Annotated in this window: 71 protein-coding genes and 4 pseudogenes (1 of these 75 only partly in view); 52 read left to right on the top strand and 23 right to left on the bottom strand. The window is 53.5% G+C overall.

What is annotated here, in order from left to right; genetic code table 11:
• The coding region (locus tag ACLHV8_RS25290) for a RepB family plasmid replication initiator protein (protein ID WP_000350011.1) at positions 1-1101 on the top strand (1101 nt) is incomplete at its 5' end.
• A 1036-nt stretch (positions 1102-2137) separates the two neighbouring features.
• On the opposite strand, the gene ACLHV8_RS25295 is transcribed toward ACLHV8_RS25290, so the two are convergent.
• The gene (locus ACLHV8_RS25295; RefSeq protein WP_000883925.1) at positions 2138-2572 is read right to left on the bottom strand and encodes a hypothetical protein; all 435 of its coding nucleotides are present in this window, start codon (positions 2570-2572) and stop codon (positions 2138-2140) included.
• A 17-nt stretch (positions 2573-2589) separates the two neighbouring features.
• Positions 2590-3705 carry a phosphoadenosine phosphosulfate reductase family protein gene (locus ACLHV8_RS25300; RefSeq protein WP_000946102.1) on the bottom strand — a complete coding sequence of 372 codons (1116 nt, stop codon included), beginning with the start codon at positions 3703-3705 and terminating at the stop codon, positions 2590-2592.
• A 268-nt stretch (positions 3706-3973) separates the two neighbouring features.
• On the opposite strand from ACLHV8_RS25300, the gene ACLHV8_RS25305 reads away from it, so the two are divergent.
• The 18 genes from ACLHV8_RS25305 (at position 3974) to ACLHV8_RS25390 (ending at position 13582) form a co-directional block, all read left to right on the top strand.
• Positions 3974-4582, top strand: a complete 609-nt coding sequence (locus tag ACLHV8_RS25305) for a hypothetical protein (RefSeq protein WP_000849071.1) — start codon at positions 3974-3976, stop codon at positions 4580-4582.
• 4 nt (positions 4583-4586) lie between these two features.
• A complete protein-coding gene (locus ACLHV8_RS25310) occupies positions 4587-5108 on the top strand; it encodes a hypothetical protein (protein WP_000393785.1) in 522 nt (173 codons plus the stop codon).
• A 2-nt stretch (positions 5109-5110) separates the two neighbouring features.
• A complete protein-coding gene (locus tag ACLHV8_RS25315) occupies positions 5111-5632 on the top strand; it encodes a hypothetical protein (RefSeq protein ID WP_000805800.1) in 522 nt (173 codons plus the stop codon).
• A gap of 96 nt (positions 5633-5728) precedes the next feature.
• A complete protein-coding gene (locus ACLHV8_RS25320; protein WP_000057877.1) occupies positions 5729-6202 on the top strand; it encodes a hypothetical protein in 474 nt (157 codons plus the stop codon).
• 10 nt (positions 6203-6212) lie between these two features.
• Positions 6213-6506 (top strand): hypothetical protein, encoded by a 294-nt coding sequence (locus ACLHV8_RS25325; protein WP_001370730.1) that lies wholly within the window; start codon positions 6213-6215, stop codon positions 6504-6506.
• 4 nt (positions 6507-6510) lie between these two features.
• Positions 6511-7365 carry a hypothetical protein gene (locus tag ACLHV8_RS25330; RefSeq protein ID WP_000539392.1) on the top strand — a complete coding sequence of 285 codons (855 nt, stop codon included), beginning with the start codon at positions 6511-6513 and terminating at the stop codon, positions 7363-7365.
• Positions 7365-8324: a S49 family peptidase gene (locus ACLHV8_RS25335; RefSeq protein ID WP_000829616.1), complete on the top strand. Its 960-nt coding sequence runs from the start codon at positions 7365-7367 to the stop codon at positions 8322-8324. Before ACLHV8_RS25330 ends, ACLHV8_RS25335 begins: the two co-directional genes overlap by 1 nt.
• 15 nt (positions 8325-8339) lie before the next feature.
• Entirely contained in the window at positions 8340-9200 is an 861-nt protein-coding gene (locus ACLHV8_RS25340; RefSeq protein ID WP_000139698.1) for a DsbA family protein, read from the top strand.
• Between the two features lie 33 nt (positions 9201-9233).
• Positions 9234-9662 (top strand): hypothetical protein, encoded by a 429-nt coding sequence (locus ACLHV8_RS25345; protein WP_000591074.1) that lies wholly within the window; start codon positions 9234-9236, stop codon positions 9660-9662.
• 56 nt (positions 9663-9718) lie between these two features.
• Positions 9719-10078 (top strand): hypothetical protein, encoded by a 360-nt coding sequence (locus ACLHV8_RS25350; protein WP_000422768.1) that lies wholly within the window; start codon positions 9719-9721, stop codon positions 10076-10078.
• Complete coding sequence (locus tag ACLHV8_RS25355; RefSeq protein ID WP_000919345.1) at positions 10078-10524, top strand: Fe3+-siderophore ABC transporter permease; 447 nt, start codon at positions 10078-10080, stop codon at positions 10522-10524. The genes ACLHV8_RS25350 and ACLHV8_RS25355 overlap by 1 nt, the downstream gene beginning before the upstream one ends.
• A complete protein-coding gene (locus tag ACLHV8_RS25360; protein ID WP_000210756.1) occupies positions 10521-11039 on the top strand; it encodes a nitrite reductase in 519 nt (172 codons plus the stop codon). The genes ACLHV8_RS25355 and ACLHV8_RS25360 overlap by 4 nt, the downstream gene beginning before the upstream one ends.
• Positions 11039-11269 carry a hypothetical protein gene (locus ACLHV8_RS25365; RefSeq protein WP_000972663.1) on the top strand — a complete coding sequence of 77 codons (231 nt, stop codon included), beginning with the start codon at positions 11039-11041 and terminating at the stop codon, positions 11267-11269. The genes ACLHV8_RS25360 and ACLHV8_RS25365 overlap by 1 nt, the downstream gene beginning before the upstream one ends.
• Positions 11256-12113, top strand: coding sequence for a hypothetical protein (locus ACLHV8_RS25370; RefSeq protein WP_001167032.1), 858 nt, complete (start codon positions 11256-11258; stop codon positions 12111-12113). Before ACLHV8_RS25365 ends, ACLHV8_RS25370 begins: the two co-directional genes overlap by 14 nt.
• A gap of 25 nt (positions 12114-12138) precedes the next feature.
• Positions 12139-12327 carry a hypothetical protein gene (locus ACLHV8_RS25375; protein WP_001270411.1) on the top strand — a complete coding sequence of 63 codons (189 nt, stop codon included), beginning with the start codon at positions 12139-12141 and terminating at the stop codon, positions 12325-12327.
• 16 nt (positions 12328-12343) lie between these two features.
• Positions 12344-12871, top strand: coding sequence for a thermonuclease family protein (locus tag ACLHV8_RS25380; RefSeq protein ID WP_001236377.1), 528 nt, complete (start codon positions 12344-12346; stop codon positions 12869-12871).
• A 57-nt stretch (positions 12872-12928) separates the two neighbouring features.
• Entirely contained in the window at positions 12929-13201 is a 273-nt protein-coding gene (locus ACLHV8_RS25385) for an HU family DNA-binding protein (protein WP_001043047.1), read from the top strand.
• A gap of 87 nt (positions 13202-13288) precedes the next feature.
• The gene (locus ACLHV8_RS25390) at positions 13289-13582 is read left to right on the top strand and encodes a chromosome segregation protein ParM (protein ID WP_001239997.1); all 294 of its coding nucleotides are present in this window, start codon (positions 13289-13291) and stop codon (positions 13580-13582) included.
• 26 nt (positions 13583-13608) lie between these two features.
• Here the strand turns inward: ACLHV8_RS25390 and ACLHV8_RS25395 are convergent, their stop codons facing one another.
• Positions 13609-13911, bottom strand: a complete 303-nt coding sequence (locus ACLHV8_RS25395) for an XRE family transcriptional regulator (RefSeq protein ID WP_000124640.1) — start codon at positions 13909-13911, stop codon at positions 13609-13611.
• Positions 13912-13915: 4 nt separating this feature from the next.
• Positions 13916-14266 carry a type II toxin-antitoxin system RelE/ParE family toxin gene (locus tag ACLHV8_RS25400; RefSeq protein ID WP_000270043.1) on the bottom strand — a complete coding sequence of 117 codons (351 nt, stop codon included), beginning with the start codon at positions 14264-14266 and terminating at the stop codon, positions 13916-13918.
• Between the two features lie 162 nt (positions 14267-14428).
• Here ACLHV8_RS25400 and ACLHV8_RS25405 point away from each other — a divergent pair, with 162 nt between their 5' ends.
• The 4 genes from ACLHV8_RS25405 to ACLHV8_RS25420 all read left to right on the top strand — a co-directional run bounded on the left by ACLHV8_RS25405 (position 14429) and on the right by ACLHV8_RS25420 (position 16357).
• Positions 14429-14977: a transcriptional regulator gene (locus tag ACLHV8_RS25405; RefSeq protein ID WP_001061574.1), complete on the top strand. Its 549-nt coding sequence runs from the start codon at positions 14429-14431 to the stop codon at positions 14975-14977.
• Between the two features lie 340 nt (positions 14978-15317).
• Positions 15318-15512 (top strand): hypothetical protein, encoded by a 195-nt coding sequence (locus tag ACLHV8_RS25410; RefSeq protein ID WP_000343597.1) that lies wholly within the window; start codon positions 15318-15320, stop codon positions 15510-15512.
• A gap of 10 nt (positions 15513-15522) precedes the next feature.
• A complete protein-coding gene (locus tag ACLHV8_RS25415; protein WP_000516916.1) occupies positions 15523-15894 on the top strand; it encodes a hypothetical protein in 372 nt (123 codons plus the stop codon).
• Positions 15887-16357: a hypothetical protein gene (locus tag ACLHV8_RS25420; protein WP_001281821.1), complete on the top strand. Its 471-nt coding sequence runs from the start codon at positions 15887-15889 to the stop codon at positions 16355-16357. The genes ACLHV8_RS25415 and ACLHV8_RS25420 overlap by 8 nt, the downstream gene beginning before the upstream one ends.
• A gap of 14 nt (positions 16358-16371) precedes the next feature.
• On the opposite strand, the gene ACLHV8_RS25425 is transcribed toward ACLHV8_RS25420, so the two are convergent.
• Positions 16372-16707: a hypothetical protein gene (locus ACLHV8_RS25425; protein ID WP_000683476.1), complete on the bottom strand. Its 336-nt coding sequence runs from the start codon at positions 16705-16707 to the stop codon at positions 16372-16374.
• Positions 16708-16803: 96 nt separating this feature from the next.
• Here ACLHV8_RS25425 and ACLHV8_RS25430 point away from each other — a divergent pair, with 96 nt between their 5' ends.
• From ACLHV8_RS25430 to ACLHV8_RS25500, 15 genes and pseudogenes are all read left to right on the top strand, one after another.
• A complete protein-coding gene (locus tag ACLHV8_RS25430) occupies positions 16804-17292 on the top strand; it encodes a DUF1643 domain-containing protein (protein ID WP_001273096.1) in 489 nt (162 codons plus the stop codon).
• A 2-nt stretch (positions 17293-17294) separates the two neighbouring features.
• Positions 17295-17792 (top strand): hypothetical protein, encoded by a 498-nt coding sequence (locus ACLHV8_RS25435; RefSeq protein ID WP_000062185.1) that lies wholly within the window; start codon positions 17295-17297, stop codon positions 17790-17792.
• Positions 17793-18353: 561 nt separating this feature from the next.
• Positions 18354-19286, top strand: coding sequence for a hypothetical protein (locus ACLHV8_RS25440; protein ID WP_000434071.1), 933 nt, complete (start codon positions 18354-18356; stop codon positions 19284-19286).
• Positions 19287-19359: 73 nt separating this feature from the next.
• The gene (locus tag ACLHV8_RS25445; protein WP_001280522.1) at positions 19360-20823 is read left to right on the top strand and encodes an AAA family ATPase; all 1464 of its coding nucleotides are present in this window, start codon (positions 19360-19362) and stop codon (positions 20821-20823) included.
• Between the two features lie 155 nt (positions 20824-20978).
• On the top strand, positions 20979-21308 hold the full coding sequence (locus ACLHV8_RS25450; RefSeq protein WP_000277953.1) for a hypothetical protein: 330 nt from the start codon (positions 20979-20981) through the stop codon (positions 21306-21308).
• A 4-nt stretch (positions 21309-21312) separates the two neighbouring features.
• Positions 21313-21705 carry a hypothetical protein gene (locus ACLHV8_RS25455; RefSeq protein WP_000018404.1) on the top strand — a complete coding sequence of 131 codons (393 nt, stop codon included), beginning with the start codon at positions 21313-21315 and terminating at the stop codon, positions 21703-21705.
• A gap of 48 nt (positions 21706-21753) precedes the next feature.
• A complete protein-coding gene (locus ACLHV8_RS25460; RefSeq protein WP_000757530.1) occupies positions 21754-21948 on the top strand; it encodes a DUF2997 domain-containing protein in 195 nt (64 codons plus the stop codon).
• A gap of 44 nt (positions 21949-21992) precedes the next feature.
• A complete protein-coding gene (locus tag ACLHV8_RS25465) occupies positions 21993-23126 on the top strand; it encodes a hypothetical protein (protein WP_000225028.1) in 1134 nt (377 codons plus the stop codon).
• Between the two features lie 11 nt (positions 23127-23137).
• Complete coding sequence (locus tag ACLHV8_RS25470) at positions 23138-23485, top strand: hypothetical protein (protein ID WP_000039129.1); 348 nt, start codon at positions 23138-23140, stop codon at positions 23483-23485.
• Positions 23482-23910: a hypothetical protein gene (locus ACLHV8_RS25475; protein WP_000988987.1), complete on the top strand. Its 429-nt coding sequence runs from the start codon at positions 23482-23484 to the stop codon at positions 23908-23910. The genes ACLHV8_RS25470 and ACLHV8_RS25475 overlap by 4 nt, the downstream gene beginning before the upstream one ends.
• Positions 23903-24466 (top strand): hypothetical protein, encoded by a 564-nt coding sequence (locus tag ACLHV8_RS25480; protein WP_000004673.1) that lies wholly within the window; start codon positions 23903-23905, stop codon positions 24464-24466. Before ACLHV8_RS25475 ends, ACLHV8_RS25480 begins: the two co-directional genes overlap by 8 nt.
• Before the next feature lie 438 nt (positions 24467-24904).
• A complete protein-coding gene (locus tag ACLHV8_RS25485; protein WP_011742556.1) occupies positions 24905-25222 on the top strand; it encodes a type IV secretion system protein in 318 nt (105 codons plus the stop codon).
• 10 nt (positions 25223-25232) lie between these two features.
• Complete coding sequence (locus ACLHV8_RS25490; RefSeq protein WP_407197502.1) at positions 25233-25982, top strand: TrbG/VirB9 family P-type conjugative transfer protein; 750 nt, start codon at positions 25233-25235, stop codon at positions 25980-25982.
• Between the two features lie 36 nt (positions 25983-26018).
• Positions 26019-26333, top strand: a pseudogene (locus ACLHV8_RS25495) (IS6-like element IS26 family transposase); the annotation flags it as partial.
• Positions 26334-26396: 63 nt separating this feature from the next.
• Entirely contained in the window at positions 26397-27101 is a 705-nt protein-coding gene (locus ACLHV8_RS25500) for an IS6-like element IS26 family transposase (RefSeq protein WP_001067855.1), read from the top strand.
• Between the two features lie 52 nt (positions 27102-27153).
• Here the strand turns inward: ACLHV8_RS25500 and ACLHV8_RS25505 are convergent.
• Positions 27154-27408: pseudogene (locus tag ACLHV8_RS25505) on the bottom strand (four-carbon acid sugar kinase family protein); the annotation flags it as partial.
• An 11-nt stretch (positions 27409-27419) separates the two neighbouring features.
• Positions 27420-28322 carry an L-threonate dehydrogenase gene (gene ltnD / locus ACLHV8_RS25510; RefSeq protein WP_002903955.1) on the bottom strand — a complete coding sequence of 301 codons (903 nt, stop codon included), beginning with the start codon at positions 28320-28322 and terminating at the stop codon, positions 27420-27422.
• A gap of 261 nt (positions 28323-28583) precedes the next feature.
• On the opposite strand from ltnD, the gene ACLHV8_RS25515 reads away from it, so the two are divergent.
• The gene (locus ACLHV8_RS25515; RefSeq protein ID WP_002210513.1) at positions 28584-29345 is read left to right on the top strand and encodes a DeoR/GlpR family DNA-binding transcription regulator; all 762 of its coding nucleotides are present in this window, start codon (positions 28584-28586) and stop codon (positions 29343-29345) included.
• 20 nt (positions 29346-29365) lie between these two features.
• Here ACLHV8_RS25515 and ACLHV8_RS25520 read toward each other — a convergent pair whose 3' ends face one another.
• On the bottom strand, positions 29366-30226 hold the full coding sequence (locus ACLHV8_RS25520) for an extended-spectrum class A beta-lactamase SHV-12 (protein WP_002904004.1): 861 nt from the start codon (positions 30224-30226) through the stop codon (positions 29366-29368).
• Between the two features lie 136 nt (positions 30227-30362).
• Here ACLHV8_RS25520 and ACLHV8_RS25525 point away from each other — a divergent pair, with 136 nt between their 5' ends.
• The gene (locus ACLHV8_RS25525; protein ID WP_001067855.1) at positions 30363-31067 is read left to right on the top strand and encodes an IS6-like element IS26 family transposase; all 705 of its coding nucleotides are present in this window, start codon (positions 30363-30365) and stop codon (positions 31065-31067) included.
• A gap of 193 nt (positions 31068-31260) precedes the next feature.
• Here the strand turns inward: ACLHV8_RS25525 and ACLHV8_RS25530 are convergent, their stop codons facing one another.
• The 7 genes from ACLHV8_RS25530 to ACLHV8_RS25560 all read right to left on the bottom strand — a co-directional run bounded on the left by ACLHV8_RS25530 (position 31261) and on the right by ACLHV8_RS25560 (position 37156).
• Positions 31261-32301, bottom strand: a complete 1041-nt coding sequence (locus ACLHV8_RS25530; protein WP_000101568.1) for a DNA-binding protein — start codon at positions 32299-32301, stop codon at positions 31261-31263.
• Positions 32302-32462: 161 nt separating this feature from the next.
• Complete coding sequence (locus ACLHV8_RS25535) at positions 32463-33338, bottom strand: DNA replication terminus site-binding protein (protein WP_001097010.1); 876 nt, start codon at positions 33336-33338, stop codon at positions 32463-32465.
• Between the two features lie 326 nt (positions 33339-33664).
• Positions 33665-34156, bottom strand: coding sequence for a hypothetical protein (locus ACLHV8_RS25540; protein WP_000139717.1), 492 nt, complete (start codon positions 34154-34156; stop codon positions 33665-33667).
• Positions 34153-35022, bottom strand: a complete 870-nt coding sequence (locus tag ACLHV8_RS25545; RefSeq protein WP_000997323.1) for a 3'-5' exonuclease — start codon at positions 35020-35022, stop codon at positions 34153-34155. The genes ACLHV8_RS25540 and ACLHV8_RS25545 overlap by 4 nt, the downstream gene beginning before the upstream one ends.
• Positions 35023-35026: 4 nt before the next feature.
• Complete coding sequence (locus tag ACLHV8_RS25550; protein ID WP_000543934.1) at positions 35027-36037, bottom strand: tyrosine-type recombinase/integrase; 1011 nt, start codon at positions 36035-36037, stop codon at positions 35027-35029.
• Positions 36038-36039: 2 nt separating this feature from the next.
• A complete protein-coding gene (locus ACLHV8_RS25555; RefSeq protein WP_000949433.1) occupies positions 36040-36576 on the bottom strand; it encodes a hypothetical protein in 537 nt (178 codons plus the stop codon).
• Between the two features lie 298 nt (positions 36577-36874).
• Positions 36875-37156, bottom strand: coding sequence for a hypothetical protein (locus tag ACLHV8_RS25560; protein ID WP_000575657.1), 282 nt, complete (start codon positions 37154-37156; stop codon positions 36875-36877).
• Between the two features lie 201 nt (positions 37157-37357).
• Between ACLHV8_RS25560 and ACLHV8_RS25565 the strand changes: the two genes are divergently transcribed.
• A complete protein-coding gene (locus tag ACLHV8_RS25565; protein WP_015063586.1) occupies positions 37358-38020 on the top strand; it encodes a hypothetical protein in 663 nt (220 codons plus the stop codon).
• A 15-nt stretch (positions 38021-38035) separates the two neighbouring features.
• Here ACLHV8_RS25565 and ACLHV8_RS25570 read toward each other — a convergent pair whose 3' ends face one another.
• The 7 genes and pseudogenes from ACLHV8_RS25570 to ACLHV8_RS25600 form a co-directional block, all read right to left on the bottom strand.
• Positions 38036-38488: a hypothetical protein gene (locus ACLHV8_RS25570; protein WP_000791469.1), complete on the bottom strand. Its 453-nt coding sequence runs from the start codon at positions 38486-38488 to the stop codon at positions 38036-38038.
• Positions 38489-38654: 166 nt separating this feature from the next.
• A complete protein-coding gene (locus tag ACLHV8_RS25575) occupies positions 38655-38954 on the bottom strand; it encodes a hypothetical protein (RefSeq protein ID WP_011872911.1) in 300 nt (99 codons plus the stop codon).
• A 47-nt stretch (positions 38955-39001) separates the two neighbouring features.
• Positions 39002-39244: a hypothetical protein gene (locus ACLHV8_RS25580; protein ID WP_000750746.1), complete on the bottom strand. Its 243-nt coding sequence runs from the start codon at positions 39242-39244 to the stop codon at positions 39002-39004.
• 4 nt (positions 39245-39248) lie between these two features.
• Positions 39249-39521 (bottom strand): MafI family immunity protein, encoded by a 273-nt coding sequence (locus tag ACLHV8_RS25585; protein ID WP_000787563.1) that lies wholly within the window; start codon positions 39519-39521, stop codon positions 39249-39251.
• A pseudogene (locus ACLHV8_RS25590) lies at positions 39518-40348 on the bottom strand (RHS repeat-associated core domain-containing protein); the annotation flags it as partial. The pseudogene ACLHV8_RS25590 and the gene ACLHV8_RS25585, both read right to left, overlap by 4 nt.
• Positions 40349-40625: 277 nt before the next feature.
• Positions 40626-41630, bottom strand: coding sequence for an IS110-like element IS4321 family transposase (locus tag ACLHV8_RS25595; protein WP_000427620.1), 1005 nt, complete (start codon positions 41628-41630; stop codon positions 40626-40628).
• A gap of 99 nt (positions 41631-41729) precedes the next feature.
• A complete protein-coding gene (locus tag ACLHV8_RS25600) occupies positions 41730-42164 on the bottom strand; it encodes a mercury resistance transcriptional regulator MerR (RefSeq protein WP_000414383.1) in 435 nt (144 codons plus the stop codon).
• A 71-nt stretch (positions 42165-42235) separates the two neighbouring features.
• Between ACLHV8_RS25600 and ACLHV8_RS25605 the strand changes: the two genes are divergently transcribed.
• From ACLHV8_RS25605 to mphR(A), 11 genes and pseudogenes are all read left to right on the top strand, one after another.
• On the top strand, positions 42236-42586 hold the full coding sequence (locus ACLHV8_RS25605; protein ID WP_001294666.1) for a mercuric transport protein MerT: 351 nt from the start codon (positions 42236-42238) through the stop codon (positions 42584-42586).
• A 15-nt stretch (positions 42587-42601) separates the two neighbouring features.
• Positions 42602-42877 (top strand): mercury resistance system periplasmic binding protein MerP, encoded by a 276-nt coding sequence (gene merP / locus ACLHV8_RS25610; protein WP_000732290.1) that lies wholly within the window; start codon positions 42602-42604, stop codon positions 42875-42877.
• Positions 42878-42948: 71 nt separating this feature from the next.
• On the top strand, positions 42949-44634 hold the full coding sequence (gene merA / locus ACLHV8_RS25615) for a mercury(II) reductase (RefSeq protein ID WP_407197504.1): 1686 nt from the start codon (positions 42949-42951) through the stop codon (positions 44632-44634).
• A gap of 17 nt (positions 44635-44651) precedes the next feature.
• A complete protein-coding gene (gene merD, locus ACLHV8_RS25620) occupies positions 44652-45014 on the top strand; it encodes a mercury resistance co-regulator MerD (protein WP_001277456.1) in 363 nt (120 codons plus the stop codon).
• Positions 45011-45247, top strand: a complete 237-nt coding sequence (merE, locus tag ACLHV8_RS25625) for a broad-spectrum mercury transporter MerE (protein ID WP_000993386.1) — start codon at positions 45011-45013, stop codon at positions 45245-45247. Before merD ends, merE begins: the two co-directional genes overlap by 4 nt.
• 35 nt (positions 45248-45282) lie before the next feature.
• Positions 45283-45951: an EAL domain-containing protein gene (locus ACLHV8_RS25630; protein ID WP_001300294.1), complete on the top strand. Its 669-nt coding sequence runs from the start codon at positions 45283-45285 to the stop codon at positions 45949-45951.
• Positions 45952-46025: 74 nt separating this feature from the next.
• Positions 46026-47276: pseudogene (locus ACLHV8_RS25635) on the top strand (transposase); the annotation flags it as partial.
• Positions 47277-47339: 63 nt separating this feature from the next.
• Entirely contained in the window at positions 47340-48044 is a 705-nt protein-coding gene (locus ACLHV8_RS25640) for an IS6-like element IS26 family transposase (protein WP_001067855.1), read from the top strand.
• Positions 48045-48165: 121 nt separating this feature from the next.
• On the top strand, positions 48166-49071 hold the full coding sequence (locus ACLHV8_RS25645) for an Mph(A) family macrolide 2'-phosphotransferase (protein WP_000219391.1): 906 nt from the start codon (positions 48166-48168) through the stop codon (positions 49069-49071).
• Positions 49068-50306: a macrolide resistance MFS transporter Mrx(A) gene (gene mrx(A) / locus ACLHV8_RS25650; protein ID WP_000004159.1), complete on the top strand. Its 1239-nt coding sequence runs from the start codon at positions 49068-49070 to the stop codon at positions 50304-50306. The genes ACLHV8_RS25645 and mrx(A) overlap by 4 nt, the downstream gene beginning before the upstream one ends.
• Positions 50306-50890, top strand: a complete 585-nt coding sequence (mphR(A), locus tag ACLHV8_RS25655) for a macrolide-binding transcriptional repressor MphR(A) (protein ID WP_001137892.1) — start codon at positions 50306-50308, stop codon at positions 50888-50890. The genes mrx(A) and mphR(A) overlap by 1 nt, the downstream gene beginning before the upstream one ends.
• A gap of 492 nt (positions 50891-51382) precedes the next feature.
• Here the strand turns inward: mphR(A) and ACLHV8_RS25660 are convergent, their stop codons facing one another.
• Positions 51383-52074 carry the 3' portion of an IS6-like element IS6100 family transposase gene (locus ACLHV8_RS25660; RefSeq protein ID WP_001389365.1) on the bottom strand. Its footprint extends 73 nt past the window's final position, so the window shows 692 of its 765 coding nt (coding positions 74-765); its start codon lies beyond the right edge, outside the window — the gene reads right to left on this strand; its stop codon occupies positions 51383-51385.

A 52074-nucleotide genomic window follows, 5' to 3' on the forward strand; every position in this document is an offset into this window, starting at 1 on the left:
ATGGACCACCAGCTAGAAAGTATCGACGGAACAATCATGAGCAAGAGAACCAAAGACAAAGACCTGGAGAAACTCGACGTAATCAAAGACTCACCGCAAATGAGCCTGTTTGAGATCATTGAATCTCCGGCCAAGAAAGACGACTACTCCAACACCATCGAGATCTACGATGCGCTGCCGAAGTACATTTGGGACCAAAAGCGTGAGCATGAAGATTTATCCAACGCTGTAGTGACACGACAATGCACCATCAGAGGCCAGCATTTCACGGTGAAGGTGAAGCCAGCCATCATCGAGAAGGATGACGGAAGAACCGTGCTGATCTACGCGGGACAGCGAGAGGAAATCCTTGAGGATGCTCTACGCAAGCTCGCAGTGAACGGGAAAGGCCATATCATCGAGGGCAAGGCTGGAGTCATGTTCACTCTGTACGAACTCCAGAAAGAGCTCTCGAAGATGGGTCACGGGTACAACCTGAACGAAATCAAGGAAGCAATCCAGGTTTGTCGTGGCGCAACACTCGAATGTATCAGTGATGACGGTGAAGCCTTCATCAGCTCCAGCTTCTTCCCGATGGTGGGACTGACCACCAGAGGTGAGTTTCGCAAGAAAGGCGGGAACGCCAGGTGCTATGTGCAGTTCAACCCGCTGGTAAACGAATCGATCATGAATCTGTCGTTTCGTCAGTACAACTACAAAATCGGAATGCAAATCCGCTCCCCTCTTGCACGGTACATCTACAAGCGAATGAGCCACTACTGGACTCAAGCATCACCAGATTCGCCGTACACGCCATCGCTTATCAGCTTCCTGACCCAGAGCCCTCGTGAATTGAGCCCACGGATGCCGGAGAACGTCAGAGCCATGAAGCTCGCTCTGGAGGCCCTCATCAAACAAGAGGTCATAAGCGACTACGACGCGAACCAGATCAAGGATGGCCGCAGAGTCATCGACGTGCGGTACGTCATAAGGCCTCATGAGAACTTCGTGAAGCAGGTGATGGCGTCCAACAAGCGTAAGCAGCAGACAGAGCTACGGGCCATCAAGCACGGCATGATCGACCACGACATCATTGATGAACCCCAACGTAAGGGGAGATAGCCACCAGAATCTCCCACCCCCCAGGGAAAAGAAAGATAGGCGCGTCAGCGCCTTTTTTTATGCCAGAAGAAAGCGCACAAGGTACGCCCACCAGGCAGGACCGGAAACGGAATGCCTCCGCATATGGGGGAGCTGCACGGATAGAGCGAACGTGACCCCAGATGCAGCGTGGGCTGGGGCTCTATATATGGGATCGCTGCACGGTAGTCGCAAGCTGAGTCTCAGTATCGTGCAAGCGTAAGCCACGACGAAGGATAAGTGCCATGCTGCTCCAGTGGTTCCCGTAGAGTGGTTCCCGTAAGGTATTGATAGTTAAAGGGTGAGGATGTGGGGGACCTGCACGTTATGAGATTTGATATGTGGGTACGTTGCACGAAAGCAGGTCCTGAACCTCTCGATATATGGGAACTCTGCACGATTGACGAAGCAGAACAAAGATTGACAGATCAGGACAAACCTAAAAAAGCAGTCAAAATGACTCTAATAGTCCATAAAGTGATCACGCGCACACAAAAAGAGGCCAAAAGTTATCCACATTTCCTGTGCATAAACGGGGTTTTGGTATATGGGAACGCTGCACGATCATATGTGGGTACGCTGCACGGTGCAAAAAACGACCAAAATTGACATGTGGGTACGTTGCACGTTCAGAAAATTGTATATGGGGCGACTGCACGTATGACCTTAGACATGTGGGAATACTGCACGAACACCAGATCTGATATGTGGGAACGCTGCACGAAAGCTCTGTTTTGTAAGGATTTTGTGGAAAAAAGAGGGGTTCCGTGTGGATAACAGTGGATAAGATCCAAGGGTATGTGGGGACGTTGCACGGCAACCTATGGGAACGCTGCACGGCAACCTATGGGTTTGTTGCACGGAATAAATATGAAAACACCAGTAATATCAATGTGTTGAGTGGTGATTTAGAACGCCTAACCTGTCTTTAACCGTTTTTAATCCTTTATACAAAGATCTAAAGATCTTTATATTTATCCTTTTGATCACTGAACAAAAAATAATCAACACTGTTTTTTTAGAAAAAAGTCTCGTATGCAAGGCCGAACAGGACGAGTATCACCAACAAGATAAGCATCGACAGCACAAAGTAACCAGACTCGTACATCACAGCTTTGATCACAGAAACGACGCTGATCGATCTTCCAGAGATCCTCCCGATGATCCACTGAAACGCAACGAACGAACCAAGCCCACAGATCAGAACCACCGCTACGGAGACAAGTGCATGTTCCCTCAGGACAGACTCACTCAGGAAACCATACTGCATCCCCATCAATACAAGCCTGCCAATGCCAAAACCCAGGCCCAATGCAACAGCTCCACGAACCAGCACGACCTTCAACGACTGGAGCCATGTCAGCTCAAGATCCATCCCCTTACGGGAAGACCGACGCACCAGCACCGTAGATATGCCCAACCCCAAAAACACCAAAAAAACAAAATCCAACATTGCCACCTCTGCACAAATCAATCAGAACCACAGGCCTCTCGGCCAAATGCGCCACCAGGGAGAACCCACTTCTGCCCCTCCGGCACAAAAATCGGGAGCGTGTAATCTTCTCTGGATACCTGCTCCAATGCCTCAACATCACTAATCTGTATCGGCGCAACAGCAGAACCTAAATCTATTACGTCGATTTTTTTTCTTGATACCGTCACACCAAAGGTTTGTTCATACTGAGCAATTTTCCCAGCTCGTTCAGGCCAGTAGTGACGGATCGTGGACCAGATACGCTGTGAGTTGTAGATGCAGGTCATACACGACGACCGGCTCCAGCCAAGGCGATAAGGGACTGGGGCCAGGATGCGGTGACGCTCGATTACTTCCCATACCTCCTCCTCAGTCCAATGAAGAACGGGCCTCCAGGCATCAACTAACCGTGCAGTCTTCCCATATCTTCTGTCACAGGCATGAGCCTCAAGCTGGTTGTACTTGGATCTGTTTGCACTTTCCTCCCGGCGCTCACCAGTGATGAAAAGGATCTTCTTCCCCTTGAAGCGCTCCTGGTTATTAAGAGCTCTGCGGCCAACATCGATCTTCAAGGCTGATGAGCACCACCTTGTTTGGAGTGATGGCGATTGCTGAGGGAAACGAAGGCGCGTACCAGGCTTAGAGCGCTTATGGTCTCTAGGCAGCACCAGAAGCCCCTCAGGCGTCTCTACACGATGGGGGTGGCTATAGGCATTGTCTTTGAGCATTTCGCCCTCAAAGCCGCCCTCAAGCCACGAGAAGTACATTGGGATACCCAGTTCTTCCCCGAGCTGACGACAGTAATCACGCATGAAGGCCCAATCCATCAACGAACTGCCTTCCTGACCATCAACATCATGGTGCCAGAACTCCACCTTTGACTTATCAACACCCATGTCCACCAGCCGCAAGTACGCAGCAATCGAGTCTTTGCCTCCAGACAGGCAAACAATGATGTGATCGTACAAACTCAGGTCCACATCCGGAGCGGAGAAGTACGTTGTTCTATCGTCACAACGCTGACTGGAAGATATGCCGGTAAGAACCGACTCCAGTGATGGCAACACCACCTGGTCATCGAACAAATCTCCTTGGTTTTCTCGTCTCAACATAAGTCGCTCTTTTTTCTTTACTGGGTTGTTTTTATGATTTACAGTATTATAAAATGATACTGTGAAAAGTAAAGTTTTCAGAACGACTAATCACTCAGGAGAACTTGATAAGCACCAGAAAGCAATCTAAAGGTGGTTTTTCGGTGAGGTTAGTTCAGGGGCAACCTGCCGCTGCTGATTGGAAATCATCAAGAAGTGGCTTTTTGGTGGGGTTACGGTTTGAAGGGGTGAGTATGTGGGAACGTTGCACGGTTAAAGGGGGCCGCACATGAAAACGATAAAGCGGTTCATCGTATGGGTGAATTACGGTCTTGAGGGTTGGAGCATTTTCGGATCGAGCGATGACTGGGATGAAGCGGTATCCATCCGTTCGGAAGCGATAGACGAATGCAATATTGACGAGGAAGACATCATCTTGGCAGAAAACAAAAACGAGCTGGTGGTAAAACCTGCGGCCAAGCAAATGACGGAGTGGCACCGGGAACTGGAAGCCGTCCTTATGACCTTGGATGACTGCCAGATGGAATGTGACGGTATGACATGGGCAGTAAGCCACCTACTCAATGAAGCGGGTGTACCTCATGACTGCATGTATGGCTTTGTGCGAAACGAACAGACCAAGGACATCGTGACACCGCATTTCTGGGTTGTCCTGGATGATGGGTGGCTGGTGGATCTGAGGCTACGCATGTGGCTGGGCGATCACGACAACATTCCTCACGGGGTATTCCATCCCGATAACGAGCCAGGACTTTTCTACAAGGGAGACCCGGTTCAAAACCATAAAGGGATGAGACTGGGCAAAGCCGTCCTGGACATCATGACCGACGGAAAACTTTCACATGTGAAAGTTCCTGAACGACAAGACGGAGAGTAATAGCGTGGAATTTGATTACGACAAGTCAGTATCAAACGCACATCTTGAGGCCGCAGGCTGGGGTATGGATGCCTTTAACCACTCCAACCCATTTGAGAGTCATGTCATCTATGTGCGTGACTACCGCAACGATCACATCCGCCTGTTCACCATCAAGCAGGCTGACTTCGACACGATAAAGCTGCCGCTTCACCTTACCTCCGACATGCTGGCTTCGGTGATCGCTGAGTTCGTATCGAAGGCAGCAAAAGGGAAGTTGAATACGAAGGAGTCCGACACGCTGGCTCCTGCCTTGGTTGGCTATGCCAAATCAACAGAAACCTACCGGAGCTGGCGGAGAGTTTCTGGAGCAACAGAGCGATTGCATATGGTCATCAATATCTATGCGGGTTCTGAATTGCTGAGACCTTTCATCGCTCGGGCTCCTGAGACCGTCCTGACGACCCAAGAGCTACTGGTCTTCTCATCACAGGTTAAGAGCATGGATGTATCCAATCATCCAGAGTGGTTTAGGGGCCGGAGGTAGTCATGAAGCCAGTTCTCTGGATATTCGTCCTGATCATCGCCCCTTTCGTCATTGCGAAAGTGGACCAATGGCGCAAACGCGGCATTGGAGACACCTGGGCGTGGTGGAAATCAGAGAACATGCCTTATGAGCTGCGCTCGGCCACTCTGTTTTTGTCCGAACAGGACATATCAACCACACAGCCGGTGCCCATGCACGGCAGGGTTGATCAGGTGTACCAAACCAAGAATGGGGTTCTCATTCCCTTGGACACCAAGCTGCGCCAGGTAAACCACATCTATGAGTCGGACATTATCCAGCTCTCGGTTTACCGGGTAATTCTGTCACACAAGTACAAGGCACCCGTTGCCAAGTACGGCTATGTCCGAACCGTTGTTGAGACAGCGGACGGGGATAGAGTCCGTTACATCAAGACAAACCTTCTCAGCGAAAAAGAAGTGGTCAAGCTGTGGCACCGCTATCAATCCATCCGTTCTGGTCAGGTAAAAACCTCCTGTTCCTGTGGCGGAAAGTTTCACATGTGAAAGTTCTGGATTGAATCAGGGTTGCCCGAATTGGGCAGCTAGGCGGGGTTGCATTTTTGAAAAGTCCTGTACGCTGGTTGGTATAGGAGGTGAATAGTGGCCCAGCTTAAACATAACCGCTTCGTCATGTTGGGGTCCTTGGTAGCGACGGTCGTAGCTGCCGCCAATGGCTTGAGTTTTCTCACCCTTATGGCTGGTGGAATGACCCTTCTCCAGTTCATGGCTTGGAAGCAACAAGATGCTGTCCGGAGCCGGTTTAAAGCTGCGAAGGATGCGTTTGAAGCGTTGAACGTCATTGCGTTCGACAAGCACTGGGTAGGTTCAACCGCGACGGTCGCCAAAGTGTCGAACATGATCACTCCGCCCGAACGACTGGATAAGCCCTGGGCGGTGCAAGTTCTGGCCGTGACCAAAGGTGGGACGTGGTTCGCGGTGGATCTGCAAGTGACCGGCACTGACAAGGTTCAGATGCTTAGCCTCCACCAGCTTAGTGAAAAGGCGGCAAAGACCATGCTGGCCTTCGACCTCGAAGTGTATGAGAAATTTTTCGGAAAACCTGATGTTGCATGAGGACAATGTGATGGAAAAAGTCAAAAGCGTAGATGCCGTGGAGTTCACGGCAGCAGATAAGAAGGCGATGACCCATGCGGCATACGCCCAGTGTTTCTTCATTCTGGCCCAAGTGATGGCATTCCCTTCCCTGGGGGTGGCTGGCGCTATGGTTGCTGCTCTGTGCGGCATGATGCCGTGGTTGACCAAGTTCGCCAAAGAGGCTCCATCGAAAGCCTTTGGCATGGTGATGGCTTCACTCTGCCTTGCTCCTGTGTACGGGAAACTCTGTGAGCTGGTGGTCCACGCGATTCAGGGAGCTTGAGCTTATGGGGGTAGTACGAGTTCCCTACCTCTTGGCTGAGCTGAAAGAACGCGGATGTGCTGATGAATCTGCTCTGGCGCAGGTTATGCAGCCTGGATGCCGAATTGGAGAGGAAGACCTGCGGAAGTTGGCCGCAAATTTAGGGCTTGAAGTGTCCGAGCTGGCACCAGCGCCAGAGAACGCGGCCAACACCCGGTTCAAAGCAAAGCTGAGAGGAGGTTTGGCCTCCTTTCTTTTTGAGTACGACGGCTGTTTCCGACATGCAGAAGGCTCCAGCCATGCAGAAATGTTGGGTATCGAGCAAGAAGACGACATAGGTCTTCCGAGTCGAGCTGCTGACGCCATGCTCCTGGAGAAGACGCTTTACCAGGTAATCGCTCGGGCTAAGTACATGCTCGGCAAAATCGACAGCAAGTTTGTCAGGTCAGAACAAGCAATCGAGTTCCGTGAGCAACTTGCTCCTGGGATCTTCAAACCAGGTTACAGAGGTTTCCGATTCAAGGAGGCTGCCGCTGGTGATTTGCCTACTGTCATGATTGACGGTCGGAAGTTCAACTGCGTTGCCAGCATAGCCAGAGCACATGGACTTGATCCGGTAACGGTGCGTAGGCGCATTGCGGACACCGGGAAGGCCGCAGACAAACTCTCCAATGATGAGTGGAAGCTCATCCTCGCCAAGAAAAAAGGTAAAGGGAAACCCTTCACCTATCTGGACAGGACCTACAGCAACATTGCTCAGTTCTGTCGTGAGCATCAGCTCAACACCAACCTTGTTTACCAGAAAGTCAAAGACCGGGCTGATAGCGCTGATGAAGAGTTCTGGGGACTGATAATCGAAACATGCAAAAGGAAAAACTAATGGCAGAAAACAAAGAGATCCCCTGGGAGAAAGAACTCATTGAGAAGTACATGTTCACCCTGCATAAAGAGCAGGTGAAAGACCGGCGCTGGCGGACCATGTTGCGTGTGCTTCGCGCATCTGGTTTCGTGCTTCTCATGATCGGCTTCATCATTTTGGCATCTAATCCGGGTGGGATGCCGTGGCAAAGCGCCAAGGCAGGAGCCCCTCACACCGCGTATATCAACATCCGTGGTGAAATTGCTGCTGGCACTCTGGCCGATGCTGATCACCTTATCCCGTCCATCCAAGCTGCATTCGACAACCCGAACTCACAAGCTATCGTGCTTCGCATAAACAGCCCTGGCGGTAGCCCGGTTCAAGCAGGACGGATTTATGACGAAGTGAAGGCGCAGCGAGCCCTTCATCCGGAGAAAAAGGTCTACGCCATCATTGATGACATCGGTGCCTCTGGCGGTTACTACATCGCCTCTGCTGCGGATGAAATCTATGCTGACCGCGCCAGCCTTGTCGGTTCTATCGGCGTCATCAGCTCGGGGTTTGGATTCACCGGCTTGATGGACAAGCTCGGCATCGAGCGCCGGGCTATCACTTCCGGAGAGCACAAAGCGCTTCTCGACCCATTCTCCCCTCTTACCTCTGACATGAAGAAATTCTGGGAGGGCGTTCTATCGAAAACCCACCAGCAGTTCATCGAACGAGTGAAGGCTGGGCGGGGTGATCGACTGAAAGACGACCCAGAGGTGTTTTCTGGATTGCTCTGGAACGGGGAGCAGGCCAAAGACATTGGGCTGATTGATGGCCTGGGTAGTTTGAACTCCGTGGCGCGAGACGTCATCCACCAGAGCAACTTGGTGGACTACACACCAACCGAAGACATCATCCGGCGACTGACCCAACGAGCGAAGCTCGAAGCCAGTTCCTTCGTGCAAGAACTCAGCGCTGTGAAAGTTTACTGATAGGAGCAGTTTGATATGACAGAACAAAGTACCAAATCACTACGTCTCGGGGTTGTTGCCGCCATTCTTTTGGGGCTCGTAGGAACCGGGTTCGGGATCTACCAGTTCGTGAAAGAGAAGGATCTGGCGCAAGAGATCGCCAACGTGAAGTCTACGGTCAACCAGGTGAAGGATGCCGAAGGCGTCACCTTCAAAAGCAAGGCAGAGTTTGAAGCTGCTGTGGCCGAAAGCATCAACAAGTTTGTCGCGCAGAAACAACAAGCCGACATCGATCAGAAGTATGCCCAGTTCGAGGCAGCACCTGAGAAGGTCGAAGAAGGCAAACACATCTACGGGGACCTTGGTGCTCGGTTCACGCTGGTGGAGTTCTCCGATATGGAGTGCCCATTCTGCAAGCGATTCCACGACACACCCAAACAAATTGTGGATGCCAGCAAAGGCAATGTGAATTGGCAGTGGAAGCACATGCCTCTCGATTTCCATAACCCGGCAGCTCACAAGGAAGCTCTGGCCGCTGAATGTATTGCTGAGCAGAAGGGCAACCGTGGCTTCTGGGTCTTCGTTAACGACATTTTCCACCATACCCAGGGGAATGGTGGCGGTGTTGCTGACCTGGCCTCTGTTGTCACTGGTGTTGGTGCTGATCTGGATGCGTTCCGGGAGTGCCTCGGCTCAGGAAAGTACGAAGACAAGGTTGAAGCTGACATCCAGAAAGCCAAGAGCTATGGCGTCAACGGGACACCAGCCACTTTTGTAGTGGACAACCATACCGGCAAGAGCCAGCTTCTCGGCGGCGCTCAACCGGCGCAAGCCATCATGGCCGTGATGCGAAAAATGATGATTGAGTCGCAACAAGACGACTCCGCGAACCAATAAAAACTTTCACATGTGAAAGTGGAGTGAGAACTGATGATCAAGATTACAACTAAATTGGGATGCCTTCTGGCGGGGCTGCTTGTCCTGTCGGCTTGCTCAAGCGTCCCTCAGCCAAACAACGAATACGCGAAGGCCTTGGATGATACCAAACAGGTATGCGCTGCCTGTGCCCTGGTTGGTAATGACCTGCTGGTTGCCCTCAACAAGTCATGCGACACCCCAATGACCCCCGAGACTCTTACAAGCGTCATGAACAGTAACCCGATGTTTGCCGCCATGATGGCAATTAACTCCATAGGTGGAACCGACTTCTATCAGGTTTACCGTGATGCGGCCATAGACACCCTGCGGTGCAATGAAATGGACAGTTGGCCTGATCGGACCAAGGTGCGTTTCCAGCAGCCCGACATGCAAAAGGCGCTGGCCTTGAGGGTTTCTGCCAGACAGCAGAAGGCAAATTAACTTTCACATGTGAAAGTCAGGCTCTCCGGGGCCTGATTTCACTATGAGGTGAATCTATGGAGTTACAAGAAGCAAAAGAGGCTCTCGATAGCCTTCATCCACACAAGGCCTCAGCGCCTTTGAGGCTTGTCATCCACCAGCCAGGTGGGATTGGTGGAACCCCTACAGTGGGGGTGAAAGCTATTCACGCAGGCTTTGACTGGGACAGCAACACCATCCTGATCTATCCGGAAGAGCAGCTCACCCGGTTGACGCCGGATGAGGTCGCCGCCATCACGAAGTCAGTATCGAAAGGACAGTCCTGGCATTCATATCAGCAGTTCAAGAAGTATCGGGAGCAGTTGGCCGAAGCCACGGAAGAAATTAATAGGCTCAGGGCTGAGCTGGGCAGGTATCAGAATAACGGGAGGGGGTAATGCTAAAACGCGGAATTATCAATCTCGCTGCTAGTTACATCATTGTTGATGCCCTACTCCGGAATGCAGCAATTTGGATCTTTGGCTTGTCCTTCTCCGTTGGTGGCACTTACGTCACTGGCGAGGCCAGTACATGGGTCGTTTACCTAGCCACTTCTGGTGCCATGACACTCTGTTCTGTCGTAACAGCCTACCTGCTCGTGACCTATCACCGCTGGGGGCTGATGACGGCCAGGGTCTGGTTGCTATTGAGTGCCTGCCTAAACGGCTATGCCGTCTATTTGAGTAGCCACAACATCCAGTTGGTGGTGGCACTGCTTTCCAGCCTGTTTATTGCTTTGTGGATGCTCAAGACCCTTGAGCAACCAGCAGTGAAGGGGACGTACAAGGTAATCGCTGATCTTCACCGTCAGCTATGGGGAATGTTGAAGGGGCAAACACAATGACGACGAATACTCAAAACGCGAACGCCAACCAGGTTCGGTCTTTACGCGACATGCTTGTCCCCGCCCTGTTGTTCTATGTGGTGATGACGGCCATGTTTGTGGGTCTTGACGCATTCATGGATAAACCCACCAGCATGAACCTGCCATTTATGCCGTTCCTTGTCTCGATGGTGAGTTTTACCAGTGACGCACGTCGAGCGTGGGACTGGCGAAACGGGACCAAGGTTGTAGCTGTATTGACTGCGGTAGCCATGCTGTTGGCATTCATCTATCAGCTCGCGGTCGGAGAGATGAATCTCTTAGGGGTTGGTATATACCCGGCCACAGCCATCCTTCTGTTGGCAATCTCCTGGGTGATTCGCGCTATCGGAAAGACAGCACCTTTCCAGTTCCTGGGGAGACACCTGGCGCGGTTTGGTGCATCGAAGTGGGTCCAGCGTACCGCCGCAGTCATTGTGCTCGCGGGAGGCCTTGCCATCACTATCTATGCCTACTGGCTTAACCACGGGAGCTGATGATGATCATTGCAACGAAGAACGGCTTTCTGGTGGCCGCAGAACTAATCAGGGAAGAGGCCGGGTACTGGCTACTACAGCCTCGTGACCAAAAGACGCCGGTCAGGGTGAATAAGCAGGATAACAATAAACGCGCTTTCACGCATATGGGAGACGCCCTTCGCTGGGCCGGTGATCCTGAGCTTGCAAAGCAATTCGATGCCGAGGGGGAAGAACATGCAAATTCGTGACTACATGACAAAGTTGTTTGACGCATTTGGTGATGTGGAGGAAGTCACCCGAGAAATGCTTCTGGAGCAGGCGGAGCTCATTCATACGATCAGCGATAAGTGTCAGAGCACAGGCCTGTTTCTGGATAGTCAGGTTCGTTTCAACCAGTTCGTTCAAGAGATTGAGGCTGACGACAAGGTAGAGGATCGGTTGCTTCATGCTTGGTGCTGGGTAATGGACCGAATAGTGAAGGCTCCAACATCCTTTCACATGGATGGGGCTGTGATTTTGACAATGCCTCTGGTCGCCAGATACCTGCCACCGGTTGAACAGGAGCCGGAAACCATCGTGGTGAATCTCGATGAGGACTACAAGGCTCCTGTAGGCAACCAAACGCTCTGCGAGCTCGTTATGGAACGGAGGCATTGGCCGCAAGGTGCAACCTGTGCGACCCAAGAAGCGGACGGGGGAGTCCTCTACTGGGACGCCCCGGTTGATGTGGTAGAGGAAGGCAGAAAGGTCGCCGGTAAGCACGGCATGATGGCCGAGATCGGATTGAAACATCAGGTTGATGCCTGGTATGCAGATATGGACGAAACACGGCTCGCAACCGATTGGAACACCGCCGTCATTACGCCTCACTGCTTGCTGCTTTCCTATCTGGATGTGCTTCAAAAGAACAAAGTTCCCTTTGATGAAGGTGTGCAGCTCGCTGCCGAATGGGTGAAGCAACTTGGCGGGGAATTTCGTGAAGACACTGAGGAAGCGCCGGAAGCTGAGGCTTCAGTGCTTTCCCTGGGGAGAGCCACGGCTCATTGCTTTAAACCCTATCCGGACACAAAAAATTTCTATTACGAGGCCTAAGCCTCACCCAAACAGGAGGATCAACATGCGATACCAGGTATTTAAAACGAAGGAAGGGGGCCAGCCGGTGTTTACGGCACCGTGGTACTGGTTGGCCTCTGCCATTGCTCACTGGTCATCTCTTAACTGGGATGCCTGTCGAATCGTAGACAGCAAGGTGGATGAAACAAGGCTCTGTTGGGCCAAGGCTCTACCGGCTGGGAAAAAAAAGTAATTTGGATGGAGTGATTATGAGGTTAGGTTTTGTGAAAAATACGGGGGTTTCAGCGTTCCTGGTAGCCATGCTGGTGGTGGCCCCTCAGGTATGGGCAGAAACCTTTACTGCGAAGGTTGTGGGGGTGTCTGACGGTGATACGGTCAAGGTCCTGACTGAACAAAGCTGTGACTCCGGGAAAGATTGCCGGAGCGGCAAAATCCAGTACCGGGTAAGGCTGGCGGAAATCGACACCCCAGAGAAGAAACAACCCTACGGCTCAAAGGCGAAACAGGCGTTGTCCGATCTGGTGTTTGGTCGAATGATTAAAGTCGAGCAAATCGACAAAGACCGTTATGGCCGTCTGGTCGCCAACCTTTATGTCGATGGCAAATGGGTCAATGCCGAAATGGTCCGTTCTGGGAGTGCGTGGGTGTACCGGCAGTACGCCAAAACACCGGAGCTGTTCAAGCTGGAGGCCGAAGCCAAAGCCGATAAGCGAGGTCTCTGGGCATTACCGGAATCGGAGAGAACTCCCCCTTGGGAGTGGCGAAGAAAGCACTAACCACACCCCAGAGTATGCAGGTGTAAACAGTAACCAAGAAAACAAACAGGAATAACGATGAACAAAAGTGAACTGATTATGAAAGTGGCCGAAGACGCTGACATTAGCAAAGCAAAGGCCGAAGCTGCGGTAAATGCGCTGATCAACTCAGTGACAGAGGAGCTTAAAGCGGGTGGGACAGTAGCGCTCACTGGGTTTGGTACTTTCCACGTTAAGGAACGCGCAGCGCGAACCGGGCGGAATCCCCAGACTGGAGAGAACATCCAGATCGCGGCGGCCAACATTCCTGGGTTCAAAGCTGGTAAGGGGTTGAAAGACTCCGTGAACTAGATCTTAATCATGTGACACATGAATAAGGTTTACATAAGGCTCCTTCGTGGGAGCCTTATTCATATCAGACATGAATAAGGGGAAGGGATGAGATTGTCGTCAACTCAAAAAGACGTTTTGTTCATTCTATACGCAATTGAGGCCGGTGGAAAAGCCGAGCCTGTACCAGGTGTAAAAATACTGGAGATGATCAATTCAGCTCGCCAGAGCGGTATTCATGGAACGAACTTCCGAACGTCATGCCACACGCTGGTGGAGAACGGCCTGTTGAACAAGTACCGGAATGCTTCTCTAAAGCTGGCCTTTAGGCTGACCGACGATGGCAGGGAACGTGCAGGAGAGATATACCGAAAACGGCTGGAAGAAGAGCAAGAGAAGTAATACGCCCCATAACGGGGCGTATCGAGTTAAACGGCAAAGCCGTAGTGGGTGCCGTCCGGAAGTTCAACATCGAGGCGTAGCTTGCCACCGGAGGCCTCAACGTACCGCTTAATGGACGACAGCTTGAGATCTCGTCCAGGTTTTTCCATCTCGGAGACTGTCGGCTGTCTCACACCCAGAGATGCAGCAATTTCCCCCTGGGTAAGGTTCATGCGATCACGAAGCTCTGCCAAGTGGATGTTCAGTAACATCTCAGTGGCCGCTTTCTGTGCTTTGGCAACAACCTCAGGCTTTTCTGTTGCCAGCATTTGGTCAAGAGTTCTTGCCATAACGTCACTCCTTCTTCAATTTATCCAAGTGCGCCGCAAACTCACGGTCTGCAATTGGGATCATTACTTCATAAAACCTTTTCTCGTCCCCGGTCTTGTTACCGGCGCAGAGAAGAATCCCCTTACGCTTTGGATCGAACGCAAAGAACGCTCTGATAGGATCTCCTTTGCTTTGGACCCGAAGCTCTTTCATGTTGCTGTAGGATGAACCGTTAACAGTATCCGCGTATGGCCTCGACAGCATGGGGCCTCTATCTCGCAGCACCATCATCGAAGCCAGCACGTTTGCTCTATCGGTATCATCCAGAGCATCGAACCACTCATCAAAGGTGTCGGTTGTCTCGATGACCCACATGATTTCTCCTTACTTAATATAGGTGCAATCCTATATAGATTCAAACCTATAATCAAGAAAAATCGGCGGCGATGGGGGCCGAAATGTCAGTAAGTAGTCATGTGACTAAAATAGGGGGTAGAATAAGCCTCGATATAGTCATGTGACTAAAAGGTGTCCTGAATGAACAACCTACCCCTACTGCTCGATGCAAGAGAAGCCATTGACTACTACCACCAGCATCCAGGCATGACTGATGCAGAAAAGGCCTATGTGGTCGCGTTCCTAAGCGGAGAGGGGCGTTCAAACAGTCAGATCAGAGAGGATCTGGGTATTGAGAAGGTCTATACGGTTACACACCTGAAACGCGCCGGTACGCTATCGGAGGAAGAGCTAACACTCTGGCTCAGAAATCCACGCAAGATCACCCTGGGGCATGTGAGGGCCGTGGCTAAGTTACCTTTCAGCAAGAGAGAAAAGCTCCTGAGGGATCTCCTGCATACCAGGACACCGGTTCATAAATTTGAGGCGATAGCGAAGGGCAAAGAAGTGGACAGGGATGCAGACATTAAGCGCCTGGAGACCCTGATGAGCGATGCTACGGGTAGGCCTATCAAAGTTCGCTATAACCCCGCGAAGCGCTCCGGGGAACTGACGCTGGGATTCTTCACGCTCGATGACCTGGATGACGTGTGCAAGGCTTTGGGGTTTGATCCAAGCGAGCAGATGTAAACCAGAAAACTTTCACATGTGAAAGTCTTGCAAGGTGTCTTTTTATTGTTTACAGTATCATAAAATGAATCTGTAAAGGTGCGCGATGAATGTGCTTCCAACGAAAAGCTGGCCTTGGGCGTTATAACTCAACCAGACCTGAGTGGCTGGCGGCGTACCGAAACGCAAGATGTATGAGAAGCTCAGGTAAAGAACCTGATGCTTCTCTTTCCGGGATAGCTTGGAAGGCGCAACTCATTGTTGCCCATGAAAGAGGCAGAATTGACAGCCTGGCTGTCCCTTTGGATGCCAGATTGATAGCAAAGAACCTCATCGACGAGATCCTTGCTGAGGAGAACTGATGGACGAAAAAATTACCTACGAAGAAATGCTTGAACAACTCGACCAGAAAGGCATCCGCGTCACCAACGGGGCGAGACGGCTTTATGTCGCGTTGAACAACGGAGTCAAAGCTGAGGTGCTGGGTAACTGCGGTCCCGCCACAATCAGCTTGGTTGACGGGATGATTGTTGTGGAAGAGCAGACTCTCCACTAAGGGCAGCAGCATGGGCAAAAAAGTACACATCATTTGTGGAAAGTGCGGCAGTGACGAGATGAACTTTGTCATCAATGAACACTGTCCAGACGATCCCCAGAATGTTGCCAGTATGTCCTGCTCAAATTGTTGCGAACTGACAGGCATAGCCGAGTGGTCGGAATTTAATGGACGTGAGCTGAAAGGTGAAGCCGTCGCCCTATCAACACCGGCAAACGTGAATGCTCTTCTAGGATTGCTTCGCCAGGCGATGGACAGCGTTGAGTATCGCCTCTATGGCGGGGACATGTCATTGAGCGGTAATGATGCTGCCGAACTCATAGACCTCCAGGAGCGAGCTGAGAAGGTCTTGTCTGTTCTTCGGAGTGATCAGCATGAGTGATTTATACGAACCGCTTGAGTTTGTGTTCTGCGGCTTTAGGAAAGGGGACGCTGGGCTATTTATCTCGGTAGCCACTTTGCGCGATGGTGTTTTAGGCCGTGAGATGTATTTCTCAAAGGGAAAAAGCAAAAGGCGCTGGGTTGTCGGTGGCATTTACTCAGGGGCCTCGTTTTCGGACAACGGAGCAAAAGGTCTGGATGATGCTCATTACGTTAAAGCATGGGAAGTGCAAGGCGACAAGATAGAGTGGCAAGCAAAAAGCGAGCAAGCCGAAGCCTTGGCGCGAAGCGAGAAACTTGAAGCCGACGATAGGAAGCGCAATGAACTCGAAGAGCTGATGCTACCCATCAGGAAGCAATATGGGGCATTAACAAAGCGACGTGATAGGGCAGGGGCCGCAGCTCTTGAAGAAGCTGTCCTGAGAGCGCTGAGAGCGCCCATCAGGAAGGCTGAGGAGAAATAACCGTGGAGCCAGTCTTAGCTAAAGCATTCGCCGGTTTTAAAGTCGTAGCTGTAAGTGCCCATCAGATTGGCTTTTCGGCTTTTCTTGCCATTGGTGTTTGCTGGCGCTTTAGGGGTCGCAAGTACGCCATAGAACAGGATACCAACAAGTGCCGCTTGCCACGCGAAAACAGCAACCAGAATCCAAAAAGCAGCAGCCAGAACCGGCAGTTTGTGCAGAAGGTTGAGCACCGACTTGGCCCAAATCACTGCCGGGATAGCCAGCACTGCGTAACCCCAGTTGGTGGCCTCAAGCATAGCCAGGCCAAGAATAACAACAGCCATCAGCGCGATATTCAGTACATGTTTCATGGTCATCTCTCCTTTTCAACTTACACTTTTATCCTATCACAGCATTAAAAAATGCAACTGTGAAAGGGCATTTTTCATTCAAAAAGAGGTGACACTTTGAGTGCAATTATCAGCAAGTGCGGCATGTACAGATACCGTCTGGAAAGGGATGTGCAACCCGAAGGCCTTGTGTTCGGTTATTTTGGTGTAAACGGCTCTACGGCCACGGCCACCGAGGACGATCACACGGTCAGAAAGTGGATAGGGTTTACCAAGGTCAACGGAGGGAGGCGATTCATAGTCGGTAATGCTTTTGCTTTTCGGGCGACCGACGTTCGAGAGCTGGCTACGGCGGTTGATCCTGTCGGGCCTGAAAATGAAATCCACTTGGAAAGGATTATTCGGGATGCTGATGTCTTGGTGCCCTGCTGGGGGAGCCGAACTAAGCTGCCTAAGTCTTTGCATGTTCATTTGGACAGGCTTTTAGAGCAGCTCGTTGCATCTGGGAAGCCGGTATTGGCATTTGGCGTGACTGGTTCGGGGGACCCGAAGCACCCACTAATGCTTGGATATTCGACAAAACTTGTGCCCTGGGGAGGAAAATAATTATGTCGATGCTTGAAGCACGTTACTTCGTGGCAAAGATAAGCGATGCACAGGCCGTGCTCTGCGATGAGGAGCTGGCGACACTGGAAAGGCTGATCCGGAAGGTTGATGATGGCCGCAGAGCAAATGGCAAGAGCTCGCTTACTTGCGTTGTTGTCGAAGAAGATTGGCCGAACTGGCAGCAAACGGTTGACTCTGTACTTTCACTTGCTGACGGGAAAGACAACGATTGGACCAATGCCACACCAGAACAAATCAAGGCCTTTTGGGTCGATGACTCAGTTTGGAAAACTCTGGATGGCCGGGATAAATGGATTGAAGATCTCGACCTGCTGGTGGACGGTTCCCCGGTGGCTTCTGAGTGGGAACCTTTTGGCTTGGAATCAGGGCAGTCTGTCGTCATACGAGGCGGATGGATAGAAGGGAATGCCTTGAGTGATGATGGCGTACCGCTAGTGCAGGCATTCGTCGCTTGGAAACAGGGCCAAGACAACCACTAAAGGAAAATTACTTCGGAAGGGCGGCTATGGCCGCTTTCTTTTTAATATTTACAGCATCACATAATGATACTATGATGTTGTTAATTTACTTGGGGAGGCGCTTATGCTCACTGCTAAATGTATAGGGTGCGGATGCACCGATGATCACGCTTGTGTTGAAAACGGTCAACCGTGTCACTGGCTTCGCGTGAATAGAGTGGAAGGTATCGGGGTCTGCTCTTCGTGCCCGGATGCTCTCAATCAATTCGCATCGACCAGCCAGGAACAAGCAACTGGACAGGATGACTACCGGAACAGTCCAGAATGGAAGGATTTTTCATCACGCATTGGTAATGCACTATGCGGGGGCCGGAGCAAAGCAAAGTAAGGTAAAAACGGCTATGCCGTTTTTTATTTGTCTATTACGGCATCACATTATAAGCCTGTAAATGCTGAATCTGTAATTGCCCAAAATGGGCGTGAGCAGGGGCGGGGTGTGAGGTCGTTCTAAGGCAAAATACTTTGTACTGGCAGAACAAAGAAAGAATGAACTTTCACATGTGAAAGTTTTTGGGGTACGGGATGGAACAAGCAATTCAAAGTTACTTGGCTGACGACCGGCAATATCAAGACAGGATTACCGCAGCTCTCAGCCAGGTTGAAGAGAAAGGTGCAGAGTACGAAGCTCTTTGCCAACAGCGTGCTCAGTTGGGGATCTGGCAAAAAATTATAACGTTCTGGCAGTTTCGTCGAGACATCGCCGTTATACGTTCAGCACTAAAAGGCCATAACAGCGATTTGCGGTATTTGCGCCGTGGGAGAGACCAGCTCAAAGAGGGATTGGTTTCTCGGGCCGTGAAGCAAGCGATTGACGGTAGCCAGATTCTGGAACGAATCACCCAAGCTCAAGATAGGCTTGACGCCGCATCTCGACTCCACGAGAGCAACAAGCGACTGGTGGACATGGGGCAAAAAGCCTTACGTGAAATCAGTGAGGCCTCTTCCAGTGTTTCATCAGCACAAACAATGGAGGTTCTCGACCTTGTGACTGACAACAAGGGCATTTCCGTCATGTCGTCGATGTCAAACTCCTCGGCCAGCAGTGAAATAGACGATGCGAAGAGAGCTGTGAAAGCCTTCGCAAATGCGCTGGGGGATCATCGTGACATTGTGGGCTCACTGCACCACTCAATGGCAACTGAGTTTATCGATCTGGGTATGGACTTTGCCGGTTTGAATGATGGTTTCGACTTTGGGAGCGTCTTCTCGCTGTTCAGCTTGTCGTCTGCCAGTTCCTCTCTGGACAAAGTAGAGTCTCGCGTTGAATCTCTGATGCCAGATCTAAGACGAGCCGCCTCCAATTCGGCAGCAGAGTATGCCCGTGTTAACGAAGAGTTCTTTGGCCTGAAACAACAGGCCTGTTGCCAAGTGCATGAGTTGCTGGTGACAAATGGTATAGACGTGTCAGTCAAGCGCGTTGAGTCCGCCGTGAACAGCTACAGAGTTGGAAGGTGATATTTACAGCATCATAAAATGAACTTATGATGTGAGGTGATCAACAAGTCGAAATTTATTTAAAGGATAAGCGATGAGCGATATTACACAGCAAATGGACAAACTTGAGATTCCAATCAAGTTGTCCTTTCCAGTCATCAACGTTAGCACTTTTGAGCTGGGCCGCGCAGAGAGCGTTTTCTCTGACATTGCAAAGAAAGTCGGCAAGCACTTTATTGTAATGCCATTCAAGAAGCTGCCTGATCCAGGCACGATGAAGGCAATGGTGGACGAGTCCAAGAAGTCCTCCAAAAACGGAGTTGTCGTGTTCGACACTTTCTTTTTCGACCGCCAACGTGCAAACCCGGAAACACTCCCAGCCCTCAAGTCATCACTGACCTATCTGGAGAATGAGGGGATCAACTACATCATCGCTGGCAAAGACGTCTTCAATGAAGAGTTCGTTTATCACATCGATCTCCCGGCTATGAGCAATCAGGAAATCCTGAAACTGCTCCAGACCTGTGAAGATAACGTGAAAGATGGTGGAGTCTTCGAGAGCAACGAACGTGCTGTCATCGCAAACCACGCCTTGGGCTTGTCACACACCCAGATGAAGAACGTCTTCACCTACTCCGCTTACTTGAAATTCAAGGGTGAAGAATACCTGGGCGAGATCCGAAAAGAAAAAGCTCACATCTTGCGTGATGTCGGCCTCGATGTGCTTGAGGCCATTGATATTGGGAATGTCGGTGGTCTCGAAAACCTCAAGGAGTTCCTCCAGATACGTAAAGCCGGTTGGGACAAAGACCTTCCGGTAAAAGGTGTCCTTCTGGCCGGTGTACCTGGTGGTGGTAAATCGCTGACGGCAAAAGCCGCTGCCGGTGTACTTGGCACTACCTTGGTTCGCCTGGATATGGGCCGTTTCTATAGCAAGTATCTCGGTGAAACCGAGCGCCAGTTCAATCGTGCATTGCAGACCATTGAGCAGATCGCACCCGTTGTTGTGTTGATTGACGAGATGGAGAAGTTTTTTGGTAATGCCGATGGCGAACACGAAGTATCCAAGCGCCTGCTGGGCTCTTTCCTCTACTGGCTTCAAGAGCGCAAGAAGAAGATCTTCATTGTGGCGACGGCCAACCGGGTTCAGTCGCTGCCTCCTGAATTGATGCGAGCTGGCCGCTGGGACCGAGCATTCTTCATTGATCTGCCAAGTGTGGCTGAGCGCCAGAAGATTTTTGAGATCCACCTCGCCAAGCAGAAGGCCAACATCGCCGCGTTCGATATGCCTACGCTACTTCGTACCACCGAGGGATACACCGGGGCAGAGATTGAACAGGCCGTCATTGACGCGATGTATCTGGCGAACGCTCAGGACAAAGAGCTCAACAATGAAGCGCTGGTGGATGCGGTCACTCGCATTACCCCGACCAGTGAAACTCGCCGGGAAGACATCAACCAGATTCGCAGTTTGCGGGATCAAGGCTTCTATCCGGCCAATAACTTCGATGTTCAAGAGCAGAATGGCTCTGGACGCAAACTTGCCATCGAGGACTAAGCGATGGAGTGGATTTTTTGGACTGCTCTTGCTGTGTCATTGATATTCCACTCAGAAGTCAGCGACTTAATCAATGCTCTAGCTGAGTGGGCTAGGGAGCGAGCTGGTGCGGCCAGGAGAGAGCATCAAAACGGCAGAGAGGAGAATTGACCGTTATGTACAAACAAGACATTGAGAAGGGGATTGAGCTGCTCAAGCTGTGCAGCAAACTCCAGTCAGAAAAAGATGGAGTGGATAGACCAGAGCCTCTGGTTATCGACAAGAGTAAGGTGCTGGACCAGTTCGCCCGAGACGTTTCCACATCGATCACCTACATGAGTTCGTTGTTCAAGCTCATCCCCATGATGGAAAACCTTACCGAGCTTGGCCGAAAGCTGGAGAAAGAAGGAAAGATCGAAGTTTCTCTCGGGCAAGACTATTCCATTGCCGCGCTTAACTTTGTTATGTCGGAACACGGCATGACACCCGAAACAACTCAGGAGTGATGAGATGAGCCATATCGTAAAAGGCAAGGTGCAGGTCGCCTACAAAGACAAAGAGCTGCTGTTGAAGGCTCTGGAGGGAGTTGGCGTTGTTGTTGAAAACGAAAAGCTGTACCGCGTGGGCGCTGGCTACACCTTCGAGAAATACCCGATTGTTCTGATCGACCAGAACAACAAGGAGCACCGGATTGGCTACAAGGAAAAAAACGGTGTTTGGGAGCAGTACCAGGAAAACTACGGCTCTTATGGCCGCTGGACGCAGCAGGCAAGCAGCAAGGTGCAGGATCGCTACATTGCCTTCCACTACGAGCAGCAGTTGAAAGAGGAAGGTTTCAGCGTGACGGTGAAGCAGCATCACGATGGCACTTTGGAACTGGAAGCTGAGGAAGCTGTTTGGTAATAGCGCCAAGGCAATCAGATTAGTTGAACTTAACGACGAGGTGACAAAGTGAAAAAGGTAAACATCAAGATCAAGGGCGGCAAGATTGCTGCCGATTTCACGGGGTTTCAGGGTAAGACCTGTGAAGCGCTGGAACAGCGTATTCGCCCGGAAGAGCTCGAAGTCGAAGAAAAAGAGCTGAAACCCGAGTACCACTTCAATGCTGGTCAAACCCAGCACGAAACGGAACAGAACGAATGGTGATGAGAAGGACAGGGCGCGTCCCCCTTCTTTTGCTGGTTGGTCTCATGGTCGCAGCTCCTGCGGCCTTTGCCAGTGACTTTGTGACTGGCGTTATGGTGGGGCAAATGCTCTCAGATGACTCAGGCAGCAAGAAGATAGAGGACACTGGCCCGGAGAGCAAAACGGTCATTGATTACCATGACGGTCAGCCAGTTGTGACCAAAGTGGAGGCCTTCAAAAGCAATAAATGGCGCAAACTGGATGGCCCTCAGGGCGGCTATTTTGTTTGCCCAGGTGAATACCGTAGCTATTCGGGAAGGCTGCGATGCCGTATTCATGATGACGGGTTTAATGGCTTTATGGGCGGTATGACTGATGCTCAGGAGCTGCCGCTCCAAGAAGCTCTGACCAAGTTGGAAGGTAAACCCATCTCCCTGCAAACCATTGAAGTCCACGGCAACAACCTGGCAGTCAAATACCAGTTAGCACCACCAGCACAAACGCACGTCAAAACTCAGGATCTGGGGGTGGTCAAGCAGGATGGTGAAACGCAGAAGGCTGCCAGCCAACAATCAGCGTCATCCATAGTGACTGCACCAAAGAGTGAACCTCCCAAGCAGATTAATGCTGCACAAGACACTGACCGCAATACCAGTGCGTTTCAAAGTCCGTTCGAGGAGGTAAGTGACTCCATGATCGGTCTAATGGATAGCTCTTTCGTCAAAGTCATAGCGGGATTGATGCTGGTGTTTGGGGTTGCTAGTGGAATTATGAGGCAGAGCCCATCAGGAATTGTGATGGGGATAATGCCTGCAATTATGATCATGACCGCGCCAACGGTTATTCGTACCGTATTCGATACAGGCGCGGCCAGTACCAAGCCAGTGGAAGATAGCGGAAGCTCATTTCCTTTCTTCTTGGTGGCAATAGTACCGGTGCTGATTTTCTTTGCCTATAGAGCTTTTATGAATAACCGGAGCGACTCCGAAATTGATGAGTTGTTAAGAGAAGCCCGACGTGCAGAAAGGGCTGAACGACCAAGCAATGAGCCTCCCTCAGTGGATGAACTCCGTGAGCGCCAGCAACAAAACACAGAAAGAGAACCGGTGGTTGTCAGCTCATCAGCTCCGGCACCAAAGGTGCAAAAGGAAGAGCCAATCGAAGTACAGCCAGGCAAGCGCAAAATTATTTTGGATTAGTGGGGTCGGTTATGAGCAAAAAGCGCATCGTAATCAAAAATGGTGAGGTCTGCGGGTTTGCCGATGAGGTTTCCTTCAAAGGCCTTGAAGTGCAGGAATACAGTAAAACAAGGGTTTCGCGCATCGTGCCGACGAGCGGCATTCTAATGATTGCGTTCTATGTTATTCGCGGACTTTGTTCAGACGAGTCAAAGATTGCGGCATGGACTCGTGTTTGGCGTTGCCAGTGGAAGGTGCTGATCGACGGTAAAAGCTATGGCCCATTCAGCAGTCGTGCGGATGCTATCTCGTTCGAGAAGGACGAGATCTACAAACAAGGCAAATTCTTTGCCGATGCCACTCACGAGGCGGCAGTATGATGACACGGGCGGCTATGGCCGCTCTGTTATCCGCGTTGGTAATAGGCCTTGTGTCTGATTTGGCCGCACAAGAGCTGGTGGTAAGCCCGGTGGCTATAGACAAGTCCACTGAGGTGGAGAAAGAAGCTACCTTCCACAACCGCAAGTGGGTGTTAAGGACGGGGCAGGTTAGTGGATTCTTCATCTGCCAAGGAGATAACAAAGACATTTACTACCGGCATGACAGGGTGGGCGCTCACTGCCAGAAGACATCGACTGGGTGGCGCAATGTACTGGGTCTCAGGGACGATGTTCCGGAAGTTGAGCTGAGCGTGTACCTGGGGACCGTTGAAGGTGTCCCCGTGAAAGTCCTTCATCAGGAAGTGGATGGTTACGATCTGAAAGTGCAGTACAAGGTTGCACGTAAAGGGTCAGCAAATGAGTGAGAGTGTGCGTCGGTCAACGCCGATGGTAAAGATTAAAGTCCTGCCGAGTTTCGTAGGGGTTCCCTTCCCGTCGGTGCTACTTATCGTTGCGGGGCTCCTTAATGGCCCTTTGTGGGGCTTTGCCGCATTCGTCTTTCATATCGTCATCAAGCGGTACATCTACAGAGAATACCGGAGGTTGCCATATCCGATGCCAACCGGCTCAAGGCCTATGGATGAGTTGAGCGATCTCCTTGTAAAGGGGATACCGGAGGAATTTTTCCGGCGGCTTGACGCAGCTTGCAGCTCTGATGCGTCAGTACAAATAACCTGCCCAAAGAAATACCGGCTGCTCAAAATGTCGTTGAATCGCTATGCCAACCGCGCTGGTTGTTACCCGCAGTTCCGGGAGGGGGATGAAATAGCGATTGAGGTAACAGAGCAGAGACCAAGAAAAGCAGGAGCAGGGAAGGGCTTTCCAAGTATTCAAGATCTGAAAGCGTCAGAGGGTGTTCTGAGTGAACCGGAGCAGCCTATCGAAATTCAGAAAGATAAGCGCAAGATTATCTTGGATTGAGGTGGGTTGGAATGCGGTCATTTTTATACAGAATATTGCTTCTTTGCTTCGTCATTATCGTCCAGATAGGGCTAATCGCCATTGATGCGAGCCCGTTGGTTGTTGCTATGTTCCTCTCGCTAACAGCTTTAGTCGCTGGGGTCTGGATGGCGTACCTTCATTCCCGATTTTTGATGGCGGTGACTCCAGTAGTTGTCTCTGTGCTAATGGCGACCCTCGCCATGAAAATGTTTGAGCCGAGACTCTTTGTTTCTGCCAGCGAAAAAGGCTGGTTCCCTTTGTCATTGTTCGTCTCGATACCGTTTTACTTCTACTTGAGTTACTTGCTTGAGATAGAGGAGAAGAGACGTACATTCCGGGCCAATGTAATTGGTTTTTTGCGTGGAGTTTCGGAAGAGATCCGTCGTTCAACTAGAGAGCATAACGGCCGTTGGCTTAATGTCCACGCCGAACGTGGCAGAGTCTTACCAGAGCAAGTTCAAGGGCCGCAACGGTCTTGATAAGGTTCTGGGCGACAGTGAAACGACCCGCGTGAAGATTAACTCTGTGATCCTCGATAAACCGCACGGCGTAGCAACGATACGCTTTACTACGGTTCGCCGCGTGCGCAGCAATCCCGTTGATGATCAGCCGCAGCGCTGGATTGCCATTATGGGGTATGAATATAAATCGCTGGCGATGAATGCTGAGCAGCGTTATGTCAACCCGCTGGGTTTCCGCGTGACGAGTTATCGCGTCAACCCTGAAGTTAACTGAGGGCTGCCCCATGAAAAAACTACTTCTTTCAGCAGTCGTTTTGTCAGTCCTGGGAGGCGCGGCCACTAACGTTATGGCGCTTGAGGTTGGCCGCAATTCTCCTTATGACTATCGCATTAAAAGCGTTGTTTATAACCCTGTTAATGTGGTCAAAATTGACGCTATCGCCGGTGTGGCTACCCACATTGTTGTCGCGCCTGACGAAACCTATATCACTCATGCTTTTGGCGATTCTGAAAGCTGGACGTTTGCGCACAAAATGAACCATTTTTTTGTGAAGCCGAAACAGGCCATGAGTGATACCAACCTGGTGATCGTCACCGATAAGCGCACCTATAACATCGTCCTCCATTTCATCGGTGAAGAAACGAAGAAAAATGCAGACGGTACGGTATCAAAATCCTTTATTGAAACGCCGTGGGCTGTGCGCCAGGCCGTTCTTCAGCTGACCTATGAATATCCGTTTGAGCAGCAGGAAAAAGCCAAAAGCGCGGCTGATAAAAAACGCATTACGCAGAAGCTGAAGCAGACGGCTTTTGCGGGGGCGAAGAACTATCAGTACGTAATGAGCGAACAGCCTGAAATGCGCAGCATCCAGCCGGTTCACGTCTGGGATAACTACCGCTTTACCCGGTTTGAGTTTCCGGCCAATGCGGAGTTACCGCAGGTCTACATGATTTCGGCCAGTGGCAAAGAAACGCTGCCTAACTCTCATGTTGTGGGTGAGAACCGCGGCACTGTTGCAAATAGTCGGTGGTGATAAACTTATCATCCCCTTTTGCTGATGGAGCTGCACATGAACCCATTCAAAGGCCGGCATTTTCAGCGTGACATCATTCTGTGGGCCGTACGCTGGTACTGCAAATACGGCATCAGTTACCGTGAGCTGCAGGAGATGCTGGCTGAACGCGGAGTGAATGTCGATCACTCCACGATTTACCGCTGGGTTCAGCGTTATGCGCCTGAAATGGAAAAACGGCTGCGCTGGTACTGGCGTAACCCTTCCGATCTTTGCCCGTGGCACATGGATGAAACCTACGTGAAGGTCAATGGCCGCTGGGCGTATCTGTACCGGGCCGTCGACAGCCGGGGCCGCACTGTCGATTTTTATGGCACTGTTGCAAATAGTCGGTGGTGATAAACTTATCATCCCCTTTTGCTGATGGAGCTGCACATGAACCCATTCAAAGGCCGGCATTTTCAGCGTGACATCATTCTGTGGGCCGTACGCTGGTACTGCAAATACGGCATCAGTTACCGTGAGCTGCAGGAGATGCTGGCTGAACGCGGAGTGAATGTCGATCACTCCACGATTTACCGCTGGGTTCAGCGTTATGCGCCTGAAATGGAAAAACGGCTGCGCTGGTACTGGCGTAACCCTTCCGATCTTTGCCCGTGGCACATGGATGAAACCTACGTGAAGGTCAATGGCCGCTGGGCGTATCTGTACCGGGCCGTCGACAGCCGGGGCCGCACTGTCGATTTTTATCTCTCCTCCCGTCGTAACAGCAAAGCTGCATACCGGTTTCTGGGTAAAATCCTCAACAACGTGAAGAAGTGGCAGATCCCGCGATTCATCAACACGGATAAAGCGCCCGCCTATGGTCGCGCGCTTGCTCTGCTCAAACGCGAAGGCCGGTGCCCGTCTGACGTTGAACACCGACAGATTAAGTACCGGAACAACGTGATTGAATGCGATCATGGCAAACTGAAACGGATAATCGGCGCCACGCTGGGATTTAAATCCATGAAGACGGCTTACGCCACCATCAAAGGTATTGAGGTGATGCGTGCACTACGCAAAGGCCAGGCCTCAGCATTTTATTATGGTGATCCCCTGGGCGAAATGCGCCTGGTAAGCAGAGTTTTTGAAATGTAAGGCCTTTGAATAAGACAAAAGGCTGCCTCATCGCTAACTTTGCAACAGTGCCAGTGGAACAGTACTTGAAATAAAACTGCTGACAGCCCTGGGCCTGCAGCCAGCGCAGGGCCGCCAGCGACTGGCTGACGGCCATTTCCGCCGGGCAGGAGCGGGTTTTCAGGCTGATGACCACCGCCTCGCTGGTCAGCGGAATATCGCGGGTCGGCACGCCATTCAGTTGCACCGTCGGCATGCCGTTGCGCACGAGGAAGCTGGCAATATCCGTGGCGCCGGTGAAGTCATCGGCAATGACACCAAGCTGCATGTTGTCTCTCCTCACTGTTTATGGCCCGGCAGGGTGATGCCGTTGAAAATCTTGATCACCGCGCTGTCATCTTCCCGACCGAATCCGGCATTACTGGCGGAGGTGAACATATTCAGCGCGGTGGTAGCGAGCGGCAGCGGGAAGGTCAGCGCCCGGGCAGTGTCATTCACCAGCCCGAGATCTTTGACAAAAATATCGACAGCGGATTTTGGCGAGTAATCGCCATCCAGGACGTGCTGCATGCGATTCTCAAACATCCAGGAATTACCCGCCGCGTGGGTGACCACGTCATACATCGTCTCCAGTGGGATCCCGGCGCGGGCGGCAAGCGCCATCGCTTCGGCGGCAACGGCGATGTGCACCCCGGCCAGCAGCTGATGGATAATTTTTACCGTCGAGCCAAGACCAATGTCGCTCCCGATGCGGTAGACTTTGCCGGCCACGGCGTCCAGCACCGGCGCGAGTCGGGCAAAGGCGGCATCGCTCCCGGAGGCCATCACCGTCATGTCGCCGGCGGCCGCTTTCACGGCGCCGCCCGATACCGGCGCGTCGAGCATCAATAGCTGGTACTCCGCCAGCGCCTCGGCAATGGCCTGAGCATCGGCGGAGGCGATGGTGGACGACACCATCACGACGGTGCCCGGCTTCAGATGGGCGGCGAGGCCGCTCTCGCCGAACAGGATCCCCCGCACCTGGGCGGCATTGACCACCAGCAGCACAACTGCATCCAGTTCCGCGGCGAACGGCACCGCGCTGGGGCCCGCGCCTTTGGCGCCCGCCGCCAGCAGTGCGCGACAGTTGTCGGGATTGATGTCAACGCCCCAGGTGTTCAGGCCCGCCTGCAGGCAGGCGCGGGCGGCGCCCATGCCCATTGAACCCAGTCCAATCACGCAGACGTTAGTGTGTGCAGCCATGCTGGTCTCCTTGTGAACATTAGTTAATTAATGTGATTTAATGATAGAATAAAGCGTTATCATGTGAATTTATGTGAGAGTTATCACGAATAACCCACATGAATATAAAAAATTCACAGGCGGAAAGAGGCTGCACAGCGGCGATTCTTGCCCTAAAATAGCGTAAAAAACAGCGGCAAAGCGCGATAACAACACCGGGTGTCGCCAGGGCCGTAGCCTGGGTGGTGACGCCTGGTGTGAAAAAATGGTAAGGGGAGAGCGGTGATTCCAATAGAACGACATCAGCGTATTTTAGCCCTGGTGGAGCAGCGTGGGGCGGTAAGCATTAACGAGCTGACGGAGATCCTCGGCGTGTCCCATATGACCATCCGTCGGGACGTCAGTAAACTGGAGGAGCAGGGGCTGCTGGTCAGCGTCTCGGGCGGCGTACGCGCCGTCAGCCGGCTGGCCGCGGAACCCAGTCATCTGGTGAAAAGCACGCTGCAGAGTGAGGAGAAACAGGCGATCGGCGCGCTGGCGGCGAGTCATATCGCTAAAAACAGTTGCATCTATCTGGATGCCGGGACTACCACCCTGGCGCTGGCGCGGGCGATCCTCGACCGGAACGATCTCCAGGTGGTCACCAATGATTTTGAGATAACCCAGCTGCTGATCGATGCCAGCCAGTGCGGCGTGATCCACACCGGCGGCACTCTGTGCCGGGAGAACCGCTCCTGCGTGGGCGAATCGGCGGCGCGTACGTTACGCCACCTGGCTATCGATACGGCCTTTATCTCCGCCAGCGGCTGGGACAGTCGCGGGATATTCACCCCTGATGAGAACAAGGTTACCGTCAAGGAGACCGTCAGCCAGGTCAGCGCGAGAAGCATCCTGCTGTGCGACAGTTCGAAATACAATCAGGTGGCCACGTTTATGGCGTTACCTTTGACCCGGTTCACCACCATCATTACCGACCGGCATCTTTCCGATGCCGCCGCCAGTCATATCGCCCGGCACGCCTGCGAGGTGCTGCGGGCCGGATAACGCGCGCGGCCACCGCCGGCTTAGCGTTGCCAGTGCTCGATCAGCGCCGCGCCGATCCCGGCGATTTGCTGATTTCGCTCGGCCATGCTCGCCGGCGTATCCCGCAGATAAATCACCACAATGCGCTCTGCTTTGTTATTCGGGCCAAGCAGGGCGACAATCCCGCGCGCACCCCGCTTGCTAGCTCCGGTCTTATCGGCGATAAACCAGCCCGCCGGCAGCACGGAGCGGATCAACGGTCCGGCGACCCGATCGTCCACCATCCACTGCAGCAGCTGCCGTTGCGAACGGGCGCTCAGACGCTGGCTGGTCAGCAGCTTGCGCAGGGTCGCGGCCATGCTGGCCGGGGTAGTGGTGTCGCGGGCGTCGCCGGGAAGCGCCTCATTCAGTTCCGTTTCCCAGCGGTCAAGGCGGGTGACGTTGTCGCCGATCTGGCGCAAAAAGGCAGTCAATCCTGCGGGGCCGCCGACGGTGGCCAGCAGCAGATTGGCGGCGCTGTTATCGCTCATGGTAATGGCGGCGGCGCAGAGTTCGCCGACCGTCATGCCGTCGGCAAGGTGTTTTTCGCTGACCGGCGAGTAGTCCACCAGATCCTGCTGGCGATAGTGGATCTTTCGCTCCAGCTGTTCGTCACCGGCATCCACCCGCGCCAGCACTGCGCCGCAGAGCACTACTTTAAAGGTGCTCATCATGGGAAAGCGTTCATCGGCGCGCCAGGCGGTCAGCGTGCGGCCGCTGGCCAGATCCATTTCTATCATGCCTACGCGGCCCGACAGCTGGCTTTCGCTTTGTTTAATTTGCTCAAGCGGCTGCGGGCTGGCGTGTACCGCCAGCGGCAGGGTGGCTAACAGGGAGATAATACACAGGCGAATATAACGCATAACCACAATACATCCTTGAGTGAAGGCCGATAAAGGCGAGTAAAGAAGCGACAAATAAGAATAACCCGGCGTTGGCACTGTTGCAAATAGTCGGTGGTGATAAACTTATCATCCCCTTTTGCTGATGGAGCTGCACATGAACCCATTCAAAGGCCGGCATTTTCAGCGTGACATCATTCTGTGGGCCGTACGCTGGTACTGCAAATACGGCATCAGTTACCGTGAGCTGCAGGAGATGCTGGCTGAACGCGGAGTGAATGTCGATCACTCCACGATTTACCGCTGGGTTCAGCGTTATGCGCCTGAAATGGAAAAACGGCTGCGCTGGTACTGGCGTAACCCTTCCGATCTTTGCCCGTGGCACATGGATGAAACCTACGTGAAGGTCAATGGCCGCTGGGCGTATCTGTACCGGGCCGTCGACAGCCGGGGCCGCACTGTCGATTTTTATCTCTCCTCCCGTCGTAACAGCAAAGCTGCATACCGGTTTCTGGGTAAAATCCTCAACAACGTGAAGAAGTGGCAGATCCCGCGATTCATCAACACGGATAAAGCGCCCGCCTATGGTCGCGCGCTTGCTCTGCTCAAACGCGAAGGCCGGTGCCCGTCTGACGTTGAACACCGACAGATTAAGTACCGGAACAACGTGATTGAATGCGATCATGGCAAACTGAAACGGATAATCGGCGCCACGCTGGGATTTAAATCCATGAAGACGGCTTACGCCACCATCAAAGGTATTGAGGTGATGCGTGCACTACGCAAAGGCCAGGCCTCAGCATTTTATTATGGTGATCCCCTGGGCGAAATGCGCCTGGTAAGCAGAGTTTTTGAAATGTAAGGCCTTTGAATAAGACAAAAGGCTGCCTCATCGCTAACTTTGCAACAGTGCCCCGTAACCCAACTATGGAGACGGTGTAACCAGCGATAGTCGCCAATAGATGAGGTGGCTAGTGTCATAGCCTCCTCAATCTTGGTTTGAAGAGCCGCAGCTCTGTGTCGCCACTCTTCTGAATATTTAGCCTTTCGCGCCATCAGTTTTCCTCTTTCTTTTTCCCTCCCTTACCAGCTTTAGCGAGCTCTTGCTCCAACCCAGAAATTTTGGTCAGTGCATCATTGAGTCTTTGTTCGAGGCTCTTGGCCTGCTGGTCTTTTTCCTGCAACTGACCAGCCATCATGCCTTTGTCTTGAACAAGAGCGCGAGCTTCTGCTTCGGCGCTGGATAATTTGGCGTCCAGCTTTTCTACCTCTCCAGATAGGCGCTGGCACTCTCGTTCAGCGGATTCGCCATGAGCTTTGGCTGTGGCAAGGGAGTCCTGTGATTGGGCCAGTTTGGCCTGTACATTTTCGAGCTGCTCTTTCAACGATGTTTTTTGTTCCTGAGCGGCCCGGAGCTTTTCTGTCTGCTCTATACTCTTGCCTTTTTGCTCCTCCAACTCACCCTCTGTAGTTGCCAATTTTTGGCTCAAAGAGCGATTTTCGCTTTTAGCTTGCTCCAGGTGATCCTGTGCTCGGGTCAGATCTGCGGCTTTCGCCTCCAGCTTGCCCTCCAACTCAACGATCCGCTTTTCCAGCTTATCAATGTCAGCCAGTGAGCGTTCTAGCTCCGCAGACTTGAGGGATAGCGAGTTTTCTGCCTTACCAAGGGCCGCATCGAGCTCTGATTTTTTGTTGGTGAGAGCTTCAAGTTGTTCCTCCAGTAGCTCAGCCCGTTCGGTGGCATCATTTGCCATGTCCACGGCTTGCTGCATATCTTCCTGGTACTCAATTTCTTTCTGTCGTAGCAGTTCACGCTCGCGCTCAAGCTGTTCATCGGCGCTTGCTTTGGCTACCGTATAGATCTTCTGTAGGAAGAGCTCAGCATCGCTCATAACCGATTCTGGAAGGACTACCTCTACCAGCTCTTCATCGAGGGAGTGTTCCTCTGACCACTGTTTGAGATACGTTGAAATGGTGGTAAAGCTCCCCTTGCCAATGATGTCTCTGATAGCGATGACCGTTGGGCGTTTACCGGCGTCCTTGAGCTTTTGGGCCGCAGCCGCTACATCGTCAAACTCAACCAATTTTCTTGCCATGAGAACGTTCCTTTTAATTTGTAATGTTTACGATAATTACGATAATTACGATAATACGGTAATTATCATAATTATATATCATGCTGCTGTCGATTGGAATTGTTTGTGTGGGACAAAGCCCTTCCGGCTGCGGAAAAGCCTTGTTACGCGGTCACGCTGATTCATCCAGGGAAGGATTCGATAGTGACTCCACCGAAGGTGCCAAGGATTTCCGATGCCGCTTTATCAGATCGAGTTTTGCGTTGTTCTGAGGCGTCAAAGTTACGAAGCAATTTGAGCTGAACATCCTTATCCTGGAGCACGATCAGGGGCATTGGCGCGGTAACGGTTTTGAGTACCCCTGCGGCCATGACGTTTGCCACCGGTTGAACCTTTACTTCCCTTCGCTCCCGGAGATAAGGCTCCGGGGTGCTGGCGATCTTCTGGATAAGCTGCTCCAGGGGAAGTTGATAGTCTGGCCCAGATCGCTCCAGCTCCTCTCTGATGCGTTGCAAAAGCTCCTCTTTTACGGGCTTCTTCAAGGAGTCCTTCCGTTGCCAGGTGAAGCGGATAGAGTCGATGTCGCCATTGGTATAGCACCGAATTTGTCTGTAAAGGTGGAGAGTCATGACACCAGGGCAGTCCGCTCGAAGTGCTTCAAACCTCTCTTGCCTGGTGGGGTACGTCGAGATAATGAACTCCTCGATACCAGCTTTGGCCGCGTTGATGCGTTCAACCGTCGCCGCAATTTCGTCAGCTACACCAATCCTGGAAGGGGAGAACCAGAGTACCCCCACGGTGCGCCTGGCAGACTTCTGCGAATAGTCTGGGTTGATGTGAAGATCTCTGTAGCTGTGCGCTGCCAGCTCAAGAGCTTCGCGCCCAGTTTGTTCAGTTACGACAATCTTGTTGACGGGCTCGTTCTCCATTCCTTTTCCGGTAGGAGGGATGGCCGCAACTTTTGCGTACCGTGGCGGTAGTCGTTTGATAAGAGAGGACAGGTTCGTTAAGTCGCGGCACATGGCCGAGAATTGTTCTGATATGAAGTTTTTAGCCATGCTGCCGCCTATGTGTGGGTTTGTTCTAACAGTTCATTGGTTACATAGTAGACAGATTTAGACCATCATGCAACGAGGGGGAGGGGCAAGAATACGCCTCCGCTTCGCGTCGGCGGGTGCCCTGTTTGACCTTCGTGTGTGAGATTAGATTGAGAAAGAGAGAGAAAAAGAGAGAAAAAGAGAGAAAGAAGAAAAGCGCGGGGCAAGCCAGAAATGTGGCTGAGGGGGACTGCTGGGGTGGGGCTGGCACCCTCTATACCCCACTTTGCATGATGGTCTAACTTTGTGGTTATAGGACGACTTTTAGAGTGCCTAGATTTGCTCGATTAGGACAAATTTCGGTCCATCCACGCTGATTGGCGTAGCAGCGCGATGGCATCAGAAGGGGTAACTTTCCATGCGTTGGAAAGCTGGCGAACTGCGAAGACTGCGAGCTCCATTCGGTCGTCATCATTGATGAAATTCTGGAGCTGGTTTCCTCGCTCACTAAGGATGATCGCAACACCGGCCTTGCCGTTGTTGTAAACCGCAAAGCTCTTATTCTTCGCGTCGCCGTGATAGGAACCCTCAGCCTTGCTACGCAAACCAAAGAGAACGCTGCAAAACGCCGTCAGTTCGCCGCGAGTGAGCTGCACCGTGATCTTGCTTTTCCAGTCTGGGCTGGACCCCGATGCCCTGATCGGCGCAATCTCGATGCTGACCGTAGGATATTCACCTCTGGTTAGCGTGTGTTGCACATTCAGGCCGGTGCGTTTCGCGGGGTCCTTCTGCCAGTCTGAGAAAAATTTGAGACTTTCGCCGTAGGATTGTTCTGTCATTCCAAATTACCTTTGCTTTGAAGCTCCTGGAGCTGGACCACGAGGTCACGTTGGACTTTGGCTATCTCTGTCACCAAGTCGGCGGTGGCAATAGCGTCGGTCGCTGCTGAATGGGCTCGACCTTTCCAGCTCACACCTGCCTCGCAGGTGGCATCCGCAAGTGAGATTGTGCCGTGCCGGTTGGTTGAGCCAAAGGCATCAGCCGCCAGCTTCATCGCGCACAGACAGTTCTGCTCTTGCCACCAAGAGAGTTGGTCTCCAAATGCACTGGCTGTTTGCCTCAACATCCTACTGTCGAAACTGGAGTTAAATATCACCAGATGACGGCCCGACAAAAGCCGGGCGAGAGCTGGCGCAACTTGAGTCCACGTAGGCTCATTCGACAGCTCAGTCTCGGTGATGCCATGAACACCCATTGCCTGAGGGTCTATTTCCACGGTTGGCCGTAATCTGGTGCAGAGGAGAACCGCGCCTCTGATGTCAGTAACAGCCAGCTCGATCACCTGGTCTCTTTCACCAAGTCCGGTCGTCTCGGTATCGAGAACCAGAGGTTCCAGAGCGACCCACCTTTGTGCCATGACAGAGGCCTTTGCCAGGTTGCTACGCATTCTTGCCTTGACCGAAAGGATGGATTGCGCCCTTATTTGCTTTTGTGATGCCGGTGAACAACCCCTTCTCCGCATTGGTTGGCAATCTGCTATCCGGTACACTCCAAATTGGCCACCATACCCGTTTTTGTAGAACGAAACTGGCTCTACTCCTGGCTTAGGCTTCATCCGAAATTCGTCCCTGAGCCGTCCTTTTGAAAAGCACCTATCGGCTTTCATGGCTTCGGCTCTGGCAAGTTCGAGTTCTTCATCATTCATGCTGTTAATCCGCTATATCGAGGCGTTGGCTCGCTCTCTTCAAACGCTCATCGCCGCGTCTGTCATATTTCTGGGTAGTTGCAATGCTTGAGTGGCCCATTGCGTCCTTCACGGTCACAATATCCTCACCGTTATCCAGCATCGAGGAGGCAAAGGTGCGTCGCAGGTCATGGGGCGCAAACATCTCCAGACCGGCTTCAACTCTTCTGGTCTCCAAGATGTGGTAGATGGCCTGATCCGACATCCGCTCTCCAGTCACATCATCAAACCGCCTGATCCTCGGGAATAAAGGCCCTTCATGCGTTCCTCGAACCTCTTCAACCCACTTATCCAGTCTTTTCCATGCGCCACCAGGCACATACGCCATTCTCTCTTTGTTGCCCTTGCCAAGAACCTTGAGAGCGCGGTCCTTGTAGATCATGCTTCCCATGTCCAGCGCAACGATTTCCGAGCGGCGCAAGCCACACCCGAGGAGCACCCCGAGAATGGCCGCATCCCGAAGCCCTTTGGCGCTTGAATCACTTTCACATGTGAAAAAGAGGCTGCGAATCTCATGGCGTTCAAGTGCCCGCCCTTTAGGAAGTCGAGATCCACGTACTGAACGGACTTGCTTAATGTGCTGGAAGCTATCCGTATCAATTTGCTTCATCGTCCAGGCTTCAAGAGCCACCCCTTTGAGCGCTGACAGGTAGGTGTTGATCGTTGCCGGAGCCTTCCCTGCATCCCCCAGCATTTCCAGCACCGCCAATATGTGGTGCCGCCTCATTGAGCTCCATGCACAGTCACGAAGGTTCTGAAACCCGATCATCTTGGCGACAATGTTGAGGAATGAGCTCATGGTCTGCCTGCTTCGCTTTGACCCGAGGCTCACCAGATAGGCGACGGCGGGGTTGTCCTGGATGTTCCGGAGCGAGCTCGATGACGGCAACAGTTCACCGCGAATGCTTTGTTCTGCCGGAACATTTACTTTCGCATGTGAAACTAGCTCTTCCTTGTCATTGTTTGTGTCGTGCAAAGTTACCTCCTAAGCCCGACCGCAACGAGAAGAAAATCCCATATTTTGAGGTGAAGAGGTAGTTCCTCCTCCATATGTTGCGTTTCGTAGCTTTGCATCAGTGGTTCAAACTTGGTTGGATTGCACAGCAATTCGTAAACTGTTCGGTTGGGCTTGGTGATCGGCTTATTCGGAGTGAATCCATGTTTGTTCTGGAGGTACAGCGCTACCGCGCCACTTCTGGATTCTCCGTAATAGCAATGAACGAAGATCTGATCGATACCGCTACCAACCAATCCATCCAGGAAGGTGGACAGCTTTTCAGCCTGGGATGAGTCAATGTAAGAGGCGTAATTCATCCGGAACGCTGCCTTCATCGTGTGGATGGTGTTCTCAGAATAGCCGCCGTCATAGAAGCTATCGCGGTACAACTGCCCCCACTGTCCGAGAGCGGCAGGGGACTTGTCTGGGTCAGTTATGGAGATCATGGCCGCACCGGGAACCGGCTCCAGTCTTTCGGCCTCCGCTTGACTAATGAAAAAGACTTTTTTGCTAAGCATGTCCCATCATCCCCTTACAAGGATGTGTTGCGAGTAGCTCACGCGCCTGACTTTGCCCCTCTTGAGTATCTACAGGAGCGGTCGTATACACACCTCCATGCCGCAAGTCCACAATACTGGTCCGACAGCAAGAACCTACGTTCTGAACTTTATTGTCCGAATCCAAACCAGCAAAAGTATGGCACGGTCCAGGGAATGGTTTCCTGCAAATAGAGCAGCGCTCAAAGTTCTTATCGAGGATTCTCTTTAAAACTTTCTCAAATTTGTTTTTGTTTAACATCGAGTTCTCCACACAAAGTTACTGGCCGAGCATCCCAGCCAAGGTGGTCTGCTGGCCTTCGCTACAAGGTGCAAATCCGGCAAAAGCACCGGCATTAACCTTGAGCTCATCAAAGCGTCCATCGGTGTCCCGGTAGTACACCTTACGTTTTCCAATTCCACCTTCGAGGTTTGCGGCCAACCAGGCGATCACTGCATCAGCATCGTTCGTAACTGATGCTCCCTGATCCAGATCGATAAGTACCAGGTGGGTGTCCGTCTGGAGTGCCACTTCAAAGGTCGCTCTTACATCAAAAATCACTGGTCGCGCTCCTTGTAAAAAGTGGGCATTCAGCACCACCTATCCTATTCCAAAAACTCTACTTTTTCAAAGATACATTTTAATAAGTAGAACAACAGCAAGAGGAACTCAAATTTATTTACCGTAATTATCATAATTACGGTAATACGGTAATTTTACAGATTTGGATGGAATGGTATAAGATGTCTCGCTGGAACATACTTGCTGAAAAAACGCTTAACAACGATAGTGAAAACATCATGTACAGGTGCGAGAGATAATATGTATAAGAGCCTTGAAGATCTGATGGCGGGTATTTACGAGATGGCAGCGCCAGATGGCATCATCTGTAACGAGGTTTCCAAATTCCTTGCGGCCAACCAGGTCAAGCCGGAAGACATAAGCTCTGGGATCTGGTTTTTCCTGTGGCTGAAATCAGCTCCCAAGGATGCGAAGCCAATCCAAAAAGAAATCCCCGGATTTGGAGTTGTTCTCAACATGCCGACTTATGGCGGAACGCTCAACGAAGCAATCACAGGGTTGATCGAGAACGAGTGCCGTCAAATAGAGCTCGCTGAGGGACATCCGAGCCTTGAGGCTTGGGTTGAATCAGTATTAGCCGGTCGAGATGACGGAGAGGAAAATGAAGCTGCGGCCAATATCGTGGATCTGCTTAATGGGTGTCACGACCTACTGGATACAGCAATAATCAATTACCTTTTTAAGGTGGGAAAAATCAACGAGCAAGAGATTTTGTCGCTCATCTATTATGGAGAGCTATGTGACCACTCTCTTGTCGGTACGCCTTTTTCAACGTTACATATCCCGAGTGAAAATAACGTCCACGAACGTAACATCATCCCCATTAAAAAAGGAGCCAGTTAGGCTCCTTTTTGTTACTCAGGGTTTGCTTTGAGAAACAACTTCATTCCAAGTATGCAGCACCTTCGATAGGTGCTGATGCTTTCTGGTGAAGTCCTTATCATCCAAGAGTGCTTTAAATGGCGCGTTCAGGTCACTGCATGTGACGTTCTTGCCGATCACAGACAGGGTATCCTGGAGTGATCCACCAGCAGCATCAAGCCCCATTCTATCGACGGTCTCACTACTCACCATTGCCTGGACAACATTGGTGAATGCCTTTGAGTTGAGCTGCTCAACGCTCAGGGCTGTATTGCATTTCTGCTCAACCGCTTGCTTGTACTGGATGGTGTACTTTGCAGTGATAGGTGACATGGTGTTCATCGCAAGTATGTATGCGTCTACCTCACTGGTCGGTAATGTCGCGGCATAGACTGACGAGCATGATGCGGCTGCGGCCATTATCAAAGTTATTACCTTCTTATTCTTCATTTCTCTGAAATCCCCCTTTAAAATATGGAGCTACAACTCATTTGTACCAATCATAATACTATTGATTTCCAAAAGTATCTCTCTCTACTGACTCTATGATGGCTCGCCTTCCAAACACTTGGCCGCTGGCGGCGGCTGGGCCAACGCCAGAGCCTGATCCACACTATCATCCGCCTGAAAAAAATCTCATTACCTCTGACGGATAAAGAAACAGATTTCCCCCTTTGGCAAAAAACAGATACCAAACAGAAAAAGCCACAGAAAAAACACCTGCAACACACACTTCAAATCTATTTCTTGCAGAGAAATACTTGTAGTGCTTTTTTTCGTATCTCGGGGCTCTCATTTTGACTAGATTTTTCAATGTCAACCAAAGAAAGATAACCCCAGTAGGAAGGATAACTATCACAACCCCAAAGAAATAAATTGTGTATATAATAAAATCAAACCAGTTATTGATTTCCATAAGCCGTCCCCAATGCTGCGCCAATAGCAGAACCATGTGAGCCGTATTTAATCCCTGGATTCCTCATTAGCTCTCTTTAACTTTAATATTTTCCTTAGATTTAAGTATCCATAGATTCCTGAGAACACTCCATACCCCCCCCAAACACCAACGGACAGATATAAGGCGAATTTGCTTAGAGGCCCATTCACATAATTTAATAAAGCGAACACTGCAATTCCTATAAAGGCTCCAGCTAACGGAAATCCAAGCAGATATACTGCTCTATATTTTAAACCGGTTTTTTTCATCTTATTATTTATCTATATGTTTTGAAATCTTATCTACAATGGATGTAGTATCCATATTCATTATCCTCCCTGCTTTTTCAATCAGAAACTCAGCTTCATTTGTTATGTTCTTTGACTCTTCATTAATAATGTCAATGATAGTTTCTAGTGCGATTCCATACTCACCCACATCAATAAATTCTTGCACTTCTATACTTTCAGATTCAGAAAACGAATCAGACAGCACCATAAGCAAAAGATCTAGCGTGGATTCAATTTCTCTATATTCATTTTTCATTTTGGATTCCTTGGTACGTTTGTTGGAAAACCTGAAACAATATCACCATTAGATTCTTGTATTACACGAACATTAATACCTTCTTTAACTGCCTCTGCAATAGTCCTACCACCGCGCCCAGCCTTTCGAGAAACATTTGGATCGGTAGCTATATCGGAAATGACGTGCATAATTTTTTCATCAGACCAACTTTGAGGAAACTCACTTTTTCCAGGCTTGCCTGTTCCTGCTCGATGCCCTCCACCAGTGGCGTCACCATCAAGAATATGCTTACGTCTCTGGGAACTGGCTAGGTCTACAAAATCATCAGCCGTATTTTTAAAAGCGCGTTCCGCAACATTCCCTAGCGCCTTATAGTTGCCAGGCAGGATAATCCCAGCAGCAAAAAGCCCCCCGGAAATCCACTTTTCTCTTGAGGTCGCACAATCACTGGTGATGGTCTTGAAGGTGTCATAGGCGTCCCAAGCGCTCAAGGCAAAGTCTATGGCAACATAAGCCCCCAGAAGAAGCGGCACAAACTCCCCTGTTGGATCTGCATTGCCTATCGGGTTGCTCAGCGCATAGGCATAGGTGTTAATCCCACCAGCCAGCCCAATCGGGTCACTGGTGATGTAACGCCCGGTATTCGGGTCGTAGTAACGCCGCCAGTTGTAGTGGAGCCCGGTCTCCGCGTCGTAATACTGTCCTGGGAACCGCAAATTGAAGGTCGGCCCCTGAGTGGTGATGCTGGCCTTACCGAACGGGCTGTAGCTCGCCTTCCAAACCACTTGGCCGCTGGCGTCGGTTAGCGCCTTCGGGGTGCCCAGATGATCGACGTGGACTTGATAGGGGTCGTCTCAGAAAACGGAATCTATGGTCACTCCCGTTTTTGCAACACCGATTTTGACGATAAATTGGCTTGCTTGAATCTATCCGGCGTCTGAATGGGATTTTATTCCCGCGCCTCGATGAGTTCCGCGCCTGATGAACCTCCAGAAAATATACGGCTTCAATGAGCCTTTCCGTTTTACAGGTTCCTCAACAGGCCGGTGGGCCGTTAGTATCATCAATATCAGTATTCGCAAAACCAGATCAGTGATTCTTTAAACCGGTGTATTTCTGCCGTTATGCTACATAAGTTTGCTGTCGTGCCGTTAGGGCCCAGGCTATTCTGGCCAGCTTGTTTGCCAGAGCACAAGTGACGACAAAGTTGCTTTTCCTACACAGTAGATCCCTGACCCAATCGGCCAATTTGCCAGACTGGTGTTCCAGTTTTTGTATGAATACCCTGGCACATTGAACCAACAAAGTTCGGATCTTTTTGTTACCTCGCTTACTAATTCCCAGCAATGTCGTCCGACCTCCCGTGCTGTACTGTCGAGGCACTAGCCCTGTTGCCGCCGCAAAGTCACGACTGCTGGCGTACTGCTTCCCGTCGCCAATCTCAGTTGAAATAGTACTCGCTGTCAGTGTTCCGACGCAGGGAATGCTCAGCAAGCGCTGTCCAATCTCATCTTCGTCCAACTTTCGTTTCAACTGGGATTCCAAATCTTTAATCTGCTCAACAAGATAGTGATAATGCTGTTGTAATTTCAGCAATAACTGGCTGAGGTATAGAGGCAAACTATTGTCCTCAAGAAGGGTACTCAGTCGGCTAATAACGGCAGCTCCTCGTGGAACGCTGATGCCAAATTCCAGCAGAAAAGCATGCATCTGATTGGTTGTTTTTACCTTATCCTGAACCAGGGATTCACGGACACGATGCAGCGCACGCATTGCCTGCTGAGATTCAGTTCTGGGCTGTACAAAACGCATAGACGGACGCGATGCAGCTTCACAAATAGCTTCGGCGTCGACAAAGTCGTTTTTGTTACTTTTAACGAATGGACGGACAAATTGTGGTGATATCAGCTTAGGAAAATGCCCCAACTCTTCCAACTTGCGTGCCATAAAGTGAGAGCCACCACAGGCTTCCATTGCGATGGTTGTAGCGGGGCATGTCGCCAAAAATTCGATTAACTTTGGCCGTGTAAATTTTTTACGGTAAACAGCCTTGCCGCGACGATCTTGGCAATGAATATGGAAAGAGTTTTTACCCAGATCGATACCAATGAGCGCAATGTTTTCCATGATAGTTCTCCGAATGAAAGCCTATCCTCAGCATAGTACCGGGAAGGAGGGAGTGACCATCTCATTAAATAAAGCACGCTAAGGCGTAACTACCCTCGGCTACACCGCGTCGGCACCACGCGGCTCTTTCTCCCCTTGCAGCGAAGCAATCAGCGGGCAAGAAACGTTCCCTTGCCGCGCATGGCAGGCGAACACAAGTTCGGATAGCACGGTTTCCATGCGCGCCAGGTCGGTCATTTTTTCGCGCACGTCCTGAAGCTTGTGCTCGGCCAGGCTGCTGGCTTCCTCGCAGTGGGTGCCGTCATCCAGCCTCAGCAGCTCTGCGATCTCGTCGAGGCTGAATCCGAGCCGCTGGGCTGATTTCACGAAGCGCACCCGCGTCACATCCGCCTCGCCATAGCGGCGGATGCTGCCATAGGGCTTGTCCGGCTCCGGCAACAAGCCCTTGCGCTGATAGAACCGGATTGTTTCCACGTTGACCCCGGCCGCCTTGGCGAAAACGCCAATAGTCAGATTCTCCAAATTTTTTTCCATATCGCTTGACTCCGTACATTGGTACGGAAGTAAGCTTAAGCTATCCAATCCAGATTTGAAAGGACAAGCGTATGTCTGAACCTCAAAACGGGCGCGGGGCGCTCTTCACTGGCGGGCTAGCCGCCATCCTCGCCTCGGCTTGCTGCCTGGGGCCGCTGGTTCTGATCGCCCTGGGGTTCAGCGGCGCTTGGATCGGCAACTTGACGGTGTTGGAACCTTATCGCCCGATCTTCATCGGCGCGGCGTTGGTGGCGCTGTTTTTCGCCTGGCGGCGCATCTACCGACCGGCGCAAGCCTGCAAACCAGGGGATGTGTGTGCGATTCCCCAAGTGCGCGCTACTTACAAGCTCATTTTCTGGGTCGTGGCCGCGCTGGTTCTGGTCGCGCTCGGATTTCCCTACGTCATGCCATTTTTCTATTAATCACAGGAGTTCATCATGAAAAAACTGTTTGCCTCTCTCGCCATCGCTGCCGTTGTTGCCCCCGTGTGGGCCGCCACCCAGACCGTCACGCTGTCCGTACCGGGCATGACCTGCTCCGCTTGTCCGATCACCGTTAAGAAGGCGATTTCCAAGGTCGAAGGCGTCAGCAAAGTTAACGTGACCTTCGAGACACGCGAAGCGGTTGTCACCTTCGATGATGCCAAGACCAGCGTGCAGAAGCTGACCAAGGCCACCGAAGACGCGGGCTATCCGTCCAGCGTCAAGAAGTGAGGCACTGAAAACGGCAGCGCAGCACATCTGACGCCCTTGTCTGCTACCACAAACGAAAAAGGATCTGTCGCATGACCCATCTAAAAATCACCGGCATGACCTGCGACTCGTGCGCGGCGCACGTCAAGGAAGCGCTGGAAAAAGTACCCGGCGTCCAATCTGCCATAGTGTCCTATGCCAAGGGCGCGGCCCAGCTCGCCCTTGATCCAGGCACAGCGCCGGACGCACTGACCGCCGCCGTGGCTGGCCTGGGCTACAAAGCGATGCTCGCCGATGCCCCGCCGACCGACAACCGCACTGGGCTGTTCGACAAGGTGCGCGGCTGGATGGGTGCCGCCGACAAGGGCAGCGGCGGCGAGCGCCCGTTGCAAGTCGCCGTGATCGGCAGCGGTGGAGCCGCGATGGCGGCAGCACTGAAGGCCGTCGAGCAAGGCGCGCAGGTCACGCTGATTGAGCGCGGCACCATCGGCGGCACCTGCGTCAACGTCGGTTGTGTGCCGTCCAAGATCATGATCCGCGCCGCCCACATCGCCCATCTGCGCCGGGAAAGCCCATTCGACGGCGGCATGCCACCCACACCGCCGACGATCTTGCGCGAGCGGCTGCTGGCCCAGCAGCAGGCCCGTGTCGAAGAACTCCGTCATGCCAAGTACGAAGGCATCCTGGACGGCAATTCAGCCATCACCGTTCTGCACGGTGAAGCGCGTTTCAAGGACGACCAGAGCCTTATCGTTAGTTTGAACGAGGGTGGTGAGCGCGTCGTGATGTTCGACCGCTGCCTGGTCGCCACGGGTGCCAGTCCGGCCATGCCGCCGATTCCGGGCCTGAAAGAGTCACCCTACTGGACTTCGACCGAGGCCTTGGTCAGCGACACCATTCCCGAACGCCTAGCCGTGATCGGCTCGTCGGTGGTCGCGCTGGAACTGGCGCAAGCCTTCGCCCGGCTGGGCAGCCAGGTCACGATCCTAGCTCGCAACACGCTGTTCTTCCGCGACGACCCGTCCATCGGCGAGGCCGTCACAGCGGCCTTCCGTGCCGAAGGGATCAAGGTACTGGAACACACGCAAGCCAGCCAGGTCGCGCATGTGAACGGCGAATTCGTGCTGACCACGGGACACGGTGAAGTACGTGCCGACAAGCTGCTGGTCGCTACCGGACGGACACCGAACACGCGCAGCCTGGCACTCGACGCGGCGGGAGTCACCGTCAATGCGCAGGGTGCCATCGTCATCGACAAGGGCATGCGCACCAGCACGCCACACATTTACGCGGCCGGCGACTGCACGGACCAGCCACAATTCGTCTATGTGGCGGCAGCGGCCGGCACCCGTGCCGCGATCAACATGACCGGAGGGGATGCTGCCATCAATCTAACCGCGATGCCGGCCGTGGTGTTCACCGATCCGCAAGTAGCAACCGTGGGCTACAGCGAAGCGGAAGCGCATCACGACGGGATCGAAACCGACAGTCGCACGCTCACGCTCGACAACGTGCCGCGTGCGCTTGCCAACTTCGACACACGCGGCTTTATCAAGCTGGTCATCGAGGAAGGTAGCGGACGGCTCATCGGCGTGCAGGTCGTCGCCCCGGAAGCCGGCGAATTGATCCAGACGGCCGCACTGGCGATTCGCAACCGGATGACGGTGCAGGAACTGGCCGACCAGTTGTTCCCCTACCTGACGATGGTCGAAGGGTTGAAGCTCGCGGCGCAGACCTTCAACAAGGATGTGAAGCAGCTTTCCTGCTGCGCCGGGTGAGGACAAGGAGGTGTGCGATGAGCGCCTACACGGTATCGCAACTGGCCCATAACGCTGGGGTGAGCGTACATATCGTGCGCGACTACCTGGTGCGCGGCTTGTTACGGCCGGTGGCCTGCACCACGGGCGGCTACGGCGTGTTCGACGATGCGGCCTTGCAACGGCTGTGCTTCGTGCGCGCGGCCTTCGAGGCGGGTATCGGCCTGGATGCCCTGGCGCGGCTGTGCCGTGCGCTCGACGCAGCGGACGGCGCACAAGCCGCAGCGCAGCTTGCCGTGCTGCGCCAGTTGGTCGAGCGGCGGCGCGCGGCGTTGGCCCATCTGGACGCGCAACTGGCCTCCATGCCAGCCGAGCGGGCGCACGAGGAGGCATTGCCGTGAACGCCCCTGACAAACTGCCGCCCGAGACGCGCCAACCCGTTTCCGGCTACCTGTGGGGTGCGCTGGCCGTGTTGACCTGCCCCTGCCATCTGCCGATTCTCGCCGCCGTGCTGGCCGGGACGACCGCCGGTGCCTTCCTTGGCGAGCATTGGGGTGTTGCCGCGCTCGCGCTGACCGGCTTGTTCGTTCTGGCCGTAACGCGGCTGCTGCGCGCCTTCCGGGGCGGATCATGACGAGTTCGCAGCCCGCCGGATGGACGGCGGCCGAGTTGGCGCAGGCGGCGGCGCGCGGACAGCTTGACCTGCATTACCAGCCGCTGGTCGATCTGCGCGATCACCGGATCGCTGGCGCGGAAGCGTTGATGCGCTGGCGGCATCCGAGGCTTGGCCTGTTGCCGCCCGGCCAGTTCCTGCCGCTGGCCGAGTCGTTCGGCCTGATGCCGGAAATAGGCGCGTGGGTGCTGGGCGAGGCCTGTCGCCAGATGCACAAGTGGCAAGGACCGGCATGGCAACCGTTCCGTCTTGCCATCAATGTGTCCGCCAGCCAGGTTGGGCCAACGTTCGACGACGAGGTAAAGCGGGTGCTGGCCGATATGGCCCTGCCCGCCGAGCTTCTGGAGATCGAACTGACCGAATCGGTCGCATTCGGCAATCCAGCCCTGTTCGCCAGTTTCGACGCCTTGCGCGCCATCGGCGTGCGCTTCGCCGCCGACGACTTCGGCACCGGCTATTCCTGCCTGCAACATCTGAAATGCTGCCCCATCACCACATTGAAAATCGACCAATCCTTTGTCGCCAGGCTCCCGGATGATGCCCGTGACCAAACTATCGTGCGGGCGGTGATCCAGCTCGCGCACGGGCTGGGCATGGATGTCATTTTCAGAAGACGACTGCACCAGTTGATTGGGCGTAATGGCTGTTGTGCAGCCAGCTCCTGACAGTTCAATATCAGAAGTGATCTGCACCAATCTCGACTATGCTCAATACTCGTGTGCACCAAAGCGAGGTGAGCATGGCGACGGACACCCCACGGATTCCAGAACAAGGCGTGGCCACTCTGCCTGATGAGGCTTGGGAGCGTGCGCGCCGTCGTGCGGAGATCATCAGTCCGTTGGCGCAGTCGGAGACGGTCGGGCACGAAGCGGCCGATATGGCGGCTCAGGCGCTGGGCTTGTCTCGGCGCCAGGTATACGTTCTGATCCGGCGTGCCCGGCAAGGCAGCGGCCTCGTGACGGATCTGGTGCCCGGCCAGTCCGGTGGAGGTAAAGGTAAGGGGCGCTTGCCGGAACCGGTCGAGCGCGTCATCCACGAGCTACTGCAAAAGCGGTTCCTGACCAAGCAGAAGCGCAGCCTAGCGGCCTTTCACCGCGAAGTCACTCAGGTGTGCAAGGCTCAAAAACTGCGAGTGCCGGCGCGCAATACCGTGGCCTTACGGATCGCTAGCCTTGACCCGCGCAAGGTCATCCGCCGGCGGGAAGGCCAGGATGCCGCTCGTGACCTACAAGGTGTGGGCGGCGAGCCTCCTGCCGTGACCGCGCCGCTGGAGCAGGTGCAGATAGACCATACGGTCATCGACCTGATCGTGGTCGATGACCGCGACCGGCAACCTATTGGCCGCCCGTACCTGACCCTCGCCATCGACGTGTTCACCCGCTGCGTGCTCGGCATGGTCGTCACGCTGGAAGCGCCGTCTGCCGTTTCGGTTGGCCTGTGCCTCGTGCATGTCGCCTGCGACAAGCGCCCTTGGCTGGAAGGACTGAACGTGGAAATGGATTGGCAGATGAGCGGCAAGCCCTTGCTGCTCTACCTAGACAACGCGGCCGAGTTCAAGAGCGAGGCCCTGCGCCGGGGTTGCGAGCAGCATGGCATCCGGCTGGACTATCGCCCGCTGGGACAGCCGCACTATGGCGGCATCGTGGAACGGATCATCGGCACGGCGATGCAGATGATTCACGACGAACTGCCGGGAACGACCTTCTCCAACCCTGACCAGCGCGGCGACTACGATTCCGAAAACAAGGCCGCCCTGACGCTGCGCGAGCTAGAGCGCTGGCTCACATTGGCGGTCGGCACCTACCACGGTTCGGTGCACAACGGCCTGCTCCAACCGCCGGCCGCGCGCTGGGCCGAGGCCGTGGCGCGTGTCGGCGTACCGGCCGTCGTCACACGCGCTACTTCGTTCCTGGTCGATTTTCTGCCGATCCTCCGGCGCACGCTGACCCGCACCGGCTTTGTCATCGACCACATCCACTACTACGCCGATGGGCACTGTTGCAAATAGTCGGTGGTGATAAACTTATCATCCCTTTTGCTGATGGAGCTGCACATGAACCCATTCAAAGGCCGGCATTTTCAGCGTGACATCATTCTGTGGGCCGTACGCTGGTACTGCAAATACGGCATCAGTTACCGTGAGCTGCAGGAGATGCTGGCTGAACGCGGAGTGAATGTCGATCACTCCACGATTTACCGCTGGGTTCAGCGTTATGCGCCTGAAATGGAAAAACGGCTGCGCTGGTACTGGCGTAACCCTTCCGATCTTTGCCCGTGGCACATGGATGAAACCTACGTGAAGGTCAATGGCCGCTGGGCGTATCTGTACCGGGCCGTCGACAGCCGGGGCCGCACTGTCGATTTTTATCTCTCCTCCCGTCGTAACAGCAAAGCTGCATACCGGTTTCTGGGTAAAATCCTCAACAACGTGAAGAAGTGGCAGATCCCGCGATTCATCAACACGGATAAAGCGCCCGCCTATGGTCGCGCGCTTGCTCTGCTCAAACGCGAAGGCCGGTGCCCGTCTGACGTTGAACACCGACAGATTAAGTACCGGAACAACGTGATTGAATGCGATCATGGCAAACTGAAACGGATAATCGGCGCCACGCTGGGATTTAAATCCATGAAGACGGCTTACGCCACCATCAAAGGTATTGAGGTGATGCGTGCACTACGCAAAGGCCAGGCCTCAGCATTTTATTATGGTGATCCCCTGGGCGAAATGCGCCTGGTAAGCAGAGTTTTTGAAATGTAAGGCCTTTGAATAAGACAAAAGGCTGCCTCATCGCTAACTTTGCAACAGTGCCGGATTGAATATAACCGACGTGACTGTTACATTTAGGTGGCTAAACCCGTCAAGCCCTCAGGAGTGAATCATGACCGTAGTCACGACCGCCGATACCTCCCAACTGTACGCACTTGCAGCCCGACATGGGCTCAAGCTCCATGGCCCGCTGACTGTCAATGAGCTTGGGCTCGACTATAGGATCGTGATCGCCACCGTCGACGATGGACGTCGGTGGGTGCTGCGCATCCCGCGCCGAGCCGAGGTAAGCGCGAAGGTCGAACCAGAGGCGCGGGTGCTGGCAATGCTCAAGAATCGCCTGCCGTTCGCGGTGCCGGACTGGCGCGTGGCCAACGCCGAGCTCGTTGCCTATCCCATGCTCGAAGACTCGACAGCGATGGTCATCCAGCCTGGTTCGTCCACGCCCGACTGGGTCGTGCCGCAGGACTCGGAGGTCTTCGCGGAGAGCTTCGCGACCGCGCTCGCCGCCCTGCATGCCGTCCCCATTTCCGCCGCCGTGGATGCGGGGATGCTCATCCGTACACCGACGCAGGCCCGTCAGAAGGTGGCCGACGACGTTGACCGCGTCCGACGCGAGTTCGTGGTGAACGACAAGCGCCTCCACCGGTGGCAGCGCTGGCTCGACGACGATTCGTCGTGGCCAGATTTCTCCGTGGTGGTGCATGGCGATCTCTACGTGGGCCATGTGCTCATCGACAACACGGAGCGCGTCAGCGGGATGATCGACTGGAGCGAGGCCCGCGTTGATGACCCTGCCATCGACATGGCCGCGCACCTTATGGTCTTTGGTGAAGAGGGGCTCGCGAAGCTCCTCCTCACGTATGAAGCGGCCGGTGGCCGGGTGTGGCCGCGGCTCGCCCACCACATCGCGGAGCGCCTTGCGTTCGGGGCGGTCACCTACGCACTCTTCGCCCTCGACTCGGGTAACGAAGAGTACCTCGCTGCGGCGAAGGCGCAGCTCGCCGCAGCGGAATGAGCGAACGTCGATATAGCCCGCTCGCGACGCTGTTCGCGGCGACCTTTCTCTTCCGGATCGGCAACGCGGTGGCGGCCCTCGCGCTTCCATGGTTCGTCCTGTCTCATACAAAGAGCGCGGCCTGGGCGGGCGCCACGGCCGCTAGCAGCGTCATCGCGACCATCATCGGCGCGTGGGTTGGTGGTGGCCTCGTCGATCGGTTCGGGCGCGCGCCCGTCGCATTGATCTCGGGTGTGGTGGGCGGCGTGGCCATGGCGAGCATCCCACTGCTCGATGCCGTTGGCGCCCTCTCGAACACTGGGCTGATCGCTTGCGTGGTGCTCGGTGCCGCGTTCGACGCACCCGGTATGGCCGCGCAGGACAGTGAGCTGCCCAAACTCGGCCACGTCGCCGGGCTCTCCGTTGAGCGCGTCTCGTCACTGAAAGCGGTGATCGGGAACGTCGCGATTCTAGGTGGCCCGGCCCTTGGGGGGGCCGCAATCGGCCTGCTTGGCGCTGCGCCAACGCTCGGGCTGACGGCGTTCTGCTCCGTCCTTGCAGGTCTGCTCGGCGCGTGGGTGCTTCCCGCGCGTGCCGCTCGGACGATGACCACGACGGCGACTCTCTCCATGCGCGCCGGCGTCGCTTTTCTCTGGAGCGAACCCCTGCTGCGCCCTCTCTTTGGTATAGTGATGATCTTCGTGGGCATCGTTGGCGCCAACGGCAGCGTCATCATGCCTGCGCTGTTTGTAGATGCAGGACGCCAAGTAGCAGAGCTCGGGCTGTTCTCCTCAATGATGGGGGCTGGTGGTCTCCTTGGCATTGCCATTCATGCGTCGGTCGGCGCCCGGATATCAGCGCAGAACTGGCTGGCGGTGGCATTTTGTGGCTCTGCGGTGGGCTCGCTTCTGCTTTCACAGTTGCCAGGCGTGCCGGTGCTGATGTTGTTGGGCGCGCTCGTGGGACTGCTGACCGGCTCAGTCTCTCCCATTCTCAACGCTGCCATCTACAACCGCACGCCGCCAGAACTTCTCGGCCGGGTACTCGGCACGGTCTCGGCGGTGATGCTGTCAGCCTCGCCCATGGTTATGCTTGCGGCCGGCGCGTTTGTCGACCTTGCTGGTCCGCTCCCTGGCCTCGTTGTATCGGCCGTGTTTGCGGGGCTCGTGGCTCTACTCTCGCTCCGTCTTCAATTTGCTACAATGGCGGCGGCAGCCACAGCCTCCGCCCCAACCCATACAGAAGGTGAACACTGATGCCCCGCCCCAAGCTCAAGTCCGATGACGAGGTACTCGAGGCCGCCACCGTAGTGCTGAAGCGTTGCGGTCCCATAGAGTTCACGCTCAGCGGAGTAGCAAAGGAGGTGGGGCTCTCCCGCGCAGCGTTAATCCAGCGCTTCACCAACCGCGATACGCTGCTGGTGAGGATGATGGAGCGCGGCGTCGAGCAGGTGCGGCATTACCTGAATGCGATACCGATAGGCGCAGGGCCGCAAGGGCTCTGGGAATTTTTGCAGGTGCTCGTTCGGAGCATGAACACTCGCAACGACTTCTCGGTGAACTATCTCATCTCCTGGTACGAGCTCCAGGTGCCGGAGCTACGCACGCTTGCGATCCAGCGGAACCGCGCGGTGGTGGAGGGGATCCGCAAGCGACTGCCCCCAGGTGCTCCTGCGGCAGCTGAGTTGCTCCTGCACTCGGTCATCGCTGGCGCGACGATGCAGTGGGCCGTCGATCCGGATGGTGAGCTAGCTGATCATGTGCTGGCTCAGATCGCTGCCATCCTGTGTTTAATGTTTCCCGAACACGACGATTTCCAACTCCTCCAGGCACATGCGTAAACGGAGGTGTGCAGAGTCCCTGCGGCAGGCGACGAACACGACCGTCGTCGATTAGTACCGGTACGGTCGGTGGTATCGAAGTCTTGATCACCACTCAGGTCTACGGCTTACAAATGGTGACCATCCCGATACTTGCGTCAGAGCACCGGGCCGATTCTTTGACAGTGAATCACTCCCGTAAGGTTGTGCCGGTGTGGGTGTCCCGGGTCGAGACGATACTCCGCCAATGCGCCCAGCAAACAACCTGGCCATCGCAGGTGGTGGGGAGCGGTGTGGCGGATGAGTTGGACAAGTTGGTGTAGCAGCACGAGCACGGCGAGATAACATCGCAGGAGTTCGACATGCTCAAGAGACAGCTGATTGCGAATCGCGATGCAGATTCATAACCCGATTGCGGGTTGGCTTCACTCCACCATCACCGAGCAGACTAGCACGGCGGGCTCTGTTGCAAAGATTGGCGGCAGTCAGAGGTAGGCTGTCGCTCTGCGCCGATCAGGCGGCTGCTGCGAAATGGTGGTTGAGCATGCCCATGGCCTCCGTCAGCGCCGAGGGCCCAATGCCAAAAGCTCTCTCCACAAGGCGCACCTCGCCCCTGATGCCGGGCTGCAGGCACCAGGGGCGAGCCTGTCCTTTGCGCAGGGCTCGCATGACTTCGAATCCCTTGATCGTGGCATAGGCCGTGGGGATCGATTTGAAACCGCGCACCGGCTTGATCAGTATCTTGAGCTTTCCGTGATCGGCCTCGATCACGTTATTGAGATACTTCACCTGCCGGTGGGCCGTCTCCCGGTCCAGCTTTCCTTCGCGCTTCAATTCGGTGATCGCTGCACCATAGCTCGGCGCTTTGTCGGTATTGAGCGTGGCAGGCTTTTCCCAGTGCTTCAGGCCTCGCAGGGCCTTGCCCAGGAACCGCTTCGCTGCCTTGGCGCTGCGGGTCGGCGACAGGTAGAAATCGATCGTGTCGCCCCGCTTGTCGACTGCCCGGTACAGGTAGGTCCACTTGCCCCGCACCTTGACGTAGGTTTCATCCAGGCGCCAGCTCGGATCAAAGCCACGCCGCCAGAACCAGCGCAGCCGCTTCTCCATCTCCGGGGCGTAGCACTGGACCCAGCGATAGATCGTCGTATGGTCGACCGAAATGCCGCGTTCCGCCAGCATTTCCTCAAGGTCGCGATAGCTGATCG

It is taken from the genome of Enterobacter sp. CPE_E863 (assembly GCF_046521465.1).
Taxonomy (GTDB): Bacteria; Pseudomonadota; Gammaproteobacteria; order Enterobacterales; family Enterobacteriaceae; genus Enterobacter; species Enterobacter adelaidei.

What these genes read in the sequence shown, in the direction of transcription:
- ACLHV8_RS25380 (WP_001236377.1), top strand. Translation starts at nt 12,344, where the DNA reads ATGAGGTTAGGTTTTGTGAAAAATACGGGGGTTTCAGCGTTCCTGGTA.
- ACLHV8_RS25520 (WP_002904004.1), bottom strand. Translation starts at nt 30,226, where the DNA reads ATGCGTTATATTCGCCTGTGTATTATCTCCCTGTTAGCCACCCTGCCG.
- ACLHV8_RS25480 (WP_000004673.1), top strand. Translation starts at nt 23,903, where the DNA reads ATGAGTGAGAGTGTGCGTCGGTCAACGCCGATGGTAAAGATTAAAGTC.
- ACLHV8_RS25375 (WP_001270411.1), top strand. Translation starts at nt 12,139, where the DNA reads ATGCGATACCAGGTATTTAAAACGAAGGAAGGGGGCCAGCCGGTGTTT.
- ACLHV8_RS25600 (WP_000414383.1), bottom strand. Translation starts at nt 42,164, where the DNA reads ATGGAAAAAAATTTGGAGAATCTGACTATTGGCGTTTTCGCCAAGGCG.
- ltnD (WP_002903955.1), bottom strand. Translation starts at nt 28,322, where the DNA reads ATGGCTGCACACACTAACGTCTGCGTGATTGGACTGGGTTCAATGGGC.
- ACLHV8_RS25435 (WP_000062185.1), top strand. Translation starts at nt 17,295, where the DNA reads ATGTCGATGCTTGAAGCACGTTACTTCGTGGCAAAGATAAGCGATGCA.
- ACLHV8_RS25530 (WP_000101568.1), bottom strand. Translation starts at nt 32,301, where the DNA reads ATGGCAAGAAAATTGGTTGAGTTTGACGATGTAGCGGCTGCGGCCCAA.
- ACLHV8_RS25470 (WP_000039129.1), top strand. Translation starts at nt 23,138, where the DNA reads ATGAGCAAAAAGCGCATCGTAATCAAAAATGGTGAGGTCTGCGGGTTT.
- ACLHV8_RS25425 (WP_000683476.1), bottom strand. Translation starts at nt 16,707, where the DNA reads ATGAAACATGTACTGAATATCGCGCTGATGGCTGTTGTTATTCTTGGC.
- ACLHV8_RS25415 (WP_000516916.1), top strand. Translation starts at nt 15,523, where the DNA reads ATGGGCAAAAAAGTACACATCATTTGTGGAAAGTGCGGCAGTGACGAG.
- ACLHV8_RS25605 (WP_001294666.1), top strand. Translation starts at nt 42,236, where the DNA reads ATGTCTGAACCTCAAAACGGGCGCGGGGCGCTCTTCACTGGCGGGCTA.
- ACLHV8_RS25575 (WP_011872911.1), bottom strand. Translation starts at nt 38,954, where the DNA reads ATGGAAATCAATAACTGGTTTGATTTTATTATATACACAATTTATTTC.
- ACLHV8_RS25490 (WP_407197502.1), top strand. Translation starts at nt 25,233, where the DNA reads ATGAAAAAACTACTTCTTTCAGCAGTCGTTTTGTCAGTCCTGGGAGGC.
- ACLHV8_RS25405 (WP_001061574.1), top strand. Translation starts at nt 14,429, where the DNA reads ATGAACAACCTACCCCTACTGCTCGATGCAAGAGAAGCCATTGACTAC.
- ACLHV8_RS25440 (WP_000434071.1), top strand. Translation starts at nt 18,354, where the DNA reads ATGGAACAAGCAATTCAAAGTTACTTGGCTGACGACCGGCAATATCAA.
- ACLHV8_RS25400 (WP_000270043.1), bottom strand. Translation starts at nt 14,266, where the DNA reads ATGTGGGTCATCGAGACAACCGACACCTTTGATGAGTGGTTCGATGCT.
- ACLHV8_RS25360 (WP_000210756.1), top strand. Translation starts at nt 10,521, where the DNA reads ATGACGACGAATACTCAAAACGCGAACGCCAACCAGGTTCGGTCTTTA.
- ACLHV8_RS25420 (WP_001281821.1), top strand. Translation starts at nt 15,887, where the DNA reads ATGAGTGATTTATACGAACCGCTTGAGTTTGTGTTCTGCGGCTTTAGG.
- ACLHV8_RS25370 (WP_001167032.1), top strand. Translation starts at nt 11,256, where the DNA reads ATGCAAATTCGTGACTACATGACAAAGTTGTTTGACGCATTTGGTGAT.
- ACLHV8_RS25570 (WP_000791469.1), bottom strand. Translation starts at nt 38,488, where the DNA reads ATGAAGAATAAGAAGGTAATAACTTTGATAATGGCCGCAGCCGCATCA.
- ACLHV8_RS25325 (WP_001370730.1), top strand. Translation starts at nt 6,213, where the DNA reads ATGGAAAAAGTCAAAAGCGTAGATGCCGTGGAGTTCACGGCAGCAGAT.
- ACLHV8_RS25345 (WP_000591074.1), top strand. Translation starts at nt 9,234, where the DNA reads ATGATCAAGATTACAACTAAATTGGGATGCCTTCTGGCGGGGCTGCTT.
- ACLHV8_RS25450 (WP_000277953.1), top strand. Translation starts at nt 20,979, where the DNA reads ATGTACAAACAAGACATTGAGAAGGGGATTGAGCTGCTCAAGCTGTGC.
- merA (WP_407197504.1), top strand. Translation starts at nt 42,949, where the DNA reads ATGACCCATCTAAAAATCACCGGCATGACCTGCGACTCGTGCGCGGCG.
- ACLHV8_RS25645 (WP_000219391.1), top strand. Translation starts at nt 48,166, where the DNA reads ATGACCGTAGTCACGACCGCCGATACCTCCCAACTGTACGCACTTGCA.
- ACLHV8_RS25595 (WP_000427620.1), bottom strand. Translation starts at nt 41,630, where the DNA reads ATGGAAAACATTGCGCTCATTGGTATCGATCTGGGTAAAAACTCTTTC.
- ACLHV8_RS25305 (WP_000849071.1), top strand. Translation starts at nt 3,974, where the DNA reads ATGAAAACGATAAAGCGGTTCATCGTATGGGTGAATTACGGTCTTGAG.
- ACLHV8_RS25535 (WP_001097010.1), bottom strand. Translation starts at nt 33,338, where the DNA reads ATGGCTAAAAACTTCATATCAGAACAATTCTCGGCCATGTGCCGCGAC.
- ACLHV8_RS25540 (WP_000139717.1), bottom strand. Translation starts at nt 34,156, where the DNA reads ATGACAGAACAATCCTACGGCGAAAGTCTCAAATTTTTCTCAGACTGG.
- ACLHV8_RS25330 (WP_000539392.1), top strand. Translation starts at nt 6,511, where the DNA reads ATGGGGGTAGTACGAGTTCCCTACCTCTTGGCTGAGCTGAAAGAACGC.
- ACLHV8_RS25485 (WP_011742556.1), top strand. Translation starts at nt 24,905, where the DNA reads ATGTCCACGCCGAACGTGGCAGAGTCTTACCAGAGCAAGTTCAAGGGC.
- ACLHV8_RS25365 (WP_000972663.1), top strand. Translation starts at nt 11,039, where the DNA reads ATGATGATCATTGCAACGAAGAACGGCTTTCTGGTGGCCGCAGAACTA.
- ACLHV8_RS25315 (WP_000805800.1), top strand. Translation starts at nt 5,111, where the DNA reads ATGAAGCCAGTTCTCTGGATATTCGTCCTGATCATCGCCCCTTTCGTC.
- ACLHV8_RS25500 (WP_001067855.1), top strand. Translation starts at nt 26,397, where the DNA reads ATGAACCCATTCAAAGGCCGGCATTTTCAGCGTGACATCATTCTGTGG.
- ACLHV8_RS25545 (WP_000997323.1), bottom strand. Translation starts at nt 35,022, where the DNA reads ATGAATGATGAAGAACTCGAACTTGCCAGAGCCGAAGCCATGAAAGCC.
- ACLHV8_RS25395 (WP_000124640.1), bottom strand. Translation starts at nt 13,911, where the DNA reads ATGGCAAGAACTCTTGACCAAATGCTGGCAACAGAAAAGCCTGAGGTT.
- ACLHV8_RS25555 (WP_000949433.1), bottom strand. Translation starts at nt 36,576, where the DNA reads ATGCTTAGCAAAAAAGTCTTTTTCATTAGTCAAGCGGAGGCCGAAAGA.
- ACLHV8_RS25295 (WP_000883925.1), bottom strand. Translation starts at nt 2,572, where the DNA reads ATGTTGGATTTTGTTTTTTTGGTGTTTTTGGGGTTGGGCATATCTACG.
- ACLHV8_RS25640 (WP_001067855.1), top strand. Translation starts at nt 47,340, where the DNA reads ATGAACCCATTCAAAGGCCGGCATTTTCAGCGTGACATCATTCTGTGG.
- ACLHV8_RS25465 (WP_000225028.1), top strand. Translation starts at nt 21,993, where the DNA reads ATGGTCGCAGCTCCTGCGGCCTTTGCCAGTGACTTTGTGACTGGCGTT.
- ACLHV8_RS25410 (WP_000343597.1), top strand. Translation starts at nt 15,318, where the DNA reads ATGGACGAAAAAATTACCTACGAAGAAATGCTTGAACAACTCGACCAG.
- ACLHV8_RS25355 (WP_000919345.1), top strand. Translation starts at nt 10,078, where the DNA reads ATGCTAAAACGCGGAATTATCAATCTCGCTGCTAGTTACATCATTGTT.
- ACLHV8_RS25335 (WP_000829616.1), top strand. Translation starts at nt 7,365, where the DNA reads ATGGCAGAAAACAAAGAGATCCCCTGGGAGAAAGAACTCATTGAGAAG.
- merD (WP_001277456.1), top strand. Translation starts at nt 44,652, where the DNA reads ATGAGCGCCTACACGGTATCGCAACTGGCCCATAACGCTGGGGTGAGC.
- ACLHV8_RS25525 (WP_001067855.1), top strand. Translation starts at nt 30,363, where the DNA reads ATGAACCCATTCAAAGGCCGGCATTTTCAGCGTGACATCATTCTGTGG.
- merP (WP_000732290.1), top strand. Translation starts at nt 42,602, where the DNA reads ATGAAAAAACTGTTTGCCTCTCTCGCCATCGCTGCCGTTGTTGCCCCC.
- ACLHV8_RS25350 (WP_000422768.1), top strand. Translation starts at nt 9,719, where the DNA reads ATGGAGTTACAAGAAGCAAAAGAGGCTCTCGATAGCCTTCATCCACAC.
- ACLHV8_RS25340 (WP_000139698.1), top strand. Translation starts at nt 8,340, where the DNA reads ATGACAGAACAAAGTACCAAATCACTACGTCTCGGGGTTGTTGCCGCC.
- ACLHV8_RS25385 (WP_001043047.1), top strand. Translation starts at nt 12,929, where the DNA reads ATGAACAAAAGTGAACTGATTATGAAAGTGGCCGAAGACGCTGACATT.
- ACLHV8_RS25390 (WP_001239997.1), top strand. Translation starts at nt 13,289, where the DNA reads ATGAGATTGTCGTCAACTCAAAAAGACGTTTTGTTCATTCTATACGCA.
- ACLHV8_RS25455 (WP_000018404.1), top strand. Translation starts at nt 21,313, where the DNA reads ATGAGCCATATCGTAAAAGGCAAGGTGCAGGTCGCCTACAAAGACAAA.
- ACLHV8_RS25585 (WP_000787563.1), bottom strand. Translation starts at nt 39,521, where the DNA reads ATGAAAAATGAATATAGAGAAATTGAATCCACGCTAGATCTTTTGCTT.
- ACLHV8_RS25580 (WP_000750746.1), bottom strand. Translation starts at nt 39,244, where the DNA reads ATGAAAAAAACCGGTTTAAAATATAGAGCAGTATATCTGCTTGGATTT.
- ACLHV8_RS25445 (WP_001280522.1), top strand. Translation starts at nt 19,360, where the DNA reads ATGAGCGATATTACACAGCAAATGGACAAACTTGAGATTCCAATCAAG.
- ACLHV8_RS25475 (WP_000988987.1), top strand. Translation starts at nt 23,482, where the DNA reads ATGATGACACGGGCGGCTATGGCCGCTCTGTTATCCGCGTTGGTAATA.
- ACLHV8_RS25300 (WP_000946102.1), bottom strand. Translation starts at nt 3,705, where the DNA reads ATGTTGAGACGAGAAAACCAAGGAGATTTGTTCGATGACCAGGTGGTG.